Below are 56,658 nucleotides of genomic sequence, written 5' to 3'. Positions count from 1 at the left end.
TCGGCATAAAGCTCGAAGGCCTGGGCCGATGAGCCTGCCGCCAGCAAGGCGATGCCCAGGCCGATGGCCTGGCGTGGCAGGCGTGATTGACGAGTGTGCTGCATGGTGTTTCCCCCAGTGCGATAGAACAGCGGAGCGCGCATTAGGGAGAGCCTGGGCTGCGAAGTCTTTCACCAGCCTGCCAAGGTATTGATCCTGGCCGCCATGGCTGTGGCAGTGGCAGGCAGCTACAAGACCGGCGGCAGGCATGGGCAAGACGCTCGGGGCGAGGCGGCGCACAGTGATCCTGCACGCAACGCCGTTTTAATCAGGGACTGGCTGGGGAAGGCTTGAACGCCGGTGCCCGGACGGCGGTAGCAACCATACTAAAAGTCCGTTTTTCGAGGATCCGCACCATGTCGATCAATGACAGGCTCACCGAGCATCTGAACCGGGGTACGGTGGGTTTTCCCACTGCGTTGGCCAGCACCATTGGCCTGATCATGGCCAGCCCGGTCATCCTGACCGCCACCATGGGGTTCGGCATCGGTGGCAGCGCCTTCGCCATGGCGATGCTGATCGCGGTGGTGATGATGCTGGCCCAGGCGACGACGTTCGCCGAAGCCGCATCGATCTTGCCGACCACCGGCTCGGTCTACGATTACATCAACTGCGGCATGGGGCGCTTCTTCGCGATTACCGGCACTTTGTCGGCGTACCTGATCGTCCATGTCTTTGCCGGAACGGCGGAAACCATCCTGGCCGGGGTCATGGCCCTGGTGAATTTCGAACACCTCAATACCCTGGTCGAATCGGCCGGCGGTTCCTGGCTGCTGGGCGTGGGTTTCGTGGTGGTGTTTGGTGTACTCAATGCATTCGGCGTCAGTGCTTTTGGCCGGGCCGAAATCATCCTGACCTTCGGCATGTGGACGACCCTGATGGTGTTCGGCGTGTTGGGGCTGATCGCCGCGCCAGCGGTAGAACTTGAGGGCTGGTTCGGCGCGTCCGTGGTCGGGACCGACCTGGTCACGGTGCTGTCGCTGGTGGGCATGGCAATGTTCATGTTCGTCGGGTGCGAATTCGTCACGCCACTGGCGCCGGACCTGCGCCAGTCAGCCAGGACCATGCCGAGAGCGATGATGCTGGGCCTGTTCAGCGTCGCGGCCTGCATGTTCATCTATGGCGCGGCGATGAAGCGCCAGGTGGAAAACGTGCTGCTCGATGCCACCAGCGGCGTGCACCTGCTGGACACGCCCATGGCAATTCCGCGCTTCGCCGAGCAGGTGATGGGCGACATCGGGCCGATGTGGCTGGGGATCGGCTTCCTGTTTGCCGGCGCCGCGACCATCAATACGCTGATGGCCGGCGTACCGCGCATTCTCTACGGCATGGCGGTGGATGGCGCGCTGCCCAAGGTCTTCACTTACCTGCATCCCCGTTTCAAGACGCCGTTGCTGTGCATCCTGGTGGCGATGCTGATCCCTTGCCTGCATGCGCTGTGGCTCGGCGGCAACACCGATAACATCATGCATCTGGTACTGGCGGCGGTGTGCGCCTGGAGTTTTGCCTATCTGCTGGTGACGATTTCGGTGATCAGCCTGCGCGTCCGCCGTCCCGATCTGCCCCGGGCCTACCGCTCGCCGTTTTTCCCGCTGCCACAGATCCTGTCCAGCGTCGGCATCGTCCTGGGCATGTGGTTCATCACGCCGCCGGGCATGAATCCGGCGGACATTTATGTGCCCTTCGCCGTGATGCTTGGCGGTACCGCGGCCTACGCCCTGTTCTGGACCCTGGTGGTGCAGAAGGTCAATCCATTCAAGCCGGCGACCGTCGAAGACGTGCTGGCCAAGGAGTTTTCCCATGAGCCAGGGCAACCTGTCGGCGAGTTTATCGAGCCTGCTGCAAAAGCTGTCTGAGCTGTTTAGCGCCCGTCGCGCCCCGGCCGGTTATCGACCCGGGGTAACGCTGGAGCATTTGCGACGCAACCTCGCACTGGCGCGGTTTGAGGTGTCGATGCCGGGGGCGGCGACGGTGGTCACCGACGATGGCGGCCTGCAACTGGAGATCGTCGAACGCACCGAGTCGCAGTTGTTGATGCACGTGGTAACGACCGAGTTCGTGTTGCACGTGCCTGCGTCGAGAGAGGGCAACGCGCGCCTGCAATTGCACCACGGCGGAGCCATTCGGCGCAGCGGCATTCGTTGCCGCCAGTTGAAGGGAGATGACGCGTTGTCGGTTCGGCTGCGGACGGCCATCGAAGGTGATCGTGCGCTTTACGCCGCCCTGATGCCGCTGGACTTCAAGCGCCTGGACATCGAATTGCAAGGCCGGCAATGGTCTGTGCGACTGGAGCATGTGGGCGGCAGCGAGGTGGTCAACCGGATGCCCGCGTTCCGCCGCTACATCGCGCTGAGCCCATTGCAGCGCGAGGCCTTGTTCGCAACGCTGGGTGGGCTGCGGAGGGTACTCTCGACATTCTGAGTTTTCGTTTTGCCTGGCATCATTCCTGCTACTGCTCTGGCGATCAGGTACTTGTTGCGTGCATTTAGATAACATGTTAACTATTGCCGCACAAAAACAATAAGCCATTGTGGAGAGCGCCATGAGCATGCAACAGGCTGGGCAAGGCGGGCTGGACACCTGGAATCGGGACCTGCGTGCGACATGCGGCCATTTCGAGACGGAGCTGGCCTTCAATCGCGCGTTGTTCATTGGCGAAGTGTCGACCTTTCAGCGCGGCGGCCTCTCACTCGCCAACCTGCGCACCAATGCCGGTTCCATCAGGCGCCAGCTATGCAAACCGGATCACGATAATGACCAGGACTGTTTCCTGGTCAGCCAGCGCAGCGGTTATTCGCGTATCACCCAAAATGGCACGAGTATCCAGCTGGCTCCCGGCGAGCTGTTGCTGATGGATTCGGTGGGCTCCCTTGAAATCAGCCCGTTCGGCCTGATCGAGCATGCCGTGTTGTCGTTATCTCGGCGCGACGTCGCCAGGCGACTGGGCGGGGACAGCAAAACCTTCGGCAAGATTTCTTCAAGCAAGGCTTGCGGAAGAATGCTGCATGTATTGGTGGACCAGCTCTGCAAGGACACCCCGGACGGCGAAAGCAGCGCCGGGGAGGGCGAAGCCCTGCAAAACGCCTTTGTCTCGCTGTTGGGATCGGCGCTGGAGCATGAAACCGACCTGTGCGGCGACAGCGTCGGATTGCAAGGCAGTCATCTGCGCAGCTACGTACAGAAAGTCATTGATGAATGCCTGACCCAACCCGGTCTCAGCCCGGTCGGCCTGGCCAATCGCTTGAACATCTCGGTGCGACACCTGTACCGCTTGTTCGAAGAGCAGGATGACAGCGTGTGCCGCTACATCCAGCGCGCCCGCCTCAAGCGCAGCGCCGATGACTTGGCCAATCCTTTCTTGCGGGACGAGTCGATCACCTCGATTGCCTACAAATGGGGCTTCACCGATTCGGCGCACTTCAGCCGTTCGTTCAAGAAACAATTCGAACAGTCGCCCAAGGCGTTCCGCTCCAGCCAGTTGCAGCAGGCGCAAGGGGTGGCCTGACCCACCGCCTTCGCGAGCAGGCTCGCTCCCACAGTTGACTGGGTTGGCTCTGGATCTGGTGATCAGCACAAAACAGTGTGGGAGCGGGTGGACCCCGGATCAGGTGAACGACACAAAACAGTGTGGGAGCGAGCCTGCTCGCGAAGGCGGCGGTTGATTCGGCAACGATGCCAGCTGACCCACCGCTATCGCGAACAGGGCTCAAACCTCCGGCAAGGTTGAGCCGCCATCGACGATCAGGGTCTGGCCGGTGACGTAGGCGGCCAAGTCCGAGGCCAGGAACAGCATGGCTCCGGCGATGTCCGACGGTTTGCCGAGTCGCCCCAGCGGTACTCGGCGGGCGATGTCGTGGTTGACTTGGGCGTCCCCCAGGTTGGCCATGGCCGCTGTTGCAATCATCCCCGGTTCGACGCCATTGACGCGGATATTTTCCGCCGCCAGCTCCAGCGCCGCATTGCGGATGAAGCCGTTGACCCCGGCCTTGGACGCCGCATAGTGGCTGAGGCCCGGGTAGGCTACGCGCGGGCCGGTCACCGAAGAGGTCACCAGCACGCAGCCCTGACCCTGGCGACGGAACATCGGCAGTGCGGCCTGGGTCAGCCAGAACAACGCTGACAGATTCACCGCCAGCGTTCGCTCCAGCACCGCTGGCGTGATTTCGGCGAAGGGCGTCAGGGGGAAATAGCCGGCGTTGTGCACCAGCACATCCAGCCTGCCGGTGCGTTGTTCCAGCTCGGCGATCATTTGCGTAATGGCCGTGGCGTCGGCCAGGTCGGCGCCCATGGCATCCACCGGGTAACCGCTGGCGCGCAGGTCGCTGGATACAGCCTCGGCCCCCGCCAGGTCCAGGTCGGCAATGACCACTCGCGCCCCACGCCAGGCAAACCCTTCGACGATGGCCCGGCCGATGCCTTGCGCGCCGCCGGTCACCAGCACTGTCTTGCCGGAGAAATGCAGATCATCAGGCATTTGCTTGCTCCATTCGGCTGAAGGCTAGTGTCGGCACATCGACGATGCTGGATCCGCCATCGGCCACCAGCGTCGCGCCGGTGATGATCGAAGCATCCGCCGAGGCCAGGAAACGACAGACCCGGGCGATTTCCTCGGCGCTGGCGGGCCTGCCCAATGGCACATCGGCGCAGACCCGGGCATAGGCCTGTTGCAGATTCTCACCGTGGAACTGCATCAAGGCCTGCATCTCTTCGTCGGCCATCGGCGTGCGTACCCAACCAGGGCAAACCGCGTTGACGCGCACACCGCGTGGTCCGTAGTCCCGCGCCAGCGAGCGATTGAGGCCGAGCAGCGCATGTTTGGCGGTGGTGTAGCCGCAGACCTGCGGTCCGGCTGCCAGGGAGGCGATGGAGGCGACGAACACGATATTGCCGGCGCTCTCCATCAGCAGCGGCAGGCAGGCACGAGCGCTGTAAAAGGCGCTGTCCAGGTTGCTGCGTAGCGCCGCTTCCCATGCCGACGGGCTGGTGCCGGTGGCGCTGCCCTGGCCCAGCCCGCCGGCGCAAGCCAGCAGCACGTCAAGTCGGCCAAAGCGTTGGCGTATCTGTGCGACGAAACCGTCCCACGTTGCCGGGCACGCGGCGTCGCCCACCAGCACCAGGCCGCCGATTTCCTCTGACAGTTGCTCCAGCGGCTCGCGGCGCCGGCCGATCAGCACCAGGTTGGCGCCCTCGGCGGCGTACAGGCGGGCGCAAGCGGCACCGATGCCGGTGCCGGCACCCGTGATCACCACAGTGCTTGGCTCAGGCATCGGGATACTCCGTCTGGTTGAGCACCTGGCAATAGGAGCTGACCGGGAAGTTCGAGAACGCGTCGAAGGATGCGCCGGCGTAACCGAAAATCTTGCCGTCACTGCGGTGCTGCTGCAGGTCGATCAGCACCAGGCCCAGGGTCGGGATGATCTTCTCCCGCCAGACGAACAGGTACAGCTGATCGGCAATCTTGTAGGTGTCGCAGCGGTCGGTGTCGCACAGGCCTTGTTCAACGCCCTTGAGGCACTGCCAGGAATAGAACCGCTGGTTGAGGTAGATGTGTTCGTAGACTTCACTCGGGCTGTAGCGATACAGGTTGCGCAGCCCCACCAGTTCGCTCGTCGGTGCGTGAGGGCAGAGGCCCGGTTGCCATGGACGATCCAGCGTGCCGTGGAGGAACTCGACTTCCACCGACGTCAATGGTTTGCCGGCCAATGCACGACTGTAGAGGCCTTCGCGCGTTTGCGCCTCGGCGGGCATGCGCCCGATCACGGCGGTGAACGCAGCACTGACGGTATCGAGCACCAGGCTCACCGACCACGTCTGGCCATCTTCGCGCTTGATGAAATCGACGAGGTACAGGCCCGGACGCACCGAAGTGGCTCGATACGGCGCGGTGCCGGTGGAATGCCCGTCGGCTGCTTTCCAGCTCAGCGCGTCCTGTTCGAAGCGATGTTCGATCTGCCAGCCATTGGCAAAGTGCAGGGTAAAGGTCTTGCCGTCCAGGTCCGCGAGGTTCGGCAGGATGAAGGCTTCGGGGGCAAAGCCATCGGCCAGGGCGCCGACGGTGATCCAGTCTGAAGAAGTACTCATTGCAAGGCTCCGGTGGTTGAATGTGCCACTCGGATCATGGCGCCTGGCAGAGCGTCGGCCTATCAACCAAAGGGTTGAGCAAAGCTCTTGTGGCGAGGGAGCTTGCTCCCTCGCCACGGGGCGGTGCCACAGGCTCGGTGTTACAGGAAAAGGCTGCTGACCAGCTCGGTACGATTGCTCACGCCGGTCTTGCGGAACAGGTTGATCAGGTGGGTCTTGACCGTCGGCAGGCCGATGTCGAGTGCTCGGGCCAGTTGTTTGTTACTGGCGCCCTCGCGCAGCATCAGCGCAATCTGCCGCTCCTTGGGCGTCAGCTGGCTGAGACCGTCGTCCGCGCAGGGCAACTGGGCCACCGCAAGGTGCAGCAATGTTTGCAGCGCGCTGAGCTGGCTCAATTGCTGGCCGGTGAACGCGCCTTGTTCGGCGGTGCGCAGCATTGAAATCGCCGCTTGCGGCTGGCCGGCGCGGTGGACGAACACTTCCACGACATCCACCACGCCATAGCGCTGCAGGAAACGCTGGTAGCGATGATTGTCGCGGATCGGTTGGCGGGCCATGGCCAGGCTCAGCGGGACGACGCTCGGACTGGAGAGACAGTTTCGCGGGCGCAGCGGATCGAACGCGCAGTAATGGTCGAGATAGTCCTGGTGCATCTCGCCACTCATGCCGTGCAAGCTGAAGTCGTAGGCTTGCAAATGCCGGTCTACGCGATAGAACGCCGCCAGGCTGGCGGGAATGAGTTGCGTGAAGGCGTTCAGGCAATGACTTGGGATGTCTTGTGCAGCGATGACATTCATTTTCCAGACTCCGCCAGGAGGCTGCCGACGGGGGCCGGCAGCCGGAATCGGTCAGGCTACCGCGAAGTAGTGTTTCACGAAACTTTCGCTGACCACTTCCCACAGGACGGGCGTGCCCTTGGTCACGAACCAGCTGTCGCCGGCCTTGTAGCGGGTGCTCTGGCCGCTGGCTTCGTCGGTGAGGACCACTTCGCCAGTGACCACGGTGGCCTGTTCGGCGAACGGATAGACCATGCGGAACTTGCCTTGTGTGGTGCCGAAGTAGGCGCTGCTGACCGGGTCGGTGGGCGCACCGAAGGTCATCTTGCCGAAGGCTTTGACTTCGCCTTCGAGAATCTGCGAACCGAGGTCGGCAACGGTGCCCCAGGCGTCCAGGTCGGACAGTTGGATGTTTTTTTCGAGGGTGGTAAGCGGCATGGGATATCTCCTGATAAAGGTCGTGGTGTAAGTTCAATCCGGGTCAAGCGTGCCCTCTGTGGGAGCGAGCCTGCTCGCGAAAGCGTTGAGTCAGGCAACATCAATGTCGACTGTCGTACCGTCTTCGCGAGCAGGCTCGCTCCCACAGTGGCTGTATCAGGGTGTTGTCAACGACGACCATTCCAGTAACCCGACAACTGATGCCAGGACTTGCCGGCGGTCAGCAATAGCGGACGGATCGCGTCCTTGCCGATGATGGTCGGACGGTTGATCGAGCTGACCAGGTCGTAGCGCGCCGAGCCTTCGCTCATGCCTTCGGCCAGCACCTTGCAGATGATGTGGCTCGGCGTGACGCCAAAACCCGAGTAGCCCTGGACGAAAAACGCATTGCTGCGACCGGGCAGGGTGCCGACCTGGGGGAACAGGTTCGGACTGCACGCCATGGGGCCGCCCCAGGCCAGGTCGATCTTCACATCCTTCAGGTAAGGGAAAATCTTCAGCATCAGGCGCCGGTTCCACGCCTTCAGATCCTGCGGGATATGCTCGACCAACGGCGTTGCCGCGCCGAACAGCAGGCGGTTCTCGTTGGTAACGCGGTAGTAGTCGATCACCGGCCGGATGTCGCTGTAGGCGCCGCGAATCGGGCTGATGCGCTGGATCAGCTCATCCGACAGCGGCTCGGTCATCATCTGGAACGCGTAGGTGTTGATGGTCGAGCGATGCAGCTCCGGTTCCAGCTTGTTCAGGAAGCTGTCGCAGGCCCACAACAGCTTGCTGGCCCTGACCGAGCCACGGCCGGTGCGCACGGTGATGCGTTCGCCATAACTGACCTCCAGCGCCGGGCTGTTCTCGAAGATCCGCACGCCGTGGCTGACGAGTGCCTTGGCTTCGCCCAACAGCAGGTTCAGCGAGTGCACATGCCCACCGCCCATGTGCAGCAATGCGCTGCCGTACGCGTTGGAGCCAATGATCTGCTGGACGTCGGAGCCGCCGAGAAAGCGGATCTCGTGCTTGCTGTTGATCGACTTGAAATCTTTTTCCCAAGCCCGCAGGGTCTTTTCCTGGCGGGCGTTGAAACCCATGTAGCCATAGCCATGGCAGAAGTCCGCATCGATATCGTACTTGGCAATGCGGTCCTTGATGATGTCGGCGCCCAGGTCGCTGATTTCGAAGACCTGGCGCAGACCCTCTTCACCGACGTCCTTCTTGATTTTTTCCAGGTCATGACCAATGCCGGCCATGATCTGGCCGCCGTTGCGTCCGGTGCCGCCGAAGCCCAGGTAACGCGCCTCCAGCACCACGATGTTGGTAATGCCTTTCTCCGCCAGCTCCAACGCGGTGTTGATGCCGGAGAAACCGCCACCGATGACCACAACGTCGGCTTCCACGTCCTGTTCCAGGGTCGCAAAACTGAGGTTGTACTTCTTGGTGGCCGTGTAATAGGTGGGCGTTTCGATATTGATCATGACGCAACCTGACAAAGTGAAGGAAAGCTCCGCTTGCAGGGCCTGAGCCAGGCGCTGCGAGGGATGGCTCTATTAAGGGGCCTGGCGGGGGCGGCTGTCTTGATCATCCGTGCCGGTTATTTGACCGAGCGCGCCATCGCGGTATCGCGCACCATGAAAAGTACAATCTTGGATCTGGAAGGTGCATTTTTCAGCGGCTCCGGTGAACCCATACTGGACCGGCCTTAATCATTGATCCCGCTGTTTGTGCAACCGCCTGGCCGGCGGGCAAGGGCGGGATCGGCAGACGCCAGATAATAAAAGAGCCCGTCCATGAAAAAGCCAAACCCGCTGCTCGAAGACCTCAAGCCAATCCTGCCGCTCATCGCCGCCAACGCCTTCCAGGCCGAGAAGGACCGTACCGTTCCCGCCGAAAATATTGCCCTGCTCAAGAGCATAGGCATGCACCGGGCGTTCCAGCCGAAAAAATATGGCGGCATGGAAATCTCGCTGCCGCAGTTCGCCGATTGCATCGCCCTGCTGGCCGGCGCGTGCGCAAGCACCGCCTGGGCCATGAGCCTGTTGTGCACCCACAGTCATCAGTTGGCATTGTTTCCGGCCCAGACCCAGGAGGAGGTCTGGGGTGACGACCCCGACGCCACCGCCAGCAGCAGCATCGCGCCTTTCGGCCGCACCGAGGAAGTCGAGGGCGGCGTGACGTTCAGCGGCGAAATGGGCTGGAGCAGCGGTTGCGACCACGCCGAATGGGCCATTGTCGGTTTCCGCCGAAAGAATGCCGAAGGCACCCAGGATTACTGCTTTGCGGTGTTGCCTCGCCGCGATTATGAGATCCGCGATGACTGGTACGCGGTTGGCATGCGCGGCAGCGGCAGCAAGACCCTGATCATCAATAACGCCTTTGTGCCGGAACACCGGATCCAGAAAGCCAAGGACATGATGGAAGGCAAGTCCGGCGGCTTTGGCCTGTACCCCGACAGCAAGATTTTCTACGCGCCGTATCGTCCGTATTTCGCCAGCGGCTTCTCTACCGTCAGCCTCGGCGTCGCCGAACGCATGCTGGAGGTCTTTCGCGAGAAGACCCGGACCCGCGTGCGGGCCTACACCGGTGCTGCGGTCGGCGCCGCCACGCCAGCGCTGATGCGCCTGGCCGAGTCCACCCACCAGGTGGCCGCGGCTCGGGCTTTCCTCGAAAAAACCTGGGAAGACCACGCCGAGCACAGCGAGCGGCATCAATACCCGAGCCGCGAGACCCTGGCGTTCTGGCGGACCAACCAGGGTTATGCGACCAGGATGTGCATCCAGGCGGTGGATCGCCTGATGGAAGCCGCGGGCGGCGGCGCGTGGTTCGAAACCAATGAACTGCAACGGCTGTTCCGCGACGCGCACCTGACCGGCGCCCATGCCTACACCGACTATGACGTCTGCGCGCAGATCCTGGGCCGGGAATTGATGGGTCTTGAGCCCGATCCCAGCATGGTCTGATCGTCTGCCCGGCAAACCCGGTTCCAATAACAACAATCGAGGCCGTCGACTGAGGCGGCCGGGAGTCTTGCATGTCCGATATCTGTGAAACTGCTTTCGACACCCGCGCGTTCCGCCGGGCCCTGGGCAACTTTGCCACCGGCGTGACCGTGGTCACCGCCGCGACCGAGGATGGGCGCAAGGTCGGCGTGACGGCCAACAGCTTCAATTCGGTATCCCTCGACCCGCCGCTGATTCTCTGGAGCATCGACAAGCGTTCCAGCAGCCACGGTGTATTCGAAGCCGCGAGCCATTTCGCCGTCAACGTGCTGGCCGCCGACCAGATCGACCTGTCGAACAACTTCGCCCGGCCCAAGGATGACCGCTTCGCCGAAATCCAGTTCGAGGCCGGCGAAGGGGGCGCGCCGGTATTCATCGATTGCTCGGCGCGTTTCCATTGCGAGAAGTTCCAGCAGGTCGATGGCGGTGATCATTGGATCATGATCGGCAAAGTCGTCGCGTTCGATGATTTCGGGCGCTCGCCGTTGCTCTACCATCAGGGCGCCTATTCGATGGTCCTGCCGCATACGCGCATGACCCAGCGCGGCGAAGGCCAGCCGCCGAGCAGTCATTTCCAGGGTCGCTTGAGTCATAACCTGTATTACCTGATGACCCAGGCTCTACGGGCCTACCAGGCCAGTTACCAGCCGCGCCAGTTGTCCACCGGACTGCGCACCAGCGAGGCACGGATGTTGATGGTGCTGGAGAACGACGCCGGCCTGAACATGGCCGATCTGCAGCGCGAAGTGGCGATGCCGGTGCGTGAGATCGAAGAGGCGGTGGCCAATCTGCGGCGCAAGGGGCTGGTCACCGATGAAGGCGATCGGGTGCGCCTTACCGTCAAGGGCATCGATGAAACCGAAGGTCTCTGGGCGATTGCCAAGGAGCAGCAGGAAAAGGTGTTCGGCCAGTTCAGCGATGAACAACTCGAGAGTTTCAAGACGGTGCTCAAGGGCATCATCCAGGGCGCCTGAGCTGCACCGGGCCAAAAGCCCGGCACAGTCGCGGCGGCGGTCAGTCTTTCAACGGGATCAGCACCGCTTCGTCCTTGCCCATCACCATGAACACCAACAGCTTCGCCGGTTGGGTGGCGCTGGCGTTCTTCGACACCAGGTGCTCGGAGCCGGCGGCTTCGTACCAGAACTCACCGGCCTTGTAGGTGATCGCCGGTTCGCCCTTGACCTGGGAGGTGATGGCGCCTTCAAGCACATAGGCCATGGCCGTGCCGTCATGCTTGTGGGCGATGGAAGACTGGCCCGGCGCATAGTCGACGGTCAGCATCATGGCTTTTTTGTCGGGCAGGTTTTTCAGCAGTTTCTCTTGCAACACCTGGATCTTTTCCGCAGGCGCGGTTTCATGAGCGTAGAGCGGGGCGACGGGAAGCAGGCCAAGGGCAGCGATCAAGTAGAGGGTTTTCATCGAGGCGGGACCTTTGTGGTGGGAGTGGGTTCGCGCTGTGGCGATGGCTCCACCCTAAGCCCCGAGACGTTGCGGACAAACGTCCAATCTTTCGGAAGACAGGTAGACCAATGAGTGCCACACGTTGAAGGCCCCCCCGTGGCGAGGGAGCTTGCTCCCGCTGGGTCGCGCAGCGGCCCCCAGCTTTTTGCGTTGTGCCAAAGAACCTGGGCCTGCTTCGCAGTCCAGCGGGAGCAAGCTCCCTCGCCACGATAGCTTTCAGTGCCACAGGGAGAAGGGATTCACACCAGCGGAAAACTGTTGAAGTCGACGCTGCGAGCCAGGCGGCTTTCGATCAGGCTGATGAAACCCTGGACTTCGGGGCAATTGAAATGGGCCTGCATGGCCGCCTCCGATTGCCAGCGGGCGCTGACGTTCCAACGGTCGCTGTGCTCCGGGCAACGGTCGACCATGTAAGCATCGCAGCCCGGCAAGGCGCGCAGGGTTTCGACGATTTGCTGCAACTGCCGGCCGAGTTCTTCCGAGCGCCCGGCGGCGGCTTGCACCTGTACGGTGTTGATCACTTGGCGAGACATTGTCCTGGCTCCTGAATCAAGTCGAACGGGAGTGCTTCCGATACGCGATGACACCCGAGCAGAATAGGCCTGCCGGCACCCGGCTAAAACAGCCAATGGGCAGATAAATCCCCAGTCCAATCGATCAGGCGACCTGCTGGAGAATGTCGCGCAAACGGTCGAGGGCGACGTCGATGTCGAGTAGTTCGATGGCGCCAAAGCCCAGCATCAGGCCGGAGCGTACCGGTGCGGCATGAAAAAAACCGTCGAGGCTGTAAAGCCCGACCTCGGCTTTTTTCGCCAGCTCGATCACCAGCGCCAGGTCGATTGGCACCTTGCACAACACCGCCATATGGAAACCCGCGGTGGTCGGCACGGCCTCGAACCAAGGCGCCAGATCGGCGCCCATGCGGGCCAGGATTCGCTCGCGCCGGCCTGCGTACAGGGCGTGGCAACGGCGGATGTGCTTGAGCAGGCAACCCTCGGCGATGAATTTGGCCAGCGCCCATTGGGGCAGGGTGGAGGTGTGCTGGTCGGTGAGGCGCTTGGCGAGGATCACCGCTTCGAGGATCGCCGGTGGCAGGATTGCATAACCGAGCCGCAGCTCCGGCAACAAGGTCTTGGAGAACGTCCCGACGTAGGCGACGATCCCGCGCTCATCCATGCTTTGCAGCGAGTCGGTGGGCCGGCCTTCATAGCGAAATTCACTGTCGTAGTCGTCTTCGATGATGATCGCCCCCAGCTCGTAGGCCCGCGACAGCAAAGCCTCGCGCCGGGGCTGGCTCATGGGCATGCCCAGGGGGAACTGGTGGGAGGGTGTCACGTAGATCAGCCGTGTGCCATCGGGAATCAAGTCCACGCGCATGCCTTGCTCATCCACCGGCACCCCGGCCACCGTGGCGCCATGGGAACCAAACAGCAGGCGTGCCGGCGGATACCCGGGATCTTCCATGGCCACCAGGCTGCCGGGGCGGGTCAGCACCCGTGAAATCAGATCCAGCGCCTGCTGCGCGCCGTTGCACACCACCACGTCCTCGTCCTGGCAGTTGACCCCACGAGAGAACGCGATATGCCGGGCGATGGCATTGCGCAGCGCCGCCAACCCTTCGGGCTGGCTGTAGAAACCCTTGGCATTGGCGATCTGACGCAGGGCGTGGGCCGTACACCGGCGCCAGTCATCCAGGGGGAACTGGCCCTTGCCGGTAGCGCCGCCGATGAAGTCATAGCGCAACGCACTTTCGGCAAGCGGGTGACGCAGCAGGTCCGGCATGTTGCGCCAGGTCTCGACGACGTCCGCCCCGGCGAGTTCGCGGTGGCTTTGCTTGCGCACGATGTTGGCCGGTCGGGCGTTGACATAGGTGCCCTTGCCAATGACGCCGGTGAGGAAGTTTTCGTAGGTCAGCTGGGCGTAGGTGTCGGAGACCGTCTTGCGCGAGATGCCCAGTTGCTCGGCCAGCAGACGGCTGGGCGGCAGCTGCGTGCCGGCCGCCAGGCGACCACCTTCGATGGCGCTGCGAAGTTGTCGGTACAACTGGCCCGTCAGGTCCTTGCGGCCGTTGATGACGACATGAAGTTCCATACCCGCGGGCTCCTGGGTGATCGTTTGCGGCAAGGGGAGGACGCGAGATTACTCGCAATGCGCTGTGGCGGAGAAGTTGCGTGGGCGTTTTTCGGCGGATTGGACCTGTCACGCGCGGCCTCGACGGCCTACGGTGGATGCATCGATCACTACGGAGCCCGCCATGAGCCCGCGTCTGGATTACTACAGTGCGTCCCCCGCGGCCATGAGAGCCATGATTGGCCTGGAGGCGCTGACCAGCCGGCTGAGTATAGAACCGGCGTTATTGCAACTGATCAGGATCCGCGCCTCGCAGCTCAACGGCTGCGCGTTCTGTACCGACATGCATTCGGTGGATGCCCGTCGCCAGGGCGAGACCGAGCGGCGCCTCTACGCGGTGGCGGTGTGGCGCGACAGCGGGTTTTTCAAACCACGCGAACGAGCCGCCCTGGCCTGGACCGAAGCCGTCACGCTGCTGGCCGAAAGCCAAGTGCCAGACGACGTCTACGCCCTGGCCCGCGCCAGTTTCAGCGAAGAAGAATTGGTGGACCTGACCCTCGCGATCAGCACCATCAACAGCTGGAACCGCCTCGCGGTGAGCTTTCGCCAGAGCCCCGGAGGTTAAACGGCTATTCATGCGGCGGCCGTCAGACCGCCTTCGCGAGCAGGCTCGCTCCCACAGGGACGCAGTGTTGCGAATGTAGATGCAATGAACACCGGAGATCGGGGTGGGAGCGAGCTTGCTCGCGAAAGCGGTGGGTCAGTTTGCATCAGTATTGAATGTGCCGCTGCCATCGCGAGCAAGCTCGCTCCCACAGGGGGCGCAGTGTTGCGAATGTAGATGCAATGAATGCCGGAGACCAAGGTGGGAGCGAGCTTGCTCGCGAAAGCGGTGGGTCAGTTTGCATCAGTATTGAATGTGCCGCTGCCATCGCGAGCAAGCTCGGTCCCACAGGGGGCGCAGTGTTGCGAATGTAGATGCAATGAACACCGGAGACCAAGGTGGGAGCGAGCCTGCTCGCGAAAGCGCTGGGTCAGTTTGCATCAGCATTGAATGTGCCGCCGCCATCGCGAGCAAGCTCGCTCCCCCGGGGGTTTTGTTGTGTATGGAGATCCAATGAACACTGGAGATCAAGGTGGGAGTGAGCCTGCTCGCGAAAGCGGTGGGTCAGTTTGCATAAGTCGTGGATGTGCCGCCGCCTTCGCGAGCAGGCTCGCTCCCACAGGGGCATTCCCAATGCTAGAGCCAGCGAGGCGTGGTAAAGAATGAGGCCATTTCCGAGCGGGCCAGGGCTGCGCCGAAATACGGGCCTTGCACATGATCGCAAGCGACGCTGCGCAATTGGCTGAACTGCACGGCGTTCTCGATACCTTCGGCCGTCACCATCAACCCGACGCTGCGACTCAACCGAATCATTGCCAGCACGCCTTCCTGGTCATGTTCCAGGCCCAGTTGCGCCAGGATATTACGATCGAAGCGGATGCCGTCGAACGGCTGATCGAGCACTTCCCGGAGGGACGCTATGTTGGTGCCGAACTTGTCGATATTGATCCGCACGCCCAGCGCCTTCAAGGCATGAAGGGTTCTGGCGAGCATTTTATGGTCAGTCAGCAGGACGCCTTCGGCCACTTCCAGGGTCAGCCGTTGGGCGGGCAGGCCGCTTGTTTCCAGAGCCTTGTGCACCTGATTGAACAGGAAACTGCTGCTGAACCAGCGAGGCGAGACGGCGATGGAGACATTGAGCGGGGTAGGCCAGCTCATTGCCTCGTCACAGGCGTTGATCAGCATCCAGCTGCCCAGGTCCTCCAGTTGACCGGATGCTTCGGCGACCGGGATGAAGTCGATCCCGCCCAGCTCACCGCGCTCAGGATGGTGCCAGAAGGCCTGGGCTTCAAAACCATACAGCTGCTCGGCGCCCACATCGAAACGGGGCAGGTAACGCAATTCGAGCTGGCCCTGCTGCATCGCATCGCGCAACTGCTGCTCATAGCGTCGACGGTCGCGGGCCACATTGCCCATGGCCTCTTCGTATACGCGCCAGGTATTGCGTCCCGCGGCCTTGGCCGCGTACAGGGCGATGTCGGCCTGGCGCAACAGCTCTTCGGCACGCTGCTCAGCGGGCTGCGACCAGGCAACCCCGATACTCACGCCCAGGTACAGCGTATTGCCGTCCAGGTGCATGGGCCGTTGCATGCATTCGATCAGGCGCGAGCACAATTGGTTGAGATCATCGGCGCCGCCCGGGCTCGGCAGGATGATGACGAATTCATCGCCACCCAGGCGCGCCACCAGGTCGCTGCCGCGCACGTTCTGTTGCAGGATATGGGCAACTTCCTTCAGCACCTTGTCGCCGACGGCATGGCCCAGGGAGTCGTTGACCGGTTTGAACCGGTCCATGTCCAGGTTCAGTATTGCCAGTGGCGTATCTCGCGCCTGGTCGAGGTGTTGGCTGAGGCAATCGAACAGGCGGTTGCGGTTGGCCAGCCCGGTCAGCGGATCGTGCAGCGACAGGTGCTTGATCTGCGCCAGCGCCCGCAACTCTTCGGTAATGTCGGTGGCGGTGCCACGGAAGCCCAGGGCGCCGGCTTCAATGGCCCGTACCGAGAGTTTGCAGGTGCGTATGCGCTGGTTGCGCGCGGTGTATTCGCAAAGGAGCGGCGCAGAGCAAGCGCTGTCGGCACCGGCGAGCAGCCAATGGGCGATCGAGATCGATCCGTTGTGCGGATGCAACAGTCGGTGCAACGGCTTGCCCAACCACTCGCTGGGGTTGAAGCCCGTGACCTGTTCGAAGCGTTCCGACAGATAGGTCAATGTTCCGTTCGAGTCGACCTCCCACAGCCAGTCGGACGAGACCTCGGCGATGTCCCGGAAGCGCTCTTCGCTGCGCTCCAGCGCCTTGCGGTGGGCGAGAAGGCTGGCGTATTGCTGCTCCTGGGCGCGGAGCATGATCAGCGCATGACGCAACACCGCCAGGGCCATGACGGCAAGAAACAGCAATGCGAGCGCGAGCAAGGGCAGCAGCACTTTGCGCAGATCCTTGCCGGGGGTCGCGGGGCGCCAGGCCAAAGCTTCGCGGGTCAGGTCGTTGAGCAAGACCTGGGCGGTGTCCTTGGGTCCTGGCGTGCGGGCAATATGCGCGTCGGGCAGGGCGAAGTCCCGGGACAGGCTTTGCAGCGCGCCACGGTCCAGGACTTTGACAAATAACAGCAGGCTGGGCGGCCCCGGAATTTCGGCCACGCTGTTGTCGGTGCCGGTGGTAATCGCCGAGGCGGCGACGAAGGCGGGCGCGTCCTCGTGATGCAACAGCTCGACGATCACTTCATCGCGGTTTTCCGCCGCCCTGGCCTTGCTGGCGAGTGCGCGCAGGTCACCTGTCAACCACGTGTCGGCCGCCATCTGGCTCATCTCGCCATCGATGACCGAATACACCGTCTTGCCGGCTGGGGAAATGACGAACACGGCCTGGTAGCCATAGAGTGAAAACACGCTGCTGCCGACATTTTCCTGGTCGTAGGCCCAGTCTTTGTCGACCTTTACGTGCAGATGGCGATAAGCGTCGCTCCATTTGGAGTAGTCGCTCAGATCACGACCGATGCCCGTGCGCATGCCTTCGATGGCCCGCTGGGCAAAAAACACGCTTTGTTCTCGGGCCTGCTCGTCCTGGGTCTGGGTAACGTTGAGCAGCACCGCGATGGCCAAAGCGGACATGATGAACAGCAACAGCATGATGGCCGGGAAAGTGCGGCGGGTGAAACTTCGGGTTGGCCGCTCGCCGGAAATCACGGAGGAGCCATTGCCAGCATCTTCAATCATAAATACAAGCCATCAGCTGAACGCGAGAATACCCCGCACTGGCTTTGTATCGGCTGACTGCCTGATTAACTTAATAAAAGTGAGAAAATGCTGACCAGTTGCACCATTTTTCCGAGGACCGGTCCCTTTCACGTGCTGGCTTTCTTGCGCAGTGCCCATTCCAGGGCAAAGTCCCGTTGCTGGAAATAGTTGACCGCGGCGGCGGCCACCAACGTCAAGCACGCGGCCAAGCCCGCCAGCGCCATGTCCTTTTGCGAGTCCCACGGGTCCTGTTGCGCGCCGACGAAGGCCTTGGCGGTGTCGCCGCCCATATAGGCGCCGCCGATCCATTCGATCAGCTCATAGATGGCCGATGACGACAGGATCAGGTTCCACGCCAGGAAATAACCCGCGAAACCACGGGCCGGGATTACCCGCAGCAGCGCCTCGCGTACCGGATAGGCCAGCAGGAGGCCATAGCTGAAGTGCACCAGGCGATCGAACTGGTTGCGTTGGAAACCCAGGAGCTGGTCCAGCGGCTGGCCACCAGTCAGGGCTTGCCACCATTGGTTGTAGGGGACTTTTGCATAGGTGTAGTGAGCGCCGACCTCATGGATGCAGAGGAAAACGAACACCAGCGTCGCCGACAGACGCGAGAAGCTGAACCGCCGATGGACCGCCACCAGGACGATCAGCAGCGCAAACACCAGCAGATTCTCCGCCAGCCAGTCGCTGCGCTTGACCGGCGCGATAGCCAGCCCCGTCCATAGGGCGATAAAACTTCCCAGCAGGATCAGCTCGTAACGGCTTGCTCGGATCGGCATGCTTACTCTTTATCCTTGCGCTGGCCGGGCAGCAGTGCGCCCAGCACCTGTTTGGCGGTCTCGACCACGATGCCTCGTTCGTTCGGGTCGCCCTGGAGCAGGGTCGAGGCAAATTTTTTCGCCTGTTCCAGCTTGATGTGTGGCGGCAGCGGCGGCACGTCGGGATCAGTACGGAATTCGATCAGTACCGGGCGTTCGGCGGCAAGTGCCTGTTCCCAGGCGCTGGCCACGTCGCTTTCCTGATCGACGAGGATGCCCTTGAGGCCAATGGATTCGGCGAACAGGTGGTAGGGCACGTCGGGAATGTTCTGCGAGGCCTCGAATTTCGGATCGCCCTCCATGACCCGCTGTTCCCAGGTCACCTGGTTCAAATCCTGATTATTGAACACCGCGCAGATCCAGGTGCTGTCCGTCCAGCTGCGCCAATACTTGGCGACGGTAATCAGCTCGGCCATGTTGTTCATCTGCATGGCACCGTCGCCCACCAGGGCGATGACCGGCCGATCCGGATGGCAGAACTTGGCCGCAATGGCGTAGGGCACGGCGGCGCCCATGGAGGCGAGGCCACCGGACAGCGAACACAGCATGCCCCGACGGATCTGCAGGTCCCGGGCATACCAGTTGGCGCAGGAGCCGGAATCACAGGTGATGATGGCGCGGTCCGGCAACCGTGGCGACAGTTCGAACGTGACCCGTTGCGGATTGATCGGCTTGGCCGAGACCAGCGCGCGTTTTTCCAGGGTCTTGTCCCAGTCCGCACGCCAGTGTTCGATTTTCTTGCGCCAGGCGCGGTCGGTCTTTTCTTCGATCAGCGGCAACAAGGCTCGCAGGGTGTCGGCGCTGTCACCCTGCAGGTTGACTTCCATGGGGTAGCGCAGGCTGAGCATGTCGGGCTGCAGGTCGATCTGCACGCCACGCGCATGGCCCTCCCGGGGCAGGAACTCGGCATAGGGGAAGCCGGACCCGATCATCAGCAGCGTGTCGCAACCGGCCATGAGGTTGTCACTGGGTTCGGTGCCCAACAGGCCGATGGCGCCGGTGACCCACGGCAACTCGTCGGGCACCGCGGCTTTGCCGAGCAAGGCCTTGGCGACGCCGGCACCGAGCTTGTCAGCGATGGCAATCACTTCATCCGTGGCATGCAGCGCCCCGGCGCCCACCAGGACGGCGACCTTCTTGCCAGCGTTGAGGACTTCGGCGGCCCGCTGCAGGTCTTCCTCGTAAGGCACGACCTTGGGTTTGCGATAACCGACGCCAGAATGCAGAGTGCCGTGCTTGTGGGGCGGCGCCGTGTATTCCATGTCCTGCAAATCGTTGGGCAGGATCAGCGCGGTGACCCGGCGCTCGCCCACCGCCGTGCGCACGGCGCGGTCGAGCAGATGGCGCACCTGCGCCGGTGCGCTGGCTTGTTGGACGAACGCGCCGGCTACATCCTTGAACAGGCTGACCAGGTCGAGTTCCTGCTGGTAATGGCCGCCAAGCGCATTTCGCGCTTGTTGGCCGCAGATGGCCAGGACCGGCATGTGGTCCATTCGCGCGTCATACAGGCCGGTGATCAGGTGCGACGCCCCTGGCCCGGAAGTGGCGATACAGACCCCCAGCTCGCCGGTGAACTTGGCATGGGCGCAGGCCATGAACGCGGCCATTTCCTCGTGACGCGCCTGAATGAACTGGATCTTGCCCTTGGCCCGGTTCAAGGCGCCAAACACGCCGTTGATGCCATCGCCCGGGTAGCCGTAGATACGGCGAACCCCCCACTCGTAAAGGCGCTCAACCAGAAAATCGCCGACGGTCATGCTCATGTCTGTTCCTCGTCCTGATGGGCTGTCTTGTCGGGCTGCGACCCTAGGCAGCGGTACGCAGCGCCGTGGCTCATACAGGACTGGACCGACGCAAGCCGCTCAAGGTTTCGATTTTTTTATCGATTGCAGCTTCCTCAGCAAGCCATCCACACTCAATTTTCCGGCGCCCTGCAACAGCAACGGCAGGAGCGCCACCAGGTAAATCAATGGCAGCTTGAAGTTGCCAAAGCCTTTGTTGGTGATGGCGTATCCCTGGGCCAGTTCGCTCAGGCTCGACCACTCCGCCGGCCAGTGCACGGCCGCCGTGGCGACCACCGTGACGATCATCAGCACCAGCGCCGAAACACGTGTGCCCAGGCCCACCAGTAGGGCGATGGCGCAGATCAGCTCCGCCCACATCGACAGTTCCCAGTTCCAACTGGCCGGCACGTGGTTGAAAGGGAACGGGAAGGCCGCCTGGATTTCGGCGAACCAGTTCTGGCCGTTCCATTTTTCCAGGCCCGACTCGAAGAACTCCCAGGCCAGGAACAGGCGCAGCCCCAGCGGTGCGAGCCATGAGCCGGCGTGGTCGAGGTTAAGGTGCAGGCCGTTCAAGGCTTTCGAAAAAGACGCGTACATGTTTGATCTCCCTTACTCAGGCTGCACGTGCAGGGCGTGGCGCTTGTTGGCCTGGGCGAGCTTGCCCACCAGGCGGACCGCCGTGGCGGCGCAGATCAGGCCGAAGGGCAGCACGTACCAGGCGCTCATCGGAATGCGCTTGAAGTTGGAGTAGGCAAAGATCGCCGCCAATACCCACATGCCGGTGGTGTGCAGGCGTTTCCAGGCGGTGGCGCCGATCAGCCGCGTGGTGCTTTTGAACGAGGTCAGGGCCAGTAGCAGGATGAACACGTAGCCCACGCTGCCGGGCAGATTGCCGACGGCGGTGCGGCCCGGCCAGAACTCTGTGTTGAGCTGGCCGTACCAATAGATCAATACCGCGTGAACCAGGTGGGAAAAGGCAAAAGCCAAGCCGATGAAGCGCCGTTCGCGCACCAGGGACTTGCTCAAGGGCGAGGGCACCAGTACGGCAAACGCCGAAGCGGTGAAGGCCAGCAGGAACAGGGCAAAGGATGACCGGGCGGTGGCGCGAATGGCGCTGCGAACGCCTTCGGTGAGGTCCGGGTTGAGTGCCAGGATCAGCGCGGTCATCAACAGCACCAGGGCGGCAATCAGGCTGAACAGCGACCAGCCCTGGAAACGGAAAGCAGGTGGCGTTGCGGTGGTGGCAGGCATGGGTAGGCTCCTTGGATTCATGGCCCGGCCGTCAGGGTGGCCGGGGACACAAGGAGTCTTTCAAGCGGGTGTAAGCGGGGTGTGTCTGGAATGACGCTGGTGTGCAAGTTTGTGTATGTCATGCGCCCGCTGACACACTGATATACAAACCCAACATCAAGCCGAATGCCGAACCCTGTGGGAGCGAGCCTGCTCGCGAAGGCGTCAGGTCAGCCAACAGTGATGTCGACTGTCAAAGCGCTTTCGCGAGCAGGCTCGCTCCCACAGGGTAATGCTGTTCACTTAAGGCAACCCACAAAGGCCTGATCAGCTTCCGGATGGGGTATTGCAAGCCAACCGCAACTCGGCACACAACCCGCCGCCATCGCGATTGCTCAAGGTCAGCGAGCCGCCCATGGCACTCGCCAGTTGTTGGGCAATGGCCAGTCCCAGGCCTGTGCCGCCGGTTTCCCGATTGCGCGAGCTCTCCACCCGGTAGAACGGCTTGAGCACTTCGGCCAGTTCTGCCTCGCTGATGCCGGGCCCGCGATCCAGCACCTGGATCGCCAGTTGCCCATGGGTGGCAGGCTGGACCTGGATCTGCGCCGCGCCGCCGAATTTCAGCGCGTTGTCCACCAGATTGACCAACACCCGCCGCAGCGCATGGGGACGGGTGTCGATTACGGCGGCGTTCTTGCCCGACAGCTGCACGTCCTGGCCGGTGTCCTGGTAGTCGAACACCAAACTGTCGAGAAACGCATCCAGGCTGATCCGGCAACTGGCCTCGGTGGCGCCATGGATGCTGCGAGCGTAGGCCACGCCCTCACGCACGAGGTGTTCCATCTCGCTCAGATCGCTGCACAGTTTGTCCTTTTCGGTGCCGTCGTCCATGAATTCGGCGCGCAGTTTCATGCGGGTGATAGGCGTCTGCAAGTCATGGGAAATCGCCGCCAGCAGTTGCATGCGCTCCTTGAGGTAGGCGGCAATGCGGTCCTGCATGGCATTGAACGCCTTTGCCGCGTGTACCACTTCGGTCGGGCCTTTTTCGTCCAGGCGCACGCCGTGGGCGTTGGGGTCGAGGGTTTCCACGGCCTGGGCCAGCCGGGTCAGCGGGCTGACGGCGATGCGCACGGCCAGCCATGTGCAGCCGATCAACAGCGCCAGTTGCCCGAGCAGCACCGCGGGCAGCCAGGGCGAAAGCGGTGCCATGGCCGGACGCACATCGATGGTCAGCGGGTTGCCGTCTTTCAGCCGCAGGTGCGCTTGGTAGTGCATCTTCGGGCCAGGGATCTGGTTATAGGTCAGCGCATAGGCTTCGCCCAGGGCCTGCTGGATCGAACTGACCGATATCGGTGCGTTGTCGGGCAACATCGGCATGCCCGGTTCGCCTTCGTCGAGCACGTAGCCGTAGTTGCGCCGGGCCAGTTTCGGCAGCCAGGCCTCTCGCTCGGCGGCCGGCAGGCGATCGAGGATGGCGACGGACGTCGAGACGTCGGTTTCGAGGTTGCCGAGCATGGTGTTCTTCGCGCTCTCGTAGCGTTCGTAATACTGGACGCCAAACGACAGGCCTTGGGCCAGGACCAGGCCGATCAGGAAGATCAACGACAAGCGCGAGGCGAGGGTACGTGGCCAGCGCAGCGACAGCTTCATACCGACGCCTCGAGGATCTCCACCGGCAGCGAGAACACGTAGCCTTCGCTGCGTACGGTCTTGATGTAGGCCGGCTCACGGGCATCGTCCAGCAGGCGCTGGCGCAAGCGGCTGACCAGCAGGTCGATGGAGCGATCGAACAGATCGGCGTCACGGCCTTGGGTCAGGTTCAGCAACTGGTCGCGGTTGAGGACGCGCTGCGGATGATCGAGGAACACCCGCAACAGACGGTACTCCGCGCCGCTCAGGGCGACCATGGTGCCGTCGCTGTCCAGCAGGTGGCGGGCGGTGGTGTCCAGCCGCCAGCGACCGAACGCCAGCAGGCGTCCGCTCTCGGTGACCACCAGATTGGGCGGCAACATCCGGGTGCGGCGCAGCACGGCGTTGATTCGGGCGAGCAGCTCGCGAGCGGCGAAAGGCTTGACCAGATAGTCGTCCGCGCCCATTTCCAGGCCGATGATGCGGTCGGTTTCGTCGTTGCGGGCGGTGAGCATCAGCACCGGCGTGGCCTTGTGCTTGCCGGCGCGCAGTTCCCGACACAACACCAGGCCATCATCGCCGGGCATCATGATATCCAGCACGATCAGATCCACCGGGGTGGTTTCCAGGAAGGCCCGCATCTGCCGGCCATCGGCGACCACGGTGGTGCGCAGGCCGTTCTTTTTCAGGTAGTTGCCCACCAGCTCTCGAATCTCGCGATCGTCATCGACGATCAACACATGATCGACATGATCCATGCTGTTCTGCCCCTTGGCGTTTTGTTGTTGGCCAGTCTACAGGCACCAGCCGGCCTGGCCCGCGACGGTTTGTATTGCAGTGTATCTGGCGCGCGGCGGATACACAGCGATGCAAAAAGCCCCTGGCCCGATACAGGCGCGATACCTGGGCGGCATTCAATGGCATCCATCGAGGCAACACAACGGGCCTCTGCGATAAACCATTGAATCGAGGACATCGTCATGAACACCAAAGCCGTCTACGCCGCCTGCCTGTTTGCCGCGCTGAACATCTGCACCTTGTCGGCGCGGGCCGAAAGCGACGTTCAGCCGCAGACCTACAGCTACGGCAGCCACCTGGACGTGCGCAAAGTGCTGTCCCTGACCGAAGACCCGCAACCGGCCTGTGGCGTGGTCAATGCCCACATGACCTATCTGGATTCCGCGGGACACGAGCAGGCGCTGGACTATCGCAAGTTTTCTGATCACTGCACCAACCAGAACTGACGTTCTCTCGTAGCGAGGGAGCTTGCTCCCGCTGGGCCGCGAAGCGGCCCCAAAAACGCATTGACCATTCGGTGTGTCAGGCAGAAACGAGGGGGCGCTCCGCGCCCAGCGGGAGCAAGCTCCCTCGCCACGGGTTCTTCCGCCAACTTTCATTTTGAGGTGTTGCCATGCTTCTGATCGCTTTTCTCGGCGGGGTCCTGACGATCCTCAGCCCTTGCATCCTGCCCGTGGTGCCGTTCCTGTTCGCCCGCGCCAATCAATCGCGTGGCTCGGTGCTGCTGACTCTGGCCGGCATGGTGCTGACCTTCGCCCTGGTGTCGAGCCTGGCGGTGGTCAGCAGCGAGTGGGTCATCCGCGCCAGCAGCGTCGGCCGGCAAGTCGCCCTGGTGGTGATGGTGCTGTTTGCCTTGTCGCTGATGTTCAGCCGGGTCGGCACCTGGCTCGCGCGACCGCTGGTCAGCCTGGGCAATCGCCTCGACGCCGGAGCCGGACGGATGGCTGGGCCGCTGGCGTCGCTGCTGATCGGCGTCGCCACGGGGCTGCTCTGGGCGCCGTGCGCCGGGCCGGTCCTTGGGGTGATCCTGACCGGGGCGATGCTCCAAGGTGCCAGCGCGCAGACCAGCCTGCTGTTGCTTGCTTACGGGCTGGGCAGCGCCTTGTCGCTGGGTACGCTGATTCTGGCCGGGCGTGGCCTGATCGGTCGGCTGAAACCGTCGCTGCCAATCACCGCGTGGCTGCGTCGGGCGACGGGCGGGCTGGTGTTGCTGGCGGCTGTGGCGATCGGCAGCGGGGCAGATGACCGGTTGTTGGCGGCGACGTCCTCCGAACAGTCCGCCAGCCTGGAAAAAAGCCTGCTGGAGAACGTGCCCAAGGCCATCGATTACGTGGTCAGCAAGGCTGACGCCAGCAGCCTGCCGCCCCTGGATGCCCAAGGCGCGATGCCTTCGCTGGCAGGCGCGGTGCAATGGCTCAACTCGCCACCGCTGAACAGCGAGTCACTGCGGGGCAAAGTGGTGCTGGTGGATTTCTGGACCTACGACTGCATCAACTGCCAGCACACGCTGCCGTACGTGAATGGTTGGGCGAAGAAATACGAGAAGGACGGGTTGGTGGTGATCGGCGTGCATACGCCGGAATACGGCTACGAGAAGATCATCGATAACGTCCGCGAACAGGTGCGCAAGCTCGACATCCATTACCCGGTGGCCATCGACAACCAGTATTCGATCTGGCGCGCCTTCAACAACCAGTACTGGCCGGCCCATTACTTCATCGATGCCAAGGGGCAGGTGCGCTACAGCCACTTTGGCGAAGGGCGCTATGCAGAGCAGGAGCAAGTGATCCAACAACTGCTGCAAGAAGCGAAGGCCAGCAACTGACCCGTGGTGAGGGAGCTTGCTGTGGTGAGGGGATTTATCCCCTCGCCACGGTAGAAGGTATTTAAAAATAATGGCTTGAGAAATAATCCTATAGTTATTTCTAGGTTGCGCCGCAAAGGCCTGGGGCAAAGTGAAAATGCTGGCCCCTTGCTCATCCACACCAAGTCAAACTTCTTTCATTTCAGAATGTTGGACGACAAACCTATGCGCGTTTCTATATGGATCGCGGCGGCCATGTTGCTGACCGCTGTCTCGCTTGAAGCCCAGGCCAGGGCGCTTACCTCGAACCAGCAGTCGGTGTGTCGCTGGGGTTCGGACATTGCGGCGGGCGCCCAGGCGTCGAAGCTGTCCGGTGTCAGCCTGTATGGGGCGCGCAAGAAACTACAAGTGCGCAAGTTTGCGCGGCCATGGATGCGCATGACTGCCCTGGGCATTACCGAGCAGACCTACAACAGCGCATCGCGGCTCAAGCCTGCCGCCGTCAAGCAGACCTATTACGAACAATGCGTGCGTCACGAACTGGCCCGACGATAAGGGTTCAGCCGGGGCTTCTGCCGGGCATTTCGATGCCATGCTGATGCACCCGGCGATACAGCGTCGCACGGGAAATACCCAGGGCCCGGGCCGCCGGGGTGGGTTTCCAGCGATGACGCACCAGGGCATCGAGCAGCGCCTGGCGTTCCGGGCTGGCGCTGGGTTCTGGCCCCCGAACAGCGGTTTCGCTGCCGTGCAGTGACTCCGGTAAATGACTGAGCTGGACCACGCTCCCTTCGCAGACCGCACAGGCATAACGCAGCACATGTCGCAACTGGCGCACATTGCCCGGCCAGTGGTAACCGAGCAGGCATTCCAGCGCTGGGCCACTCAGCTGCACCGCGCCCCCGCACAGGGTCGATTCTTCCTCGAGGATGCGGTTGATCAACGCCAGCCGGTCGGTGCGTTCGCGTAACGGCGGCAATTGAAACCGGGCACCGCCGAGGCGGAAGTACAGATCCTCGCGAAACTCGCCGGCTGCCACCAGGGTTTCCAGGTCACGGTGGGTAGCGCAGATCACCTGGATGTCCACCGCCTTGCGCCGCGCGGCCCCCAGCGGCGCCACTTCGCCTTCGGCCAGTACCCGCAACAGGCGGGTCTGCAGGGTCAGGGGCATGTCGCCGATTTCGTCGAGAAACAGTGTGCCGCCATCGGCTTGTTGCAGCAGGCCCTGCATGCCTTTGGCCGAAGCGCCGGTAAAGGCACCGGCGACATAACCGAACAATTCGCTTTCGATCAGGCTTTCTGGAATCGCCGCGCAGTTCAGGGCCACAAACGGTCGGTCTCGACGTTGGCTGGCCTGATGCAACTGGCGGGCGAAGACTTCTTTGCCGGATCCGGTCTCGCCTTGGATCAGCACCGGCAGGTTGCGATCCTTGACCCGCACCGCCAGGCTCAGGCTGTCGGCCAGGCGTGGATCGAGCTCGGTCGGGGTCATCGTGGCACGCTTGCGTGGGGTTGCCCGGCGTCGCGGCGCGCTCAGGCGGCCGTGCAGGAATGGGTCGAGCGGGTAGAGGCTTTCGTCACGGGCGCGGTGCAACAGCTGCGGGTCGAAGACCTGGCTGATATGCCGGGGCATCTGGCCATAGCGCTCCAGCAAGTAATGGCGCGCCGCCGGGTTAAGCGCTTGCAGGCAACCATCGTCATCCCAGGCGAACAGGAAATCCGGCTGGCTGTCGACGTAGCCGGCGTTGCGATGGGCGCGCAAGACCCAGTAGCCCTGGGCACTGCTCATGAAAAACGCCTGTTCGATCTCCCGTGCGCTTTGCACCACCATTTGCCGGATCAGGTGCTGGGAACGTCGATCGTCCGGCGAACGCACCGCCGAGACGTCCAGCACCCCGAGCAGTTCTCCTTGCGGATCGAAGACCGGCGCGGCGGAGCACGTCAGGCCGATGAACGCGGCGCGAAAGTGGTCGCGCTTGTGTACCGTCACTGCCGTCCTGGCGGTGAGCACGGCCGCCACGCCGCAAGTGCCTTCTTCACCCTCCGACCAGCAGGTGCCCAGGTACAACCCGGCCTTGCGGCAGTCGTTGCGCAGGGTGGTTTCCACCCGATAGTCGATGGTCTGGCCCTGGGCATCGGTCAGCAGCACGCAATAGTCGGCATCGCGCACCCGGCCATGCAGGCGCGCCACTTCATCGCTGGCAATGTTGAGGAACAGTTCCGAGCGCTCGCGACATTGCTTGAGCACTTCGTGGGAAAGGATGCGCGGGCCCTGCAATGAACCTGGGTCCAGGTGATGTTGCTCCATGGAGCGGCGCCAGGAGTCGAATATCAGGTCCGGCACCGGCAGTTGCGGCAGCTGCGCGGCGTTCTTCAGCACGCGGCTGACGCAATCCACATGCGCCCGGGAGTGAGCGGAAAGCATTGGGGCCTCCGGTTCAGCTTCTTGTCGTTGTGCGCACATTAAGCGCTGATCACCGGGCGCCGGCAAGCCCGGCGCAGCGCCGGCGTCGAGGTGAGACGCAACGTCTCAGCGTCTCGCCGTCGTCCCGTGCAAGCTGACATGTGGCGTCTCACCAAGCACCGTCCCGGCGCACCCGAACTTACGTTTGAAGCGCTCTATATCGAGGCTTTCCAGCATTCAGCGGGTAACTGGCACCGGCCTTGCTCTAGGCCTTGGACCCACATCAGGTGGGCTTCCAAGAATAAGAAAGAGGTGCCTATGTCTATCTGCCCAGGTCATTTGCCTGTCTACCCCGTGGTGACGACATGAGTCGCCGTCCGCTCACCGTTGGCATCATCGCCAACCCCGCCTCGGGCCGTGACGTACGCCGCCTGACCGCCAACGCCGGGCTGTTTTCCAGTACCGACAAAGTCTCGGTGATCCAGCGCCTGCTGGCCGCGTTCGGCGCCACCGGCATCGAACGGGTGCTGATGCCGACCGACATGATCGGCATGGCCGCCGCCGTGCTGAAGAACAGCCACAGTCGTCAGGCCCGTAGCAGCCGTTGGCCGGCCCTGGAGTTTCTCGACCTGACCCTGCGCCAGACCGTCGAAGACACCCGCCGGGCCGCGCGCCTGATGGCCGAGCGCGAAGTGGCGCTGATCGCGGTGCTCGGCGGCGACGGTACCCACAAGGCAGTGGCGGCCGAAGTCGGTGATATTCCATTGCTGACCCTTTCCACCGGCACCAACAACGCCTTCCCGGAACTGCGCGAGGCCACCAGTGCCGGGCTGGCCGGCGGGTTGTATGCCAGCGGGCGGATTCCAGACCTGATCGGCTTGCGTCGCAACAAACGCCTGCTGGTCTGCGACGCTGGGCGTGGCTTGCGGGAAGTTGCGCTGGTGGATGTCGCCGTGTCGCCGCTGCGCTTTGTCGGCGCCCGGGCCATCAGCCGGGCGCAGGACCTGGCCGAAGTCTTCGTGACCTTTGCCGAACCGCAATCCATTGGCCTGTCGGCGCTGTGCGGCTTGTGGTTGCCGGTGTCCCGCCAGGCCCCGGGCGGCGCCTGGATGCGCCTGGACCCGCAATCGCCCGAAGCGCTGCTGGTGCCACTGGCCCCCGGTCTGCTGCAGGGCTGTGGCGTGCTTGCCGCCGGCCCTTTGGAGCCAGGCGTTGCCCACGGCTTGTCGCTGTCCAGCGGCACGCTGGCCCTGGACGGCGAGCGGGAAATCGAATTCAACGTCCATGACCGACCCACGATCACCCTCGATGCCGGCGGCCCGCTGAGCATCGACGTCAACGCGGTGCTCAGCTACGCCGCGCAACAACGCTTGTTGGCCATCGGTCGCGAGCACCCGCAACACCCCTTGAACCTTCAAGAAGACACCCCTGGAGAATAAAAATGTCGACACCGCTCACCCACGATCAATTGCTGCACGCCTATCAAGTGATGCGCACCATCCGCGCCTTCGAAGAGCGCTTGCACGTTGAGTTCGCCACCGGCGAGATCCCCGGTTTTGTTCACCTTTACGCAGGCGAAGAGGCTTCGGCCGCTGGCGTCATGGCCCATCTGGGCGATGACGATTGCATCGCCTCCAACCACCGGGGCCATGGCCATTGCATTGCCAAGGGCGTCGATGTCTACGGGATGATGGCCGAGATCTACGGCAAGAAAACCGGCGTCTGCCAAGGCAAGGGCGGCTCGATGCACATTGCCGATTTCGAGAAAGGCATGCTCGGTGCCAACGGCATCGTCGGCGCCGGTGCGCCGCTGGTGGTCGGCGCCGCCCTGGCGGCGCGGCTCAAGGGCACCGACAGCGTCGCCGTGGTGTTTTTCGGCGACGGCGGCTCCAACGAAGGCGCGGTTTTCGAAGCCATGAACATGGCCTCGGTGTGGAACCTGCCGTGTCTGTTCATCGCGGAAAACAATGGCTACGCCGAAGCCACCGCGTCGAACTGGTCGGTGGCCTGCGATCACATCGCCGACCGCGCCGCCGGCTTCGGCATGCCCGGGGTGACGGTGGACGGCTTCGACTTCTTTGCCGTGCATGAAGCCGCCGGTGCCGCCGTCGAGCGCGCCCGGGCCGGGGAAGGGCCGTCGCTGATCGAGGTCAAGCTGACCCGCTACTACGGCCACTTCGAGGGCGACGCCCAGACCTATCGAGCGCCGGATGAGGTCAAGCATTTTCGCGAGAACCAGGACTGCCTGATGCAGTTCCGCGAGCGCACCACGCGGGCCGGCCTGCTCACGGTCGAGCAGTTGGACCAGCTCGACAAGGAAGTCGAGCTGTTGATCGAAAACGCCGTGTACAAGGCCAAGTCCGATCCCAAGCCCGCGGCTGCCGACCTCCTGACCGACGTCTACGTCAGCTATCCCTGAATTTCCCTGAAAACAAGAACAGAGAATCCCATCATGGCGAGAAAAATCAGCTATCAGCAGGCAATCAACGAAGCCCTGGCCCAGGAAATGCGCCGCGACTCCAGCGTGTTCATCATGGGCGAGGACGTCGCTGGCGGCGCCGGTGCACCCGGTGAAAACGACGCCTGGGGCGGCGTGCTCGGCGTCACCAAGGGGCTTTACGACCAGTTTCCCGGACGCGTGCTGGATACGCCGCTCTCCGAGATCGGCTACGTCGGCGCGGCGGTCGGCGCGGCCACCTGCGGTGTGCGCCCGGTGTGCGAGCTGATGTTCGTCGACTTCGCCGGGTGCTGCCTGGACCAGATCCTCAACCAGGCGGCGAAATTTCGCTACATGTTCGGCGGCAAGGCCTCCACGCCCCTGGTAATCCGCACCATGGTCGGGGCGGGCCTGCGCGCCGCCGCCCAGCACTCGCAGATGCTCACGTCCTTATGGACGCACATTCCCGGGCTGAAAGTGGTGTGCCCGTCATCGCCGTACGATGCCAAGGGCCTGCTGATCCAGGCGATTCGCGACAACGACCCGGTGATCTTCTGCGAGCACAAGTTGCTCTACAGCATGCAAGGCGAGGTGCCGGAGGAGCTCTACACCGTGCCGTTCGGCGAAGCCAACTTCCTGCGCGACGGCAAGGACATCACGCTGGTGTCCTATGGCCGGCTGGTCAACACCGCGCTGGACGCGGCGCGCAACCTCGCCGGGCGCGGCATCGATTGCGAGGTGATCGACCTGCGCACCACCAGCCCGATGGACGAGGACAGCATCCTCGAAAGTGTCGAGAAGACCGGCCGCCTGGTGGTGATCGACGAGGCCAACCCGCGCTGCTCGATGGCCACCGATATCTCGGCGCTGGTCGCGCAAAAAGCCTTCGGTGCGCTCAAGGCGCCGATTGAAATGGTCACCGCGCCACATACCCCGGTGCCGTTCTCCGATTCCCTGGAAGACCTGTACATCCCCGACGCGGCGAAGATCGAACAAGCCGTGCTCAACGTGATCGAGTGGAGCAAGCGCTGATGAGCCAGATTTTTACCCTGACCATGCCCAAGTGGGGCCTGTCGATGACCGAGGGCCGGGTCGATGCCTGGCTCAAGGAAGAGGGGCAGGCCATCACCAAGGGCGATGAAGTGATGGACGTCGAGACCGACAAGATCTCCAGCAGCGTGGAGGCGCCGTTTTCCGGCATCCTGCGTCGACAGGTCGCCCGTCAGGACGAAACCCTGCCGGTCGGCGCCTTGCTCGGTGTCGTCGTCGAAGGCGAGGCCAGCGACGCCGAGATCGATGCGGTTATCGAGCAGTTCCAATCCAGTTTCGTGCCGGGCGACGCCGTCGATGAGGACAGCGGTCCGAAACCGCAGAAAATCGAGTTGGACGGGCGGTTGATCCGTTACTTCGAGCGCGGTGAAGGCGCTACGCCCTTGGTGCTGATACATGGTTTTGGCGGCGACCTGAACAACTGGCTGTTCAACCATGAAGCCCTGGCCGCCGGACGGCGGGTCATTGCCCTGGACCTGCCGGGCCATGGTGAATCGGCGAAAACCCTGCAACGCGGCGATCTCGATGAATTGAGTGGCGTGGTGCTGGCCTTGCTCGATCACCTGGATATCAACGCGGCTCACCTGGTGGGGCATTCGATGGGCGGGGCGGTGGCGTTGAATGTCGCACGACTGATGCCGCAACGCTTGCGCTCGCTGACCCTGATCGGCAGCGCCGGCCTGGGCGCGGAGATCAATGGCAGCTACCTGCAGGGCTTCGTCGACGCCGCCAACCGCAATGCCCTCAAGCCGCAGCTCGTGCAACTGTTCTCGAATGCCGAGCTGGTCAACCGCCAGATGCTCGACGACATGCTCAAGTACAAGCGCCTCGAAGGCGTGGACGCGGCCCTGCGCCAACTGGCCGGGAGTGTTTTCAGGGACGGCCGCCAACAGGTGGACCTGCGCGAAGTGGTCCAGGCCGGCCACGTTCCAACCCTGGTGATCTGGGGCAGTGACGACGCGATCATCCCGGCGGCTCATGCCGACGGCTTGGCGGCGCGGGTCGAGGTGCTGCCAGGCCAGGGGCATATGGTGCAGATGGAGGCAGCCGAGCAGGTCAATCGATTGATCCTGGATTTCATTCAGCAGCACTGATCGAGCGGGCGGCGACTGATTCGCCGCCCCGCCAGAATGGGAGACACCGCTATGAACGTTTCAATCAAGCCGACCCGCAGCATGCGCGCCGCCGTCTGGCATGGCCGCAACGACATCCGCGTCGAAGACGTGCCACTACCTGTTCCACCGCCCGCCGGTTGGGTGCAGATCCGCGTGCAATGGTGCGGAATCTGCGGCTCGGACCTGCACGAATACGTGGCTGGGCCAGTGTTCATCCCGGTGGACGCGCCGCACCCGCTGACCGGCATCAAGGGCCAGTGCATCCTCGGTCATGAATTCTGTGGCGAAATCGTCGAATTGGGCGCCGGCGTCGAAGGCTTCAGCGTCGGCGAGCCGGTGGCGGCCGATGCCTGCCAGCATTGCGGCACCTGTTATTACTGCACTCATGGGCTGTACAACATCTGTGAGAACCTGGCGTTCACCGGATTGATGAACAACGGTGCGTTCGCTGAATTGGTCAACGTCCCGGCCAACCTGCTCTACAAGCTACCGGCGAACTTCCCCGCCGAGGCCGGCGCGCTGATCGAGCCGCTGGCGGTGGGCATGCACGCGGTGAAGAAGGCCGGCAGCCTGCTGGGTCAGAACGTGGTGGTGGTCGGCGCCGGCACCATCGGCCTGTGCACCATCATGTGCGCCAAGGCCGCCGGCGCGGCCCAGGTGATCGCTCTGGAAATGTCCGGCGTGCGCAAGGCCAAGGCCCTGGAAGTCGGCGCCAGCCACGTCATCGATCCCAACCAGTGCGATGCCCTGGCCGAAGTACGCCGCCTGACCGGCGGATTGGGGGCTGACGTCAGTTTCGAATGCATCGGCAACAAGCACACCGCCAAGTTCGCCATCGACCTGATCCGCAAGGCCGGCAAATGCGTGTTGGTGGGCATATTCGAAGAGCCGAGCGAGTTCAACTTCTTCGAGCTGGTGTCCACCGAGAAGCAAGTGCTCGGCGCGCTGGCCTATAACGGCGAGTTCGCCGACGTGATCGCGTTCATCGCCGACGGGCGCCTGGACATTTCACCGCTGGTAACCGGGCGCATCCAGCTGGAGCAGATCGTCGGGCAGGGTTTCGAGGAATTGGTCAATAACAAGGAGCACAACGTCAAGATCATCGTGTCTCCGGCACGGATCTGAGGGCGCCTGAGATGGGCGATTGGCGATGGCCGGCAGCGGCCATCGTCTTGTTTTCAGGTATGGCTCAGGTATGGCTCAGGTGTAGGCCAGCAGTCGACCGCAGAGAATCACCGCGATCCATAGCGCGATCGATACCAGTGCCTGGACACGTGCCAGCCCGGGGGCCTTCTGACCGGTATTCCATTGTTCGACCGAACGGTAGGTTCCGACATGAAACAGCAGGGCGTTGATGCCCGCCGCCGCAATCAGGCTGAGCTTGATGATAAAGACGTTATTGCCGGCGAAATCCTGCGGGTGCGCGCTGAACATCATCAGCCCGGCCGGTACGATCAGCAGCAGGGCCCCGACGGCCCAGGTCAGCAGGTGCCGGGCGAGGGCGGTCACGGCGATGGCCTTGGACAGGCCGAGGACGCGCAAGTCGAACATCACCACCGCGCCCGCCAGCACCGAAAAGCCGATGATGTGCAGCACCTCCACCAGCGGGTACAGCCACAGCTCGTCGCGCATGGCCAATGCCAGCGACGAGTCGGCCAGCCGGTCCATCCAGCCTTGCGCGGCCGGACCCGCGGCCTGCATCAGCGCAACTCGGTGGTCTTGTCATCAATGGTGATGCGCTCGGCGCGCAGTTCATCGGGTTTGTTGCGGTTGGCATAGCCGACCACGGTGGCTGAGTTACCCGCCTTGAGCATGTCCTTGGTCAGCCCGCGGCTTTCCATGCGTGAGGGCGGCGCCAGCACTACGGTCCAGGTCTTGTCGGTGGTTTGCAGGCGCACGGTGCCGTGGGGATGGGAATAACCGGATTGCTTTATCGTGCCTTCCAGCGTCAAGGGGTTGCTGGCGTCGTATTCGCTCCAGCCATGGTGGGCAAACGCCGCCGTGGCGACCAGCAGCGACGATAAACCAATGCAGCGAAGGGTGAGGTTCATGACAAGCTCTCCGGTTCAATTGGGATGATATTCGCTCCAGACCCGCTGCCCGTCGAGTTGGAGCAGCTGTTCCTCGACCTCGCGGAAACGTCGGTCGCAGTCGAGAAAGAATTCATCGAGTTGCGGCGGCTCGACGTGGGTGGCGCTGAGCATGGTATGGACTTGGCCGCGGTGGTGGATCTGGTGCTCGAACAGGTGCAACAGCAACCGGTCGATCCGCTCGCAGACCCTGCCGTCGGCGCGCACCAGGTCGATGGAGCGGGCAAGGTCCGTTTCCCGCAGGGTTTCGCAGAAAGCCACCAGCCGCTGGTCGGTCTTGCCCTGGTTTTCGTTGAGCTCAGCGAAAGCCAGGGTCTGGTAGAAATCCTGTTCCTGGCCATCAACATCGCCTTCCAGGGCAGTCAGGTAATAACGGTCAACCTCAAGGATGTGGCACAGCGTGGCTTGGATGGAGGGGAAAAAACTGGTGCGGTAGGCTTCGTATTCGGCCGTGTTCAGTTGCGCGCAGGCGCCCAGCAGCCGGTGGTTGGCCCATTGGTTGTTCAGGGCCTGGGCCAGGAAATAGTTCATGGAACGCCTCCCGTTCGCGTTGTTGCGCCGGGCGAAAGCGTAGCAAAGACTGGCGGTGGCGACGTGTTGCTGGTCGGTTGGCCCTACGAACAGAGTGCAACCTTTGTGGGAGCGAGCCTGCTCGCGAAGACGGCGGCACATCCAGCACCTTCGAATCAGGCAGACCGCTTTCGCGAGCAGGCTCGCTCCCACAGGGTTTTCATCGGCTGCGGCTTTACAGCCCCACATCCGGCAACGCCGGCCGATTGGCCAGGGCCTTGGCCATGATCTGCTCCACGTACACCCGGTCTTCTTCCGGCAAGGCCAGGCGCGGTGGGCGGGTGAGCGCGCTGCCGCGACCGGCGATGGCTTCGCACAGCTTGATGCATTGGACCAGGTCGGCGCGGGCGTCCAAGTGCAGGATCGGCATCAGCCATTCGTAGATCGGCATGGCTTCGGCGAACCGTCCGGCGCGGGCCAGGCGGAAGATGGTTTCGCCTTCTTTCGGGAACACGTTGGACATGCCCGAGACCCAGCCCTCGGCGCCGACGGCGAGGCTTTCCAGGACCACGTCATCGAGACCGGCAAACAGCACGAAGCGATCACCGACTTCGTTGCGCACATCGATGAAGCGGCGGGTGTCGCCGGAGGAATCCTTGAAACACACCACGTTGTCGCAGTCGGCCAGGGAAATCAGGATGTCCGGGGTGACATCGTTCTTGTAGATCGGCGGGTTGTTGTAGACCATCAGCGGCACGTCGGCATGCCGGGCCACGTAGCGGAAATGTTCGGCGGTCTCGAACGGCTTGGAGCCGTAGACCAGCGCCGGCATCAGCATGACCCCGTCGACACCGACCTTGCGCACTGCGTTGGCGACCTTGGCGGCCTGCACGCTGGTGAACTCGGCCACGCCGCAGATCACCGGCACCCGGCCACGGGAGGCGTCCACCGCCACTTCAGTCACGGCGATTTTTTCCTCGGCGCTCAGGGAGGTGTTTTCCCCCACGGATCCACAGACCACCAGGCCGGAAACGCCATCGCGGATGACGTTGGAAATGACCTGGTGGGTTTTTTCCAGGTTGATGGAAAAGTCGTCGTTGAATTGGGTGGTGACAGCGGGGAATACGCCGCTCCAGTTGATGCGTTTGCTCATGGGTGTCTCCTTTTGGTATTTCGTATACGGATATATGTGGTTGCTTTTGTGGCGAGGGAGCTTGCTCCCGCTGGGTCGCGAAGCGGCCCCCAGGATCTGACTGACACACCGAGTTGTCAGCCTTCAGGACTGCTTCGCAGTCCAGCGGGAGCAAGCTCCCTCGCCACAAGGGTTTTGGGTGAAGCTGGAAATCATGCCCCCGGCCAGGTATCCGAAAGCCGATAGCCCTGTGGCCACGGATCGGCCGGGTCGAGCAGCAATTGGTGGGTACCGGTAATCCACGCCCGTCCGGCAATGCACGGGTAAATCGCCGGGCGTCCGGCCACGTCGGTCAGTGAATCGATCCGGCAATGAAATTCGGAGCCGATGATCGAGCGGCCGATAAACCGCTCGCCCACTTGCATCAAGCCTTTGGCGTGCAGCACCGCCATGCGCGCCGAGCAGCCGGTGCCAGTGGGGGAGCGGTCGATCTTTCCGGGCTGGATGACGACGGCGTTGGCGCCGGTGGCGATGCCGTTTTCCGTCACAAGGGGTGCGGCGATCTGGCAGAAAGATATGTGCGACCAGTCGGCGTTCAACGGGTGCACGAAGCCCAATTGCTCGTTCGCCGCGCGGGTGATTTTCAGCCCCACGGCCACCAGCTCGGCCGCCTCGTCAGGCCGGATGGCGAAGCCCAGGCGCTGGGCGTCGACGATGACGAAGCTATCGCCGCCGTAGGCCGTGTCCACTTGCAGCGAACCCAGGCCTTCGACTTCGATCCAGGCATCGAGGCGGTCGGCGAACGAGGGCACGTTCTTGATCTCGACCCGCTGCACCTTGCCGTCGCGGCAGTCGGCCACGGCTTCGATCAGGCCACCCGGTGCTTCCAGCACCAACCGCGTCTGGGGTTCGCTCATCGGCAGGATGCCGCTGTCCAGCAGCACGGTGGCGACGCACAGCGAGTTGGAGCCGGACATCGGCGGCGTGTCGGCCGGCTCCATGATGATCCAGGCCATTTGCGCCCGCGGGTCCTTGGCCGGCACCAGCAGATTGACGTGGCGAAACACACCGCCCCGGGGTTCGTTGAGGACGAAGTTGCGCAGGGTCTGGTCCTGGGCGATCCAGCGTGACTGTTCCCAAACGGTGGCGCCGGGTGGCGGCGCGACGCCGCCGACGATCACATCGCCGACTTCGCCTTCGGCGTGGCAGCTGACTACATGGATGATTTTTGATGAGCGCATGGATCAGATCCTTGTGTTGTCTGGTCGGGTCTCTTCGCGAGCAGGCTCGCTCCCACAGGGTTCAATGGTGTGCACGAGTCCGTGTGGGAGCGAGCCTGCTCGCGAAAGGGCCATTCGCTATTTCACCGATTTAAGAAACGCCGCCGTCTCCGGCTGCTGCGGATTGCCGATCACCTGGTCCGGCGGCCCGATCTCATGAACTCGACCATTGCAAAAGAACGCCACCCGGTCGGAGACGTCGCGGGCGAAGCGGATCTCGTGCGTCACCAGCACCATGGTCATGCCGTCCTCGGCGAGCATGCGCATGGTGTCCAGCACCTCACCCACCAGTTGCGGGTCCAGCGCCGAGGTGGCTTCGTCGAACAGCATGTAGTCGGGTGACATCGCCAGCGCCCGGGCGATGGCCATGCGTTGTTGCTGGCCGCCGGACAGCTTGCCGGGGAAGGCCTTGAGCTTGTCGCCCAGGCCGACGTGCTCAAGCTGCCGCACCGCCAGCGCTTCGGCGTCCTGTTTGCTCTTGCCCAGTACCTTGCGCGGCGCGAGCATGACGTTTTCCAGCACGGTGAGGTGGGGAAAGGCGTTCCATTGCTGGAAGACAATGCCGATCTTCTGTCGCAAGCGATTGAGGTCGGTGGCGCTGTCGTGGACCTCCACGCCGTCCACGCGGATGCTGCCTTTCTGGATCGGCTCCAGGCCATTGATGCACATCAGCAGGGTCGATTTGCCGGAGCCGGAGCCGCCGATGATCGAGACGACTTCGCCCTTGTCCACCGTCAGGCTGACACCCTTGACCACCTCCAGGTTGCCGAATGATTTGTGCACGTTTTCGATCTCAATCATTTTCCTGCCACCTTCTTTCCAGGCGCGCGCCGAGGCGGGCGACCACCAGGCTCATGACGTAGTAGATGAGGCCCGCGATGCACAGCACCAGCAGGGGTTCTTGAATCCGCGTGACAATGGTCTGCGAGGCGCGGAGCAATTCGACGATGCCGATCCACATCACCAGGGCGGTGTCTTTCATCACCCCCAGCACCAGGTTCAACCAGCCAGGGAAGGCCACCCGCGTGGCGATCGGCAGGACGATGAAGCGCAAGTCCTGCACGTAGCTCAGGCCCAGGGAACGACTGGCCCGCCGGGTGCTCAGCGGCACCGCCAGCACGCCACCGCGAACGATCTCGGTGAAGTACGCGGCGGCATAGACGCCGAGCACGATGCAACCGACGGCGAAGGCACTGAGGTCCAGGCCGACGATGCTCTTGAGGGAGTTGAACAGCACGAACTGGATCAGCAACGGCACACTGCGAAACACGTCCAATACCCAGGCCAACGGCAGGCTGGCGCGGGGCAGCAACGCCCGTAGCAAACCGAACAGCAACCCGGCGACGGTGCCCAGCAGGATCGACCAGGCGGTCAATTGCACCGTGACCCAGGCACCCTCGAGCAGGTACAGCACGTCATTAACGGTAAGGCTTGTAGAAAACATGACCAGCCCTCAATAACGAAACAGCCGCCAGGACAACAGCCGGGCCAGCCCGACGATCAGCTTGGCGATCAGGTAGTACAGCAGCGCCGCGAGGGCGAAGTATTCGAAGGTGCGGAAGGTCTTGACGTTGTATTCCTGGGTCACGCCGGTGAGGTCGTTGTTCAAGCCGACCACCACGCCCAGGGACGTCATCAACACCGCCCAGACCATCTGGTTGGTCAGCGGGTAGAAGACGATGCGCAGCAATTGCGGGACGATGATCATCCGGTAGGCCTGGAACGCGCTCATGCCCAGGGAACGGGCGGCGCGCATCTGCGTGCCCGGCACCGCCTTGAGTCCGCCGCGAAAGTTCTCGGCCAGATAGCCGGCGTTGTTGAAGGTGATACCGGCCAGCAAGGCGAACCACGAACTGACGTGCAGCCCGAGAGAGCCGAGACCGAAGTAGAGGATGTAGATCTGGAACAGCGACGGCGTGTTGCGGGCGATCGATACCCAGCCGTTGCCGACGCCGCGCAACAATGGATGGCGGGCCTGGCGCATCACCGTCAGGAGCAGGGCGATCAGCACGCCGAAAATCATCGACAGCGCGGCCGTTTCGAAGGTCACCCAGGCGCCGGCGAGCATATCGGGCAGCGCGCGCAGGGCCGGGCGCCATTGGAAGCTGTAGTCAAACATGGCTCGGGTTTCCCTTGCGTGCGATAGGTTGCAACCACTGCGGCGGCTGGCCGCTGGCCGTGGCGGTACAGGCGGCCTCGACGCAATCCCCGAGGCTGGCGAAGTGCACGCTGCGCCCCACCAGGCCGGGTGCGTAGTGGGCGTACTTGCCGGAATTGGTCATCAGGGTCGTGGCGGCCGGAGGGATCACCGGTTCACCCAGCATGCACCAGCAGGTGTCGGTGACGAGCGTCGCGCCGAAAGCCTCGATGGGCTCCAGGTAACCGGCCTGGCGAGCCTGCTCCAGCACGGCGCGACCGCAGGTGATCGCCACTGCCACGTCGGGGTGCCTGGTTCGTCCCGCACAAATGTTCGCCAGGGTGGCGAATTCGCTCAGGGAGAAGTGCGGGTTACCCAGGGAAACCACATCCACATGGCGGTGCCGGGCGCTGTTGAGTTCGTGCCAACTGGCGAGCAGTCCCGCCGCGTCCACGGTTTTCACCGATAACACGGCGTCGTGATCCAGGACCTGGGCCGGGTCCATGGCCTCCGGCGTCACCCCGGCGATGTGGAACAACGGTGCCGCGCTGGTGGTGGCGAACGCGGCGCCGAAGGCTTTAAGGTCGTCCAGGGTCGGCGCGGCGTCTTCCAGGCCTCGGATCAGCGGGATGCGCCGCCCCGTGAGGCCGCCAACGTGATAGCCGAGCAGCGGGTAAAAGCTGTCATCCGCTGATTCGATCCTCGGCACCTCGACGATCAGGCCGGCCTTGCGCTGGTCATCGAGATGACAACCGGCCAGCGGCGCGCGGCCACACAAGGCAATGCAGATATCGAGGAAGTCCGGGTATTTCTGCGTCCGCGCACCGAGCACGCTGTTGGCGTAGACCACCGCGTTGGACTCGGCCCAGACGATCTGTTCACCCGCCGTCGGCGCGGTGTCGAGCAGGTAGGGCGCGCAAGTGAAGCTAAATTGCGCGCCCATCGCCATGTAGGCGTCGCCCAAGGCACTGGCCGGCTCGCCCAGGGCCGGATCGACGCCGAGCTCACGCCAGCGGCGCTGGTCCACGGAAATCGAATTGAGGGTGGTGGGCACGCATACCTTTGCGCCCCACTGCACCAGTTGTTCGGCAAAACGCAGGCTGGCCGGGCCGGTATAAATGCAGCCGTCGATGTGGGCCTGGGTGATGTCCAGCAATTGTCCGGCGCCCTGGATGTCGGCCATGCGCAAGACGATTTTTATTGCCACCTGGGCAGCCTTGCCATGGACCCCGTCAAGCAGCGCCTGGTCCCGTTCGTTCAAGCGGACAGTGGAGGGCTGGAACGGCTGCGCGCAAGTATTTTCCCCACGCAATTGGTCGTTGGGCCGACGCCCGGACAAGGTCAGGCGGTTGCCCTCGACACGCCCGAAGCCCTGGCCGCGCAAAGCGCTGAATGCTTCGCTGCCGATGCACAGCACCGGCAGGGAGCGCTGAAAAACCACCTCGGCGACAAGCACGCCCAGGGTCAGGATTTCATCGGCTTCGGCCAGCACCAGTGCCGCCGGTGCATGGCCGTTGCTGATCAGTTCCATCAGCACGCTGCTGCCGGTGCAAGAGCCACGCCCGCTGGGAATCGCCAGCACGCGCCCGGCCAGGCGCTCGCCACTGAGCGGGTGGTGTCGGTCGATGACTTCGCCCGTGGCCGGATCAACCCCGCCCCAAAAGCTCAGGCCGACATCGGCGAACAACAGGCTGCCCTCGGCAGCACCCTCGACCAGGCTGCGGCCCTGCAGGCGGATAGGCGTGCTCGGCATGCGGCGATCCTCAGTAATAAACCTGCGGCACGGTCAGGTTGGCCGGCGGGATGTCGCTGCCGACCCACTTCACGAAGAGCTCCTTGTAGCGGCCGGTCCGCACCTGCTGGTTGACGAACAGGTTGAGGTAATTGAGCAGGCCGTATTCGTTGCGTTTGGCGCCGAGGGATACGTAGTCGATGACGTAAGGCGCGTCTCCGGCGATCTTCAGGCCCTTGTACTTGCCCGACTTGATGGTCGCGGCAGCGACGGTGTTGGTCACCACGGTGGCATCGATATGGCCCTGGGCGACGGCCAGCAGTGTGTCGTTCTGCGATTGATAGGCACGGAAACTGCCGCTGCCCCAGCTCTTCTGGTCTTTCTCCAGGGCAATGGCTTCATAGGTGCTGCTGGTGTTGCCGAGCTTCTTGCCCTTGAGGTCGGCGTAGCCGTTGATGCCGGTGTCGTCGCGGGTCAGCACGACCATCTGGAAAGCGAAGTAGGGCACGGTCAGGCCGACGGTCTTGGCCCGCTCCAGGGTGTCGGAAGTGGAGGCGACGATGACATCGGCGCGGCCCGAGAGCAGCGCGGGGATTCGGTCGGAGAATGGCGTTTCCACAACCTCCGCGTCGACGCCGAGAACCTTCGCCAGATCGTGGCAATAGTCCACGTCGAATCCTGCCGGTTTGTTGCTTTCATCACGAAAGCCCATCGGTGGGAAGTCCAGTGTCACGGCGCAACGCAGTTTCCCCGAGCCGATGATGTCGTCGAGTTTGTCGGCGTGGGCGGGAAGGATGAGCAGGGGAAACAAGGCCACGCCGAGGGCTACGGCCAATGCAGGGTTTTTCATAAATGCCTCGCTGTCGAATAAGTGCTGGGAAATATCGTATTGAGGATTTCGTATACGATATTAAATAAGCAATCGACGTGCCTGTTTTTGTTTTTCCGATAAATCGTCGGTAAGCGCTTGATATACCGAGGGTTGCCGATGCTGCTAGCTGACGTTGGCGAGCAGGCGCGTCAGGTGCGGTGTTACAGATAGGAGCAGTGATACTCGCGCACGCCCGATAAAGGAACAGCAATCAGCGCTGGTTTTCCCGGTATTGGCTGGGAGACAGGCTGGTCAGGGCGCGGAACTGGCGACTGAACGCGCTGTGATCGGTGTAGCCGCAGCGCAGGGCGATTTCGGTGATGGGCAAGTCCTGCTCCAGCAGCAAGCGCGAGGCTTCTTCCAGGCGCGCCTTGTGAATCATTTGTCGGGGCGTGAGCTGGAAGATGCGCTTGCAGTGTCGCTCCAGTTGCGCCACCGACAACCCGGCGATGGCGGTCAGCTCGGCCAGGCTGATGGTACGGGCGAAGTGGCGCTTGATGTGTGCATCCACCGCCGCCAGCTTCTGGAACGCCGGATGGCTCGATTGTGGCAGTTGCAGGTCACGGGAGATTCCGGCCAGGCCGACGATCCGGCCAGTGAGGTCGTGCAGGGCCAGTTTGTGGGTGAGGCACCACACTGGCTGGTTGCCGTAATACAGGTGCAGTTCGAGTTGGTCGGCCAGTTCTCTTCCGCTGGCGAGCACTCGGCGGTCCTGTTCGGTGTACAGCGGGCCGAAGCGTGCCGGGAATACCTGTTCGGCGGTGAGGCCGAGCAGGTCGTTGCGCTCTTTGAAGCCGCAGCGTCGGGCCAGGGTCTGGTTGACGAAGGCATAGCGGGCCTGGTTGTCCTTGATGAAGAACACTGTGTCGGTGAGGGTGTCGAGCAGCGGCGCGATGGGTTGCAGGCTCTGGAGCAGGGTGTCGAGGTCGCAGGGGGGCAGGGAGGCGAGTGAGGGGTACATGGGCGGTGTCGTTTTTTTGTGAGGCAGGGAGTGTCGGATGGAATTGATGTGCTTGTCACGCGCTCCGTCTTATCTCTCTCGGGCTGTCTATTGGTGTGTATATCCGTTGCTGCGGTCACGGCGGATTATGGTTCCGCTCTTACAGCGGGTCACTTTTGAGAAGCGCAAAAGTAACCAAAACGCTCTTGCCCCACCACTCGGCACCTCGCCTAGGCTCGGTGTGCCCTCACTCCGGCATTGCTCCGTGGGCCGCCGCGAAGGGCCATCCATGGCCCAGCGCGGCTAACCCGGCATCCATGCCGGGTTACCCACTGCGCAATGCCTGCGTTCGGCCAGCGTGGTTAATGGGGCGCTGAGATCAAAGTCAAAAGCAGAGCAGAGCAGAGCAAGAGCAAGAGCAAGAGCAAGAGCAAGAGCAAGAGCAAGAGCAAGAGCAAGAGCCGGGCACATACTGGCACTCACGCGACGGTCCTAGCGCCTTCGCGAGCAGGCTCGCTCCCACATTGGATTTTCGGCAAACGCAGATTTCATGGCATACAGAGAACCCCTGTGGGAGCGAGCCTGCTCGCGAAGAGGCCAGCCCATCCAACATCTTCATTGGCTGGCAGTCCGCCATCGCGAGCAAGCTCGCTCCCACAGGGAAACGCGAACCAACCGAAACCAGGTCGGCTACTAGGCCGCCTCGCGGCGGCCCACGGAGCAAGGTCTGCCTTCAGTCATTTGGATCCAAAGAACCTTCGGTCCATTGCTTTGAACTCAGCCACAGCGATCCCTTCTAGATGCACCTCAATCAAGCCGAGGAACCCCCTGCGCAATGCCCAGAATCCTGACTCACCCTACGCCCGAAGAAGATCTGACCGAGCACAATGCCAAGCTGTTTGGCTCACCCAAGGAGCGGCTGGATTTCTATCGGCGGGAAATCCAGTACGAAACCAGTATTCTCGCCAATCGAACCGACGCGTATCTGGCCGCACAGTCTTTCCTGGTGATTGCCTTCGCGTCGTGCATGGCCAACCTGAATCCGGAGTGGGGCAAGCTCTTCACGCTGATCGTGCCGCCATTCCTGGCGCTGCTCGGTTTCCTGAGTTCGCTCAACGCCTGGCCGGGGATTCGGGCTGCCTACGAGATCATCGACCATTGGCATTTCAAACAAAGCGAACTGCTGCGCAGTGAACCGTTGATGGGCCTGGCCTATGACGAGTCGCCGCTGTTCAGCGAGCGTGAATCGACCCATAAGGGTTATCGCAAGTCACTGCTGTTTTCGGTGCGCACACCGTGGATCTTCGCAGCGTTCTGGGTGTTGCTGGGGGTGTATTCGGTGTTCATCCAAGTGACCGATCCGGGTGGCTGACTGTCACTTTTTTCGGCGCTCATACCACGCCAGTGCGGGTTGGGTACTCACGCCGTGCACCAGGATACTCAGCGCCACCACCGACAGCGTGAGGTTAATGCACAGCTGCCCCACTTCAGGCTGCAGGTGATGGTTCAAGGCGTAGAACAGGTAAAACAGGCTGCCGATGCCGCGTATGCCGAACCAGCCGATCAATAACCGCTGCGGCCCATCCAGCAATCTCCCCCAAGGCATCGCCAACACGCTCAACGGGCGGATCACCGCGAACAGCAAGGCACCGATGGCCAGGGCCCGCCAATCCCAGTGATGGGCAAGGACCACGCCGAGCAGTGTGACCAGGAACACTTCCATGGAGCGCTCCACCAGGCTGCCGAACGCCAGCATGTCGCTCATCATCACCCCGGCCGCCACCTGGCCGTCGTCCAGGGCCTGGGTGTCGCCGTGCACGGCCTGCTCCGGTTCTACCGCTTCATGGCCCACCAGCGGTTGCACCAGATGCTCGGCCGGCGGCGCGTTTTCATCGGTAGACTCGACTTCCGCCTGACGCAATCCCAGGCCGGCGGCGAACACCGAAAGAAAGCCGTAAGCCTGCACCGACTCCGCCGCCACGTAGGCCAGCGCGATCAGGGCCAGGGCCAGGTAATCGTTTGGCGACAGGGTACTGTCGGCGTTCTTGATGCGCATCGACAAGGTCAGCCGGCCGATGCCACGCCCCAGCCAGTAGCCGATCAACAGCCCCGCCGGTACAGCCCACAAGACGTTGCGCAAGGCCCATTCGCCGAGGAATCCGCTGCCGTCTTCCTGCAGCATGAGCAAGCCAAGGATGACAAAGGGAAATGCAGTGCCGTCGTTCAGCCCGGCTTCCCCGGACAAGCCGAACCTCACCCGATCATCGTCGCGGGCATCATTGACCTGCACCAGTGCCGCCAGGACCGGGTCGGTGGGTGCGAGCATCGCGCCGATCAGCATGGACACACCCCATCCGAGGCCAAACAGGTAGTGCAAGGTCAGGCACAGGCCGGCGATGGTCAGGATCATCACCGGACCGGCCAGCCCGTAGGCCACGCGCCAACTGCGGTTCCTCAGTGGCAGGCGCAGCTTGAGGCCGCTGACGAACAGCGAGAACACCACGGCGACTTCGGTGAGGTGCTCCATCCAGACGGACGAATCGTCGACCCCCAGCCGCAGCAGTCCCAGCCCCGCCGGGCCAATGGCGACGCCCAGCACCAGGCACACGGCCGAGGTGGTGACCGGCATCCAGCGCAGGTAGGACGACGTCAGGGCCAGGGTCAGCAAAACGGCACCGAGCACCGCTACCCACACTGTGAAAATCATCGTTGCTCCTTGGGTTGGGGGTCACTCATTTCCTTGTGGCGAGGGAGCTTGCTCCCGCTGGCCGCGCAGCGGCCTTTCTTTGGGGGCTGCTGCGCACTGGAGCGCCAGCCCGGCCCAGCGGGAGCAAGCTCCCTCGCCACGAAAAACCGCCTTGCCTAGCGTTCGAGGGTGTTAGCGAAGCGAGGGTTCCCCGGCATATCGGCAGGCTCCCGTTTATCCGGGCGCTTTTCGATCCAGGGGAATTTTTTCCCGTGCGCGAGGCTCTGCAATGGAAGAGACGTGCTGATCGAGCGTCCCGTCGAGAAACCCAAGAGGCCTTTATGACTGCGCTGACACCCCTCCAATCCAGGCCTGCCACCGCGCAGCCATTCACCACTGCCGGCAGCGTTCGTCAATGCTACGAGCGGCTGCTGCAGGGCCCCGACGACAGCGACAAGCAAGCCGATGCCCAAGCCTTTCTCCAGCCTTGCCTGGAGCAGGCCGCGGCGTTGCCCCAGGAGATGCCTGACGATCCGGCGGCGCTGCTTGCCTGGGTAGAACAGCACAGCGCCGGCGTGGCCCGGCAGTACGCCGACTACCTGGAACGACGCAAGAGTGGCGGTCGTCGGGAGTTCTTCCACAGCAAGGCCCAGGCGTTGTACTTCCTGCAGGCCGTGGCGCCGACCAAACTGGTGGATGGCGCCTGGTTGTACGGCGTGCTCAGGCACTGGCATGACCACCGTTTCGAAGGGCTGCTGTGTACCTATCTGGAAGAGCTCGGCGATGGTGTGCCGGCCCAGAACCATGTGGTGCTCTACCGCAAGCTGCTGGCTGAACATGGCCTGTCGGACATGCCCGACATCCACGATGACCGCTATCTGCAAGGTGCGGTGCAACTGGCTTTGGGTTATGCCGGCGACGAGTATCTGCCCGAGGTCATCGGCTACAACCTTGGCTACGAACAACTGCCACTGCATTTGCTGATCAGCGCCTATGAGCTGAGCGAACTCGACATCGACCCGTATTACTTCACTCTCCATGTGACCATCGACAACGCCAGCACCGGCCATGCCCACAAGGCTGTGCAATCGCTGCTGCAACTGATGCCGATGGAGGCGGATCGCGAATCCTTCTGGCGTCGGGTCACCCTGGGCTATCGCCTCAACGACCTGGGGCAGGGCAGCCGGGCGGTCATCGAGTCGTTTGACCTGGAACGAGAGGTCCTCGACATGCTTGAGCGCAAGCGCCCGTTTGGCCAACACATGCATTCCGATTACTGCAAATTCGAAGGCAAGACCGTCAACCAATGGCTGGCGGAGCCGGGGCAGCTGGAAGGTTTCCTCAAGGCCATGCAAGGCAAAGGCTGGATCCGGCGCCACGAAGATCCGCAGAACAGCCGCTTCTGGACCCTCATCGAAGGCGCTGGCGCGGCGATGTTCGGGGTCTTCAGCCCTTACGAAAAGCAGCTGTTGCACGATTGGATCGCCGGTGACTGGTTGGAGGAGCGCGGTCGCTCCGGCGCCCGCCGCAGCCTTGGCGCGGCGCAGGATACCCAGGCACCGCCGCAGGATCCGGACGTGCAGAACCTGCAGCAATTACTGCGGGGCAAGGCGCCCGATGCGCAGATGCAGATCCTCATGCCCTGGCTTTCGCCGCGCGCTCATAGCCATCCGGCCGGGCTGCTGGCGACCCGCCGGTTCATCGAACTCAAATCCGCCCTTCGTTAGGAGCCCTGCATGAATCAGGAAGATCGCCTGTCCGAACCCGACCTGGCGCTGCTGCAACTGGGTCGCCGCCTGCACGCCGACGGCTACCGTTTCATCACCCCGACACCGTTGACCCATGAGCGGGTCAATAAACGGCCCGGCAACGAGCGCTCGAAGACCCTGCGGGACGTTTTCGGCTGGTCGCGGCCGTTCGCGCCTGGGCTGATTTCCGCCGATGAGCAGCGTCAGTTGCAGGAGGCGCAGGTGCTGGAGGAACGTGACGGCCTGTTATACAGCCGCGTGCGCTGGTCGAGCCTCGACGGCATGCTGTTCGCCCATTCGCAGTTTCCCACCCAGGCCAATGACGCAGTATTTTTCGGCCCGGACAGCTATCGGTTCGCCCATCTGATCCATACCCACCTGCAACAGAACTTCACCGCGGTGCATCGGGCCGTGGACATCGGTTGTGGAGCCGGTGTCGGGGCCATGGTGATTGCCCGCGCCCGGCGCGAGGCCGAGGTTCTCGCCGTGGACATCAATCCCCTGGCCCTGCGCCTGTGCGCGGTCAACGCCGCGCTGGCCGAGGTTGCCAACGTCGAGGTTGCCCACAGTGATGTTCTCCGGGACGTCGAGGGCAGCTTTGACCTGATCGTTGCCAACCCACCGTACATGGCCGACCCGGCCGAGCGCGCCTATCGCCATGGTGGCGGCGCGCTGGGCGCCGGCCTGTCGCTGCGTATCGTCGAGCAGGCGTTGCCCCGGCTTACGCCTGGTGGCTCGCTGGTGCTCTACACCGGCGTGGCGATGGTCGACGGTCGCGATCCGTTCCTGGAGGCGCTTGGCCCTTGGCGCGATTCGGCGCAGTACGCCTGGACTTACCGGGAACTGGACCCGGATGTCTTCGGCGAGGAATTGCTGACCCCGGGTTATCAGGACGTGGAACGGATCGCCGTGGTGGCGTTGGTTGTCACCCGCACGGGTGCGGGTATCGGAGGGAACATCGATGAACAGGCGTCTGAAGTTCGGCATTGAAGAGGAATATTTCGTCACCGACCTGCAAACCCGGCACATGCCCGACCAGCCGCCCGCGGCGGCGATTGCGGCATGCCGGGAGGAGCTGGGTGAGCATTTCGCCCACGAGATGTTTCTGAGCCAGGTGGAGATGGCTTCGCCCATCTTCCAGAACCTGGCGGAGGCCGCCGATTACCTGGCCCAGGTGCGTAGCGGCCTGACGCGGCGCCTGGCACCCCACGGCCTGGGATTGTTGAGCGCCGGCTCACATCCAATGACCACGGTCGGCTTGCAGCCCACCGACGAGCTGCACTTCCAGCAATTGTTCGACGACTACCAGCGAGTGGCGCGCCGCAGCGTGTTATCGGGCCTGCATGTACACGTGGAAGTACCGGGCGATCAGGACCGGGTCAAGGTCATGAACGAAGTGTTGCCGTGGCTGCCGATGTTGTTGGCGCTGAGTGCATCTTCGCCGTTCTGGAACGGCGGCTACAGCGGCTTCAGCAGTTATCGCCAGGTAGCCTGCGATGAATGGCCGCGGATGGGCGTGCCGGAGTTCTTCGCCGACGAGGCCGCGTTCAACGGCTACGTCGACATGCTCACGCGCACCGGCTCCATTCGCCAGCCCAGCGATTGCTGGTGGGTGCTCAGGCCGTCGTCGCGTTACCCGACGCTGGAGCTGCGTATCTGCGATGCCTGCCCGCGGATCGACGACGTTCTGTGCCTGGTTTCGCTGTTTCGCCTGATGGTTGCCCATGCCTGCGCCCAGCCCAAGCCTGGGGCCAATTACAGCCTGATGTCGCAGTGGATCCTCAAGGAAAACCGCTACCGGGCCAAGCGCCACGGCATCCTGGCGGAGTTCATCATCGAGGGGCAGGAACAACCCATGCTCATTGGCGAATGGCTGAACCTGGCCGAGCAGACCTTCGCCGACACCGCCACAGCGCTGGGTGTACAGGACGTGTTCAAGCAGGCCCGCCGGATCGTCCAGGAGGGCACCAGTGCTGATCGCCAGGTCGTACTGTATGAACAAGGCTTGCTGCTGGGGGACTCCATCGAACAGGCCTTGAGTCGGGTCGTTGATCAGTTGCTGTCGGAAACCGCCGGGATGCCCGTGGCCGATCCGACCCTTGCGCAAGTTGCAGGTGGCCCATGACCAGCAAAACCCTTGAAGACTACAACCGCATGCGCGATTTCGCCGCCACCCCGGAACCGGCGGCGAAACGCTCGCGCAAAGCGGCGAAAACCGCCCATGCCTTGCAGTACTGCATCCACAAGCACGATGCCACGCGGTTGCACTATGACTTTCGCCTGGAGCTGGACGGCGCGCTCAAGAGCTGGGCAGTGCCCAAGGGACCGTCCCTGGACCCGAAGGTCAAGCGCCTGGCCGTGCATGTCGAAGACCATCCGCTCGATTACGCGACCTTCGAGGGCAGCATTCCCGAAGGCCACTATGGCGCCGGCGATGTCATTGTCTGGGACCGGGGCGTGTGGATTCCCCAGGGCGATGTACACGAAGCCTACGAGAAGGGCCGGCTCAAGTTCGAGCTGCGCGGAGAGAAACTCGCCGGCCTGTGGAACCTGGTGCGCACCCATATGCCCGGTAAACAGGAGCAATGGTTCCTGATCAAGCATCAGGACGACGCGGCCCGTCCGGAGAGCGAGTACGACGTGGTCCAGGCCGAGCCGGACAGCGTGCTCAGCGACCGCACGATCTTGCCCAAGCGCCGGGGCAAGGCCACCGCTGCCAAAGCGGTGAAACAACCGGAAAAAGCCGCGCCGCCGAAGTCGTCGAAAAAAAATGCGAAGACCACCCTCAGCGGCGCCGTTGCCGGCCCGATTCCCGAGACCCTCAAGCCGGAACTGGCGACGCTGGTGGACAGCGCGCCCGATGGCGACTGGCTCTACGAAATCAAGTTCGACGGCTACCGGGTCATGGCACGTATCGACGACGGCGATGTGCGCTTGATCACCCGCAACGGCCATGACTGGACCCACAAACTGCCGAAACAGGCCGAGGCCCTGGCTGCGCTGGGGCTGGAATCGGCCTGGCTCGACGGCGAGATGGTCGTTGCCAACGAGCAAGGCGTACCGGATTTCCAGGCCTTGCAGAATGCCTTTGATGTCGGCAGCAGCGGCAAGATCGCCTATTACCTGTTCGATTTGCCCTACCTCAACGGCATGGATCTGCGCAAAGTGCCGGTGGAGGAGCGTCGGGCCGCGCTGGCAGCGGTGCTTGAAGCGAATGAAGATCCGTTGCTGCGTTTTTCCGACGCCTTCGAGGAAACCCCCGAAGCACTGCTCAACAGCGCTTGCCAGATGCGCATGGAAGGATTGATCGGCAAACGCCAGGGCAGCGCCTATGTGTCCCGGCGCAGCAGCGACTGGATCAAGCTCAAATGCAAAAATCGCCAGGAGTTTGTCGTGGTCGGTTTCAGCGAGCCCAAGGGCTCGCGCAGCGCGTTCGGTGCCTTGTTGCTGGGCCTGCATGACGTAGACAGCGGTGAGCTGCGGTATGCCGGCAAGGTCGGCACCGGTTTCAACGAGACGACGCTCAAAAGCATCTACCAGCAGCTGTTGCCCCTGGAAACGAAAAAAGCCGCCGTGGTCAACCCCCCCACTGGTTACGAGGCCAAGGGCGTGCACTGGCTCAAGCCGGAATTACTGGCCGAGGTGGCATTTGCTGAAATGACCAAGGAAGGTTCGGTACGCCACGCGGTGTTCCATGGCTTGCGCAACGACAAGCCGGCCAAGGCGATTACCCAGGAACTGCCGAAACCGATAGAGAAGCCCGCCAGGAAAAAAACCGCCGCCAAGGAGGAGCCGGCACCGGCCAAGCCCAAGACGAAAGCCAAGGCCAAGACCACCCAGGCACCGACTCTGGACGGCAAGGTGCGCATTACCCACCCGGACCGGATCATCGATGCCAGCAGTGGCACGACCAAGATGCAACTGGCCGAGTACTACGCCAGCGTTGCCGAGTTCATCCTGCCGGAACTGGCCGACCGCCCGGTGGCGCTGGTGCGCGCGCCGGATGGCATCGCCGGCGAGCTGTTCTTCCAGAAGAACCCCGAGCGCCTGGCGATTCCCGGCATCACCAGCCTGGACAAGGACCTGACCGGGCAACCGGTGATGATCATCAACAACGCCGAAGCGCTCATCGGTGCGGTGCAGATGAGCACCGTGGAGCTGCACACCTGGAACGCCACTTCGGTAGACCTGGACAAGCCCGACCGTTTTGTCCTCGACCTTGACCCGGACCCGGCGCTGCCGTGGAAAAGCATGGTGGAAGCCACGCAATTGACCTTGTCGGTGCTGGATGAGCTGGGCCTGAAGGCGTTTCTCAAGACCAGCGGCGGCAAGGGTATCCACGTGGTGGTGCCGCTGACCCGCAAGTTGGGCTGGGACGAGGTCAAGGGCTTCAGCCACGCCATTGTCAGCCACATGGCCAAGCTGTTGCCGGATCGCTTCTCGGCGGTATCGGGACCGAAAAACCGGGTGGGGCGGATCTTCATCGATTACCTGCGCAACGGCCTGGGCGCCACGACCATTTGTGCCTATGCCGCCCGCACCCGTGAAGGGCTGCCAGTGTCGGTACCGATTTATCGCGAAGAAGTGGCCGAGCTCAAGGGCGCCAACCTGTGGAATGTGCACAACGTGCATGAGCGACTGGCCGAGGTGGGGCATGAGCCTTGGGCGGACCTGAAGAAAACCCGCCAGGGCATCACGGCCGAAATGCGTCGGCGGATTGGGATGAAGACCACCGCCAAGTAGCTGGAGCCCGGATACTCAGCCGGAGCCAGACCGCTTTTGTGGCGAGGGAGCTTGCTCCCGCTCGGTTGCGCAGCGACCGCAAAAAGCTCAGGGCTGCTGCGCACTGGAGCGCCAGCCCGGCCCAGCGGGAGCAAGCTCCCTCGCCACGAAAGCAGTTCCCACTGGAGAACACCTCTGACTACAAAAGGGATTACCCTGCTGGAAGTCCCATCCCTGGCCGGCCATCTGCCTAGTAAACCCGCGCCCGCCGCAATTGCTCGATCGCTTCGATCAACTCGTCATAGGACACCGGTTTGCCGATGTGCTGGTCAAAACCCGACTGCTGCGACTTGTGCATGTCGACAGACGCACCGTACCCGGTCAGGGCGATGGCCGGGATGTTTTTGATGTGGGGCAACTCGCGCAGCGCCTGCATCAGTTCATGGCCATTCATTACCGGCATGCCCAAGTCCGAGATCACCACGTCGTAACGGGCGTCCCGGGCCGCTTCCAGCGCTTGCAACGGTTGATCGAATGCAACGACGTTGGCGTCTTCCATTTCCAGCAGCAGCTTGAGGGTATCGAGCACGTCGGGGGAATCGTCCACCAACAACACCGTCAAGCCGCTCAGGCGTCCGGATTGCTCTTCGCAGGCTTGCGGCTTGGGCGCCAGCTCGGCGCTGGTCAAGGGCAGGCGGATGGTGAACGTACAGCCTTTGCCCAGCCCTTCGGACTTGACCTCGACGCTGCCGCCGTGGGCTTCGGTCAACTGCCGTACCAGCGACAGGCCGATTCCCAGCCCTTCGCGCTGATGGGTTGCATGCTGGGTCTCGGCCTGGCCGAACAGGTCGAACACTTCGCTCAAGTGTTCCGCGGCAATACCGACGCCTGAATCCTTGACGTCCAGGCGAGCCATGCGCCCGTCCTGGCTGGCGATCAACTGCACGCGGCCGCCGTTCGGGGTGAATTTCAGCGCGTTGTTCACCAGGTTCCAGATGATCTGCTCCAGTCGGGTCGGATCGGCGTTGACAATCAGCTCGCTGCCGGGCCCTTCGGGCAGTTCCAGAGTGACCTTGTTCGGGTGATTGTCGTTGATCACCACGGTGTAGATGTCTTGCAGCACGCGGCCCAGATCGACCGCCAGGCGCTTGAGCTTGAGCTTGCCGGTGCGTACCCGGGCTACGTCCAGCAGGTCGTCGATGATGCGCGCCTGGCTGGTGACAGCGTCGCAGATGGTGTTGACCGCCCTGGCGGCCGCAGTGACGCTCTTGGTCACCGGCAGGCGGCGCAGCAATTCGGCGTTGAGCTGGATCAGATTCAGCGGGTGCTTCAGTTCGTGGGACATGACCGCGAAGAACTCATCCTTCAAGTGGCTGTTGTTCTGGGTTTCCATGAGCCGTTGGGTCTGTTCTTCGTGCAGGCGCTTATGCCCGGTGAGATCACGGGCAATCTTCACGTAGCCCTGCAAGTAGTCGCCACTGAGCAGCGTGACCTCGCCGCTGCAGAAGAAGCGGCTGCCGTCCTTGCGTTGATGCCAGCGCTCGTCTTCGCAACGGCCTTTGGCACGAGCGGTGCTCAGTTCGGTTTCAGGAGCGCCGTAGCTACGGTCTTCCGGGGTAAAGAGGAAGTCGTAATAAGCGCCTTCGGCTTCGGCCTTGGTATGGCCGAAAATCAGCTGCGCGCCGGTGTTCCAACTGGTGATCACGCCATGTTCGTCGAGCAGGATGATCGCGTAGTCGCGGGTGCTTTCGGCCACCAGGCGCATGCGCTCTTCGCCCAGGCGCAACTCTTCTTCAGCGGCACGGCGCTTGGTGATGTCGATAAAGGTCAACACCGTGCCGTCGATGTGGTCTTCGCTGGAGCGATAGGGCAGCAGGCGGGCGATGTACCAGCGGTCATCCTTGCTGCTGACTTCGCGCTCGATCATGTTCAGCGACTCGAACACCTGGGTGGCATCCGCAGCCATCTCCGCATAGTCCAGGCGGTGGGTGATGTCGAGCAGTGAACGGCCGGTGTCCACCGGGAGCATGCTGAAGATTTCCGTGGCCCGCGGGGTGAACCATTTGATGCGCATGCTGCGGTCGACGAATACCGTGGCGATGTCGGTGGAGGCGATCAGGTTGGTGAGGTAGTCGTTGATCTTGTCCGTTTCCTCGACCTTGGTCTTGAGCTCGAAGTTGACCGTCAGCAACTCTTCGTTGATCGATTGCAGCTCTTCCTTGCTGGTTTCCAGCTCCTCGGTGGCCGAGCGCAGTTCCTCGTTGATGGCCTGCATTTCTTCATTGGAGGCCTTGAGCTCCTCGCTGGAGACCTCGGCCTGCTCGATGGTGTCCTGCAGGTGCGACTTGGTCCGCTGCAGCTCCCGCTCCAGATTGGCCAGCACCTGGTTTTCGGTCTGGCTGGTGATGGCGGTAACCTGCTGGCTGGGGTCGACTTCCTCCTCCTCGAACACGACAAGGACAAACTCGCCATCGGATTCGTCGTCGCGATACGGCTGGACCAGCAGGTCCACCAGGAAGCGCTTGCCATCGCGCTCCATATTGACCTGGCGGGACTTGACCGGCTGGCCGTTCTGGTTCACCTGGAACAAGGCGGTGCGGATTTCCAGGCGCAGCTGCGGGTTGATCAGCGTCAGCAGGTTACGCGACATCTCGCCGCCAACGTGGCGCAGATAGCGGCCGGCGGTTTCGATCATGTGCAGGATGTCGCCATTGCTGTCGACAATTATGCTCGGTGGCGCGGCCCGTTCGATGGCACGCAAGTGGATATCGGCAAACGACACCTTGCGCGGCGCGATGATCTGCGGCGCGGCCAGGGACGAGGTGCTGCGCACGTAACCGCCACGGGGCATGGTCGGGGTTCGGCGGCTGGCGGCAGTGCCGTATTTGGCGCGGAAGATCCGGTTGCGCTTGTCCACCGGGCTGAACAGCTCGCTGCAGGCATCGGCCGACTCCGACGAACCGAGGAACAGGTAGCCTCCCGGGCGCAGGGCAAAGTGGAACATTTGCAGGATTTCCCGCTGCACTTCGCGGTCGAGGTAGATCAGCAGGTTGCGGCAGACGATCAGGTCGATCTGCGAGAAGGGCGGGTCCGACAGCAGGCTGTGTTTGGCAAACAGCACGCGCTCGCGGATTTCCTTGCGCACACGGTACGTCGTGGTTTCCTTCAGGAAATATTGGCGCAGGCGAGTGGGCGGCACGTCGGTAATGATCGCTTCCGGGTAGGCGCCGCCGCGCCCCACGGTAATGGCGCGTTCGTCGATGTCGGTGGCGAATATCTGCAGCTTGGCGTTGCTCGAATCATGCTGTAACTGATCGCTGAGCAACATGGCCAGGGTATAGGCCTCTTCGCCGGTGGAGCAGCCGGCCGACCAGATCCTGATCTCCTCAGGCGGCACGCTACCCGGCTCGACCGGCTTCAACAGGTTGGGCAGGACGTCGCGCTCCAGGGCTTCGAAGGCTTCGCGATCGCGGAAGAAATTGGTTACCCCGATCAGCAGGTCGCCCAGCAGCGCCTTGGTTTCTTCGGGGTGATTCTGCAGATACGCGTAGTAGGCGCCCAGATCTGGCTGGGCGGTGACCTGCATGCGCCGTTCGATGCGCCGCAACACGGTGGCCCGCTTGTAATGCTTGAAGTCATGCCCGGTGCCAGCGCGCAGCTGCACCAGGATGTCATGCAGCGATTGCTCGGCGGCGACTGCTTCGCGCTCGGAGGTTGGCGGTTGGGTCTTGATTTCCGGGTCGTTGGCCGTCGGCAGACGAATATTCTGAGAATTTCGCCACAGCTCCAGGAGCTTTTGCGGCATTTCCACCACGGGAAGCACCAGGTCGACCATCTGGGTGTCGATGGCGGCCTGGGGCATGCCGTCGAATTCGGCGTCCTGGGGCGATTGGGCGATGGTCACGCCGCCCTGTTCCTTGATGCGCGACAGGCCCACGGCTCCGTCGGAGCCGGTGCCCGACAGCACCAGGCAGAATGCCCGCTCCTTGTGTACGTCGGCCAGGTCACGGAAAAACAGGTCGATAGCCACATGCCCGCCGAGGCGCGGCTC

Annotated in this window: 50 protein-coding genes (2 of these 50 only partly in view); 19 read left to right on the top strand and 31 right to left on the bottom strand. The window is 62.9% G+C overall.

What is annotated here, in order from left to right:
• Positions 1-104 carry the 5' end (the start) of an alginate export family protein gene (locus tag J3P94_RS14975; RefSeq protein WP_434568575.1) on the bottom strand. It extends 1,225 nt beyond the left edge of the window, so the window shows 104 of its 1,329 coding nt (coding positions 1-104); its start codon is at positions 102-104; its stop codon lies off the left edge, out of view.
• 291 nt (positions 105-395) lie between these two features.
• Here J3P94_RS14975 and J3P94_RS14970 point away from each other — a divergent pair, with 291 nt between their 5' ends.
• The 3 genes from J3P94_RS14970 (at position 396) to feaR (ending at position 3,544) form a co-directional block, all read left to right on the top strand.
• Positions 396-1,895, top strand: coding sequence for an APC family permease (locus tag J3P94_RS14970; RefSeq protein WP_434568574.1), 1,500 nt, complete (start codon positions 396-398; stop codon positions 1,893-1,895).
• Positions 1,840-2,460 (top strand): DUF3156 family protein, encoded by a 621-nt coding sequence (locus J3P94_RS14965; RefSeq protein ID WP_434568573.1) that lies wholly within the window; start codon positions 1,840-1,842, stop codon positions 2,458-2,460. Before J3P94_RS14970 ends, J3P94_RS14965 begins: the two co-directional genes overlap by 56 nt.
• Before the next feature lie 121 nt (positions 2,461-2,581).
• A complete protein-coding gene (feaR, locus tag J3P94_RS14960) occupies positions 2,582-3,544 on the top strand; it encodes a transcriptional regulator FeaR (RefSeq protein WP_434568572.1) in 963 nt (320 codons plus the stop codon).
• Between the two features lie 201 nt (positions 3,545-3,745).
• Here the strand turns inward: feaR and J3P94_RS14955 are convergent, their stop codons facing one another.
• The 6 genes from J3P94_RS14955 to J3P94_RS14930 form a co-directional block, all read right to left on the bottom strand.
• Positions 3,746-4,513 (bottom strand): SDR family oxidoreductase, encoded by a 768-nt coding sequence (locus J3P94_RS14955; RefSeq protein WP_434568571.1) that lies wholly within the window; start codon positions 4,511-4,513, stop codon positions 3,746-3,748.
• Complete coding sequence (locus tag J3P94_RS14950; RefSeq protein WP_434568570.1) at positions 4,506-5,306, bottom strand: SDR family NAD(P)-dependent oxidoreductase; 801 nt, start codon at positions 5,304-5,306, stop codon at positions 4,506-4,508. Before J3P94_RS14950 ends, J3P94_RS14955 begins: the two co-directional genes overlap by 8 nt.
• The gene (locus J3P94_RS14945) at positions 5,299-6,120 is read right to left on the bottom strand and encodes a molybdenum cofactor biosynthesis F family protein (protein ID WP_434568569.1); all 822 of its coding nucleotides are present in this window, start codon (positions 6,118-6,120) and stop codon (positions 5,299-5,301) included. The genes J3P94_RS14950 and J3P94_RS14945 overlap by 8 nt, the downstream gene beginning before the upstream one ends.
• Positions 6,121-6,260: 140 nt before the next feature.
• The gene (locus tag J3P94_RS14940; RefSeq protein ID WP_434568568.1) at positions 6,261-6,917 is read right to left on the bottom strand and encodes a helix-turn-helix transcriptional regulator; all 657 of its coding nucleotides are present in this window, start codon (positions 6,915-6,917) and stop codon (positions 6,261-6,263) included.
• Positions 6,918-6,968: 51 nt separating this feature from the next.
• Positions 6,969-7,334 (bottom strand): cupin domain-containing protein, encoded by a 366-nt coding sequence (locus J3P94_RS14935; RefSeq protein WP_434568567.1) that lies wholly within the window; start codon positions 7,332-7,334, stop codon positions 6,969-6,971.
• Positions 7,335-7,501: 167 nt separating this feature from the next.
• A complete protein-coding gene (locus J3P94_RS14930; RefSeq protein WP_434568566.1) occupies positions 7,502-8,800 on the bottom strand; it encodes an NAD(P)/FAD-dependent oxidoreductase in 1,299 nt (432 codons plus the stop codon).
• A gap of 312 nt (positions 8,801-9,112) precedes the next feature.
• Between J3P94_RS14930 and J3P94_RS14925 the strand changes: the two genes are divergently transcribed.
• Positions 9,113-10,282, top strand: coding sequence for a p-hydroxyphenylacetate 3-hydroxylase oxygenase component (locus tag J3P94_RS14925; protein WP_434568565.1), 1,170 nt, complete (start codon positions 9,113-9,115; stop codon positions 10,280-10,282).
• 71 nt (positions 10,283-10,353) lie between these two features.
• Positions 10,354-11,295 carry a p-hydroxyphenylacetate 3-hydroxylase reductase component gene (locus J3P94_RS14920; RefSeq protein ID WP_434568564.1) on the top strand — a complete coding sequence of 314 codons (942 nt, stop codon included), beginning with the start codon at positions 10,354-10,356 and terminating at the stop codon, positions 11,293-11,295.
• A gap of 40 nt (positions 11,296-11,335) precedes the next feature.
• On the opposite strand, the gene J3P94_RS14915 is transcribed toward J3P94_RS14920, so the two are convergent.
• The 3 genes from J3P94_RS14915 to J3P94_RS14905 form a co-directional block, all read right to left on the bottom strand.
• Positions 11,336-11,740 carry a cupin domain-containing protein gene (locus J3P94_RS14915; protein WP_434568563.1) on the bottom strand — a complete coding sequence of 135 codons (405 nt, stop codon included), beginning with the start codon at positions 11,738-11,740 and terminating at the stop codon, positions 11,336-11,338.
• 281 nt (positions 11,741-12,021) lie between these two features.
• Positions 12,022-12,315 (bottom strand): putative quinol monooxygenase, encoded by a 294-nt coding sequence (locus tag J3P94_RS14910; protein ID WP_434568562.1) that lies wholly within the window; start codon positions 12,313-12,315, stop codon positions 12,022-12,024.
• Between the two features lie 124 nt (positions 12,316-12,439).
• Positions 12,440-13,873: a PLP-dependent aminotransferase family protein gene (locus J3P94_RS14905; protein WP_434568561.1), complete on the bottom strand. Its 1,434-nt coding sequence runs from the start codon at positions 13,871-13,873 to the stop codon at positions 12,440-12,442.
• A 163-nt stretch (positions 13,874-14,036) separates the two neighbouring features.
• Between J3P94_RS14905 and J3P94_RS14900 the strand changes: the two genes are divergently transcribed.
• Positions 14,037-14,477, top strand: a complete 441-nt coding sequence (locus J3P94_RS14900; RefSeq protein WP_434568560.1) for a carboxymuconolactone decarboxylase family protein — start codon at positions 14,037-14,039, stop codon at positions 14,475-14,477.
• 615 nt (positions 14,478-15,092) lie between these two features.
• Here J3P94_RS14900 and J3P94_RS14895 read toward each other — a convergent pair.
• The 7 genes from J3P94_RS14895 to J3P94_RS14865 form a co-directional block, all read right to left on the bottom strand.
• Positions 15,093-17,666 carry a bifunctional diguanylate cyclase/phosphodiesterase gene (locus J3P94_RS14895; RefSeq protein ID WP_434568559.1) on the bottom strand — a complete coding sequence of 858 codons (2,574 nt, stop codon included), beginning with the start codon at positions 17,664-17,666 and terminating at the stop codon, positions 15,093-15,095.
• A 128-nt stretch (positions 17,667-17,794) separates the two neighbouring features.
• Positions 17,795-18,469, bottom strand: coding sequence for a DUF2238 domain-containing protein (locus tag J3P94_RS14890; RefSeq protein ID WP_434568558.1), 675 nt, complete (start codon positions 18,467-18,469; stop codon positions 17,795-17,797).
• 2 nt (positions 18,470-18,471) lie between these two features.
• Entirely contained in the window at positions 18,472-20,271 is a 1,800-nt protein-coding gene (locus J3P94_RS14885; RefSeq protein WP_434568557.1) for a thiamine pyrophosphate-requiring protein, read from the bottom strand.
• A gap of 99 nt (positions 20,272-20,370) precedes the next feature.
• The gene (locus J3P94_RS14880) at positions 20,371-20,889 is read right to left on the bottom strand and encodes an HvfX family Cu-binding RiPP maturation protein (protein WP_434568556.1); all 519 of its coding nucleotides are present in this window, start codon (positions 20,887-20,889) and stop codon (positions 20,371-20,373) included.
• A gap of 12 nt (positions 20,890-20,901) precedes the next feature.
• Positions 20,902-21,543 carry a ferric reductase-like transmembrane domain-containing protein gene (locus J3P94_RS14875; protein WP_434568555.1) on the bottom strand — a complete coding sequence of 214 codons (642 nt, stop codon included), beginning with the start codon at positions 21,541-21,543 and terminating at the stop codon, positions 20,902-20,904.
• A 306-nt stretch (positions 21,544-21,849) separates the two neighbouring features.
• Entirely contained in the window at positions 21,850-23,172 is a 1,323-nt protein-coding gene (locus J3P94_RS14870; protein ID WP_434568554.1) for an ATP-binding protein, read from the bottom strand.
• Positions 23,169-23,909, bottom strand: coding sequence for a response regulator (locus J3P94_RS14865; protein WP_123344949.1), 741 nt, complete (start codon positions 23,907-23,909; stop codon positions 23,169-23,171). Before J3P94_RS14865 ends, J3P94_RS14870 begins: the two co-directional genes overlap by 4 nt.
• Before the next feature lie 222 nt (positions 23,910-24,131).
• On the opposite strand from J3P94_RS14865, the gene J3P94_RS14860 reads away from it, so the two are divergent.
• The 3 genes from J3P94_RS14860 (at position 24,132) to J3P94_RS14850 (ending at position 26,308) form a co-directional block, all read left to right on the top strand.
• Positions 24,132-24,395, top strand: a complete 264-nt coding sequence (locus tag J3P94_RS14860; RefSeq protein ID WP_434568553.1) for a DUF2790 domain-containing protein — start codon at positions 24,132-24,134, stop codon at positions 24,393-24,395.
• Between the two features lie 167 nt (positions 24,396-24,562).
• Entirely contained in the window at positions 24,563-25,774 is a 1,212-nt protein-coding gene (locus tag J3P94_RS14855) for a cytochrome c biogenesis protein DipZ (protein WP_434568552.1), read from the top strand.
• Positions 25,775-25,978: 204 nt separating this feature from the next.
• On the top strand, positions 25,979-26,308 hold the full coding sequence (locus J3P94_RS14850; protein WP_305494753.1) for a hypothetical protein: 330 nt from the start codon (positions 25,979-25,981) through the stop codon (positions 26,306-26,308).
• Between the two features lie 4 nt (positions 26,309-26,312).
• Here the strand turns inward: J3P94_RS14850 and J3P94_RS14845 are convergent, their stop codons facing one another.
• On the bottom strand, positions 26,313-28,178 hold the full coding sequence (locus J3P94_RS14845) for a sigma-54-dependent Fis family transcriptional regulator (protein WP_434568551.1): 1,866 nt from the start codon (positions 28,176-28,178) through the stop codon (positions 26,313-26,315).
• Positions 28,179-28,522: 344 nt separating this feature from the next.
• On the opposite strand from J3P94_RS14845, the gene J3P94_RS14840 reads away from it, so the two are divergent.
• The 5 genes from J3P94_RS14840 to J3P94_RS14820 all read left to right on the top strand — a co-directional run bounded on the left by J3P94_RS14840 (position 28,523) and on the right by J3P94_RS14820 (position 33,884).
• Positions 28,523-29,596 carry an ATP-NAD kinase family protein gene (locus J3P94_RS14840; protein ID WP_434568550.1) on the top strand — a complete coding sequence of 358 codons (1,074 nt, stop codon included), beginning with the start codon at positions 28,523-28,525 and terminating at the stop codon, positions 29,594-29,596.
• A gap of 2 nt (positions 29,597-29,598) precedes the next feature.
• A complete protein-coding gene (locus J3P94_RS14835; RefSeq protein ID WP_434568549.1) occupies positions 29,599-30,576 on the top strand; it encodes a thiamine pyrophosphate-dependent dehydrogenase E1 component subunit alpha in 978 nt (325 codons plus the stop codon).
• Between the two features lie 33 nt (positions 30,577-30,609).
• Positions 30,610-31,626, top strand: a complete 1,017-nt coding sequence (locus tag J3P94_RS14830) for an alpha-ketoacid dehydrogenase subunit beta (RefSeq protein ID WP_305494746.1) — start codon at positions 30,610-30,612, stop codon at positions 31,624-31,626.
• On the top strand, positions 31,626-32,738 hold the full coding sequence (locus J3P94_RS14825; protein ID WP_434568548.1) for an acetoin dehydrogenase dihydrolipoyllysine-residue acetyltransferase subunit: 1,113 nt from the start codon (positions 31,626-31,628) through the stop codon (positions 32,736-32,738). The genes J3P94_RS14830 and J3P94_RS14825 overlap by 1 nt, the downstream gene beginning before the upstream one ends.
• Positions 32,739-32,819: 81 nt before the next feature.
• Positions 32,820-33,884: a 2,3-butanediol dehydrogenase gene (locus tag J3P94_RS14820; RefSeq protein ID WP_434574178.1), complete on the top strand. Its 1,065-nt coding sequence runs from the start codon at positions 32,820-32,822 to the stop codon at positions 33,882-33,884.
• Between the two features lie 75 nt (positions 33,885-33,959).
• Here the strand turns inward: J3P94_RS14820 and J3P94_RS14815 are convergent, their stop codons facing one another.
• From J3P94_RS14815 to J3P94_RS14765, 11 genes are all read right to left on the bottom strand, one after another.
• Positions 33,960-34,460 (bottom strand): DUF6644 family protein, encoded by a 501-nt coding sequence (locus tag J3P94_RS14815; RefSeq protein WP_434568547.1) that lies wholly within the window; start codon positions 34,458-34,460, stop codon positions 33,960-33,962.
• Positions 34,460-34,810, bottom strand: coding sequence for a DUF6152 family protein (locus J3P94_RS14810; protein WP_434568546.1), 351 nt, complete (start codon positions 34,808-34,810; stop codon positions 34,460-34,462). Before J3P94_RS14810 ends, J3P94_RS14815 begins: the two co-directional genes overlap by 1 nt.
• Positions 34,811-34,825: 15 nt before the next feature.
• Complete coding sequence (locus J3P94_RS14805) at positions 34,826-35,380, bottom strand: DinB family protein (RefSeq protein ID WP_434568545.1); 555 nt, start codon at positions 35,378-35,380, stop codon at positions 34,826-34,828.
• Positions 35,381-35,594: 214 nt separating this feature from the next.
• On the bottom strand, positions 35,595-36,512 hold the full coding sequence (locus tag J3P94_RS14800) for a dihydrodipicolinate synthase family protein (protein ID WP_186632069.1): 918 nt from the start codon (positions 36,510-36,512) through the stop codon (positions 35,595-35,597).
• A 191-nt stretch (positions 36,513-36,703) separates the two neighbouring features.
• Positions 36,704-37,732, bottom strand: coding sequence for a trans-3-hydroxy-L-proline dehydratase (locus J3P94_RS14795; RefSeq protein WP_434568544.1), 1,029 nt, complete (start codon positions 37,730-37,732; stop codon positions 36,704-36,706).
• Between the two features lie 117 nt (positions 37,733-37,849).
• Positions 37,850-38,572 (bottom strand): amino acid ABC transporter ATP-binding protein, encoded by a 723-nt coding sequence (locus J3P94_RS14790; RefSeq protein WP_305494738.1) that lies wholly within the window; start codon positions 38,570-38,572, stop codon positions 37,850-37,852.
• Positions 38,565-39,215: an amino acid ABC transporter permease gene (locus J3P94_RS14785; protein WP_434568543.1), complete on the bottom strand. Its 651-nt coding sequence runs from the start codon at positions 39,213-39,215 to the stop codon at positions 38,565-38,567. Before J3P94_RS14785 ends, J3P94_RS14790 begins: the two co-directional genes overlap by 8 nt.
• 9 nt (positions 39,216-39,224) lie before the next feature.
• Complete coding sequence (locus J3P94_RS14780; RefSeq protein ID WP_434568542.1) at positions 39,225-39,890, bottom strand: amino acid ABC transporter permease; 666 nt, start codon at positions 39,888-39,890, stop codon at positions 39,225-39,227.
• Positions 39,883-41,661: a cis-3-hydroxy-L-proline dehydratase gene (gene lhpI / locus J3P94_RS14775; protein ID WP_434568541.1), complete on the bottom strand. Its 1,779-nt coding sequence runs from the start codon at positions 41,659-41,661 to the stop codon at positions 39,883-39,885. Before lhpI ends, J3P94_RS14780 begins: the two co-directional genes overlap by 8 nt.
• A 10-nt stretch (positions 41,662-41,671) precedes the next feature.
• Positions 41,672-42,490, bottom strand: coding sequence for an ABC transporter substrate-binding protein (locus tag J3P94_RS14770; protein WP_434568540.1), 819 nt, complete (start codon positions 42,488-42,490; stop codon positions 41,672-41,674).
• Positions 42,491-42,722: 232 nt separating this feature from the next.
• The gene (locus J3P94_RS14765; RefSeq protein ID WP_434568539.1) at positions 42,723-43,472 is read right to left on the bottom strand and encodes a helix-turn-helix domain-containing protein; all 750 of its coding nucleotides are present in this window, start codon (positions 43,470-43,472) and stop codon (positions 42,723-42,725) included.
• An 814-nt stretch (positions 43,473-44,286) separates the two neighbouring features.
• Here J3P94_RS14765 and J3P94_RS14760 point away from each other — a divergent pair.
• Positions 44,287-44,823 (top strand): hypothetical protein, encoded by a 537-nt coding sequence (locus J3P94_RS14760; protein ID WP_434568538.1) that lies wholly within the window; start codon positions 44,287-44,289, stop codon positions 44,821-44,823.
• Positions 44,824-44,826: 3 nt separating this feature from the next.
• Here J3P94_RS14760 and J3P94_RS14755 read toward each other — a convergent pair whose 3' ends face one another.
• Entirely contained in the window at positions 44,827-46,158 is a 1,332-nt protein-coding gene (locus tag J3P94_RS14755) for a cation:proton antiporter (protein ID WP_434568537.1), read from the bottom strand.
• A 320-nt stretch (positions 46,159-46,478) separates the two neighbouring features.
• Here J3P94_RS14755 and J3P94_RS14750 point away from each other — a divergent pair, with 320 nt between their 5' ends.
• From J3P94_RS14750 to ligD, 4 genes are read left to right on the top strand one after another with little or no spacing between them, the layout of a single operon-like run.
• Positions 46,479-47,864 carry an iron-containing redox enzyme family protein gene (locus J3P94_RS14750; RefSeq protein ID WP_434568536.1) on the top strand — a complete coding sequence of 462 codons (1,386 nt, stop codon included), beginning with the start codon at positions 46,479-46,481 and terminating at the stop codon, positions 47,862-47,864.
• Between the two features lie 9 nt (positions 47,865-47,873).
• Positions 47,874-48,875, top strand: a complete 1,002-nt coding sequence (locus J3P94_RS14745) for a methyltransferase (protein WP_434568535.1) — start codon at positions 47,874-47,876, stop codon at positions 48,873-48,875.
• Positions 48,847-50,010: a carboxylate-amine ligase gene (locus J3P94_RS14740; RefSeq protein ID WP_434568534.1), complete on the top strand. Its 1,164-nt coding sequence runs from the start codon at positions 48,847-48,849 to the stop codon at positions 50,008-50,010. The genes J3P94_RS14745 and J3P94_RS14740 overlap by 29 nt, the downstream gene beginning before the upstream one ends.
• A complete protein-coding gene (ligD, locus tag J3P94_RS14735) occupies positions 50,007-52,628 on the top strand; it encodes a DNA ligase D (protein WP_434568533.1) in 2,622 nt (873 codons plus the stop codon). Before J3P94_RS14740 ends, ligD begins: the two co-directional genes overlap by 4 nt.
• Positions 52,629-52,857: 229 nt before the next feature.
• Here ligD and J3P94_RS14730 read toward each other — a convergent pair whose 3' ends face one another.
• Positions 52,858-56,658, bottom strand: partial view of a CheR family methyltransferase gene (locus J3P94_RS14730; RefSeq protein ID WP_434568532.1) — the 3' portion only. 345 nt of this gene lie beyond the right edge of the window; only the last 3,801 of its 4,146 coding nucleotides appear in the window; its start codon lies beyond the right edge, outside the window — the gene reads right to left on this strand; its stop codon occupies positions 52,858-52,860.

This window comes from Pseudomonas sp. Z3-8, from assembly GCF_051131975.1.
Classification (GTDB): domain Bacteria; phylum Pseudomonadota; class Gammaproteobacteria; order Pseudomonadales; family Pseudomonadaceae; genus Aquipseudomonas.
The sequence above is the reverse complement of the archived record's forward strand: the minus strand, read 5'-3'. Positions and strand labels throughout refer to the sequence as shown.

Bases quoted from the DNA above. Each gene is read 5' to 3' on its own strand.
- J3P94_RS14970 (WP_434568574.1), top strand. From the start codon at position 396: ATGTCGATCAATGACAGGCTCACCGAGCATCTGAACCGGGGTACGGTG.
- J3P94_RS14965 (WP_434568573.1), top strand. From the start codon at position 1,840: ATGAGCCAGGGCAACCTGTCGGCGAGTTTATCGAGCCTGCTGCAAAAG.
- feaR (WP_434568572.1), top strand. From the start codon at position 2,582: ATGAGCATGCAACAGGCTGGGCAAGGCGGGCTGGACACCTGGAATCGG.
- J3P94_RS14955 (WP_434568571.1), bottom strand. From the start codon at position 4,513: ATGCCTGATGATCTGCATTTCTCCGGCAAGACAGTGCTGGTGACCGGC.
- J3P94_RS14950 (WP_434568570.1), bottom strand. From the start codon at position 5,306: ATGCCTGAGCCAAGCACTGTGGTGATCACGGGTGCCGGCACCGGCATC.
- J3P94_RS14945 (WP_434568569.1), bottom strand. From the start codon at position 6,120: ATGAGTACTTCTTCAGACTGGATCACCGTCGGCGCCCTGGCCGATGGC.
- J3P94_RS14940 (WP_434568568.1), bottom strand. From the start codon at position 6,917: ATGAATGTCATCGCTGCACAAGACATCCCAAGTCATTGCCTGAACGCC.
- J3P94_RS14935 (WP_434568567.1), bottom strand. From the start codon at position 7,334: ATGCCGCTTACCACCCTCGAAAAAAACATCCAACTGTCCGACCTGGAC.
- J3P94_RS14930 (WP_434568566.1), bottom strand. From the start codon at position 8,800: ATGATCAATATCGAAACGCCCACCTATTACACGGCCACCAAGAAGTAC.
- J3P94_RS14925 (WP_434568565.1), top strand. From the start codon at position 9,113: ATGAAAAAGCCAAACCCGCTGCTCGAAGACCTCAAGCCAATCCTGCCG.
- J3P94_RS14920 (WP_434568564.1), top strand. From the start codon at position 10,354: ATGTCCGATATCTGTGAAACTGCTTTCGACACCCGCGCGTTCCGCCGG.
- J3P94_RS14915 (WP_434568563.1), bottom strand. From the start codon at position 11,740: ATGAAAACCCTCTACTTGATCGCTGCCCTTGGCCTGCTTCCCGTCGCC.
- J3P94_RS14910 (WP_434568562.1), bottom strand. From the start codon at position 12,315: ATGTCTCGCCAAGTGATCAACACCGTACAGGTGCAAGCCGCCGCCGGG.
- J3P94_RS14905 (WP_434568561.1), bottom strand. From the start codon at position 13,873: ATGGAACTTCATGTCGTCATCAACGGCCGCAAGGACCTGACGGGCCAG.
- J3P94_RS14900 (WP_434568560.1), top strand. From the start codon at position 14,037: ATGAGCCCGCGTCTGGATTACTACAGTGCGTCCCCCGCGGCCATGAGA.
- J3P94_RS14895 (WP_434568559.1), bottom strand. From the start codon at position 17,666: ATGATTGAAGATGCTGGCAATGGCTCCTCCGTGATTTCCGGCGAGCGG.
- J3P94_RS14890 (WP_434568558.1), bottom strand. From the start codon at position 18,469: ATGCCGATCCGAGCAAGCCGTTACGAGCTGATCCTGCTGGGAAGTTTT.
- J3P94_RS14885 (WP_434568557.1), bottom strand. From the start codon at position 20,271: ATGAGCATGACCGTCGGCGATTTTCTGGTTGAGCGCCTTTACGAGTGG.
- J3P94_RS14880 (WP_434568556.1), bottom strand. From the start codon at position 20,889: ATGTACGCGTCTTTTTCGAAAGCCTTGAACGGCCTGCACCTTAACCTC.
- J3P94_RS14875 (WP_434568555.1), bottom strand. From the start codon at position 21,543: ATGCCTGCCACCACCGCAACGCCACCTGCTTTCCGTTTCCAGGGCTGG.
- J3P94_RS14870 (WP_434568554.1), bottom strand. From the start codon at position 23,172: ATGAAGCTGTCGCTGCGCTGGCCACGTACCCTCGCCTCGCGCTTGTCG.
- J3P94_RS14865 (WP_123344949.1), bottom strand. From the start codon at position 23,909: ATGGATCATGTCGATCATGTGTTGATCGTCGATGACGATCGCGAGATT.
- J3P94_RS14860 (WP_434568553.1), top strand. From the start codon at position 24,132: ATGAACACCAAAGCCGTCTACGCCGCCTGCCTGTTTGCCGCGCTGAAC.
- J3P94_RS14855 (WP_434568552.1), top strand. From the start codon at position 24,563: ATGCTTCTGATCGCTTTTCTCGGCGGGGTCCTGACGATCCTCAGCCCT.
- J3P94_RS14850 (WP_305494753.1), top strand. From the start codon at position 25,979: ATGCGCGTTTCTATATGGATCGCGGCGGCCATGTTGCTGACCGCTGTC.
- J3P94_RS14845 (WP_434568551.1), bottom strand. From the start codon at position 28,178: ATGCTTTCCGCTCACTCCCGGGCGCATGTGGATTGCGTCAGCCGCGTG.
- J3P94_RS14840 (WP_434568550.1), top strand. From the start codon at position 28,523: ATGAGTCGCCGTCCGCTCACCGTTGGCATCATCGCCAACCCCGCCTCG.
- J3P94_RS14835 (WP_434568549.1), top strand. From the start codon at position 29,599: ATGTCGACACCGCTCACCCACGATCAATTGCTGCACGCCTATCAAGTG.
- J3P94_RS14830 (WP_305494746.1), top strand. From the start codon at position 30,610: ATGGCGAGAAAAATCAGCTATCAGCAGGCAATCAACGAAGCCCTGGCC.
- J3P94_RS14825 (WP_434568548.1), top strand. From the start codon at position 31,626: ATGAGCCAGATTTTTACCCTGACCATGCCCAAGTGGGGCCTGTCGATG.
- J3P94_RS14820 (WP_434574178.1), top strand. From the start codon at position 32,820: ATGCGCGCCGCCGTCTGGCATGGCCGCAACGACATCCGCGTCGAAGAC.
- J3P94_RS14815 (WP_434568547.1), bottom strand. From the start codon at position 34,460: ATGCAGGCCGCGGGTCCGGCCGCGCAAGGCTGGATGGACCGGCTGGCC.
- J3P94_RS14810 (WP_434568546.1), bottom strand. From the start codon at position 34,810: ATGAACCTCACCCTTCGCTGCATTGGTTTATCGTCGCTGCTGGTCGCC.
- J3P94_RS14805 (WP_434568545.1), bottom strand. From the start codon at position 35,380: ATGAACTATTTCCTGGCCCAGGCCCTGAACAACCAATGGGCCAACCAC.
- J3P94_RS14800 (WP_186632069.1), bottom strand. From the start codon at position 36,512: ATGAGCAAACGCATCAACTGGAGCGGCGTATTCCCCGCTGTCACCACC.
- J3P94_RS14795 (WP_434568544.1), bottom strand. From the start codon at position 37,732: ATGCGCTCATCAAAAATCATCCATGTAGTCAGCTGCCACGCCGAAGGC.
- J3P94_RS14790 (WP_305494738.1), bottom strand. From the start codon at position 38,572: ATGATTGAGATCGAAAACGTGCACAAATCATTCGGCAACCTGGAGGTG.
- J3P94_RS14785 (WP_434568543.1), bottom strand. From the start codon at position 39,215: ATGTTTTCTACAAGCCTTACCGTTAATGACGTGCTGTACCTGCTCGAG.
- J3P94_RS14780 (WP_434568542.1), bottom strand. From the start codon at position 39,890: ATGTTTGACTACAGCTTCCAATGGCGCCCGGCCCTGCGCGCGCTGCCC.
- lhpI (WP_434568541.1), bottom strand. From the start codon at position 41,661: ATGCCGAGCACGCCTATCCGCCTGCAGGGCCGCAGCCTGGTCGAGGGT.
- J3P94_RS14770 (WP_434568540.1), bottom strand. From the start codon at position 42,490: ATGAAAAACCCTGCATTGGCCGTAGCCCTCGGCGTGGCCTTGTTTCCC.
- J3P94_RS14765 (WP_434568539.1), bottom strand. From the start codon at position 43,472: ATGTACCCCTCACTCGCCTCCCTGCCCCCCTGCGACCTCGACACCCTG.
- J3P94_RS14760 (WP_434568538.1), top strand. From the start codon at position 44,287: ATGCCCAGAATCCTGACTCACCCTACGCCCGAAGAAGATCTGACCGAG.
- J3P94_RS14755 (WP_434568537.1), bottom strand. From the start codon at position 46,158: ATGATTTTCACAGTGTGGGTAGCGGTGCTCGGTGCCGTTTTGCTGACC.
- J3P94_RS14750 (WP_434568536.1), top strand. From the start codon at position 46,479: ATGACTGCGCTGACACCCCTCCAATCCAGGCCTGCCACCGCGCAGCCA.
- J3P94_RS14745 (WP_434568535.1), top strand. From the start codon at position 47,874: ATGAATCAGGAAGATCGCCTGTCCGAACCCGACCTGGCGCTGCTGCAA.
- J3P94_RS14740 (WP_434568534.1), top strand. From the start codon at position 48,847: ATGAACAGGCGTCTGAAGTTCGGCATTGAAGAGGAATATTTCGTCACC.
- ligD (WP_434568533.1), top strand. From the start codon at position 50,007: ATGACCAGCAAAACCCTTGAAGACTACAACCGCATGCGCGATTTCGCC.